Origin of the sequence: Streptomyces sp. NBC_00028, from assembly GCF_045041065.1 — a bacterium.
Classification (GTDB): Bacteria; Actinomycetota; Actinomycetes; order Streptomycetales; family Streptomycetaceae; genus Streptomyces.
Map to the genome: position 1 here is coordinate 114094 of NZ_CP108293.1, position 57671 is coordinate 171764.

The 57671-nt window shown below is 70.1% G+C and carries 47 protein-coding genes and 4 pseudogenes (2 of these 51 only partly in view); 17 read left to right on the forward strand and 34 right to left on the reverse strand.

Going from position 1 to position 57671, the window contains the following annotated elements:
• Positions 1-321 carry the 5' portion of a hypothetical protein gene (locus OG885_RS00570; RefSeq protein WP_405724361.1) on the reverse strand. It extends 225 nt beyond the left edge of the window, so 321 of the gene's 546 nt are visible here — the first part of the coding sequence; it begins with the start codon at positions 319-321; the stop codon falls past the left edge of the window.
• Between the two features lie 84 nt (positions 322-405).
• On the reverse strand, positions 406-840 hold the full coding sequence (locus OG885_RS00575; protein WP_405724363.1) for a hypothetical protein: 435 nt from the start codon (positions 838-840) through the stop codon (positions 406-408).
• Between OG885_RS00575 and OG885_RS00580 the strand changes: the two are divergent.
• The 4 genes and pseudogenes from OG885_RS00580 to OG885_RS00595 form a co-directional block, all read left to right on the forward strand.
• Positions 761-1963: pseudogene (locus OG885_RS00580) on the forward strand (NAD(P)/FAD-dependent oxidoreductase); the annotation flags it as partial. The gene OG885_RS00575 and the pseudogene OG885_RS00580 overlap by 80 nt on opposite strands.
• Positions 1964-2588: 625 nt before the next feature.
• Positions 2589-3719, forward strand: a complete 1131-nt coding sequence (locus OG885_RS00585) for a hypothetical protein (RefSeq protein WP_405724365.1) — start codon at positions 2589-2591, stop codon at positions 3717-3719.
• 124 nt (positions 3720-3843) lie between these two features.
• Positions 3844-4197 carry a hypothetical protein gene (locus OG885_RS00590; RefSeq protein ID WP_405724367.1) on the forward strand — a complete coding sequence of 118 codons (354 nt, stop codon included), beginning with the start codon at positions 3844-3846 and terminating at the stop codon, positions 4195-4197.
• A 596-nt stretch (positions 4198-4793) separates the two neighbouring features.
• Positions 4794-5777, forward strand: coding sequence for a LuxR C-terminal-related transcriptional regulator (locus tag OG885_RS00595; RefSeq protein ID WP_405742516.1), 984 nt, complete (start codon positions 4794-4796; stop codon positions 5775-5777).
• Between the two features lie 20 nt (positions 5778-5797).
• On the opposite strand, the gene OG885_RS00600 is transcribed toward OG885_RS00595, so the two are convergent.
• Together OG885_RS00600 and OG885_RS00605 are read right to left on the reverse strand one after the other, a co-directional pair.
• The gene (locus tag OG885_RS00600) at positions 5798-6058 is read right to left on the reverse strand and encodes a hypothetical protein (RefSeq protein WP_405724369.1); all 261 of its coding nucleotides are present in this window, start codon (positions 6056-6058) and stop codon (positions 5798-5800) included.
• On the reverse strand, positions 6052-7308 hold the full coding sequence (locus tag OG885_RS00605; protein WP_405724371.1) for an amidohydrolase: 1257 nt from the start codon (positions 7306-7308) through the stop codon (positions 6052-6054). Before OG885_RS00605 ends, OG885_RS00600 begins: the two co-directional genes overlap by 7 nt.
• A 279-nt stretch (positions 7309-7587) precedes the next feature.
• Between OG885_RS00605 and OG885_RS00610 the strand changes: the two genes are divergently transcribed.
• Positions 7588-7764, forward strand: coding sequence for a thiazolylpeptide-type bacteriocin (locus tag OG885_RS00610; RefSeq protein ID WP_018515646.1), 177 nt, complete (start codon positions 7588-7590; stop codon positions 7762-7764).
• Between the two features lie 178 nt (positions 7765-7942).
• Here OG885_RS00610 and OG885_RS00615 read toward each other — a convergent pair whose 3' ends face one another.
• From OG885_RS00615 to OG885_RS00670, 12 genes are all read right to left on the reverse strand, one after another.
• Entirely contained in the window at positions 7943-10009 is a 2067-nt protein-coding gene (locus tag OG885_RS00615) for a TOMM precursor leader peptide-binding protein (RefSeq protein WP_405724373.1), read from the reverse strand.
• Positions 10006-10761, reverse strand: a complete 756-nt coding sequence (locus OG885_RS00620; RefSeq protein WP_405724375.1) for an ABC transporter permease — start codon at positions 10759-10761, stop codon at positions 10006-10008. Before OG885_RS00620 ends, OG885_RS00615 begins: the two co-directional genes overlap by 4 nt.
• A 75-nt stretch (positions 10762-10836) precedes the next feature.
• Positions 10837-11766, reverse strand: coding sequence for an ABC transporter ATP-binding protein (locus OG885_RS00625; RefSeq protein WP_405742518.1), 930 nt, complete (start codon positions 11764-11766; stop codon positions 10837-10839).
• A gap of 59 nt (positions 11767-11825) precedes the next feature.
• Positions 11826-12992, reverse strand: a complete 1167-nt coding sequence (locus OG885_RS00630) for a M50 family metallopeptidase (RefSeq protein ID WP_405724377.1) — start codon at positions 12990-12992, stop codon at positions 11826-11828.
• The gene (locus OG885_RS00635) at positions 12989-14038 is read right to left on the reverse strand and encodes a lantibiotic dehydratase C-terminal domain-containing protein (protein WP_405724379.1); all 1050 of its coding nucleotides are present in this window, start codon (positions 14036-14038) and stop codon (positions 12989-12991) included. The genes OG885_RS00630 and OG885_RS00635 overlap by 4 nt, the downstream gene beginning before the upstream one ends.
• Positions 14035-16764 carry a lantibiotic dehydratase gene (locus tag OG885_RS00640; RefSeq protein ID WP_405724381.1) on the reverse strand — a complete coding sequence of 910 codons (2730 nt, stop codon included), beginning with the start codon at positions 16762-16764 and terminating at the stop codon, positions 14035-14037. Before OG885_RS00640 ends, OG885_RS00635 begins: the two co-directional genes overlap by 4 nt.
• A 3-nt stretch (positions 16765-16767) precedes the next feature.
• On the reverse strand, positions 16768-18348 hold the full coding sequence (locus OG885_RS00645) for a SagB family peptide dehydrogenase (protein WP_405724383.1): 1581 nt from the start codon (positions 18346-18348) through the stop codon (positions 16768-16770).
• Positions 18349-18426: 78 nt separating this feature from the next.
• The gene (locus OG885_RS00650; protein ID WP_405724385.1) at positions 18427-20442 is read right to left on the reverse strand and encodes a TOMM precursor leader peptide-binding protein; all 2016 of its coding nucleotides are present in this window, start codon (positions 20440-20442) and stop codon (positions 18427-18429) included.
• Positions 20432-22645: a TOMM precursor leader peptide-binding protein gene (locus OG885_RS00655; protein ID WP_405724387.1), complete on the reverse strand. Its 2214-nt coding sequence runs from the start codon at positions 22643-22645 to the stop codon at positions 20432-20434. Before OG885_RS00655 ends, OG885_RS00650 begins: the two co-directional genes overlap by 11 nt.
• Positions 22646-22651: 6 nt before the next feature.
• Positions 22652-24463, reverse strand: coding sequence for a BTAD domain-containing putative transcriptional regulator (locus tag OG885_RS00660; RefSeq protein WP_405724389.1), 1812 nt, complete (start codon positions 24461-24463; stop codon positions 22652-22654).
• A gap of 9 nt (positions 24464-24472) precedes the next feature.
• Complete coding sequence (locus tag OG885_RS00665; protein WP_405724391.1) at positions 24473-24706, reverse strand: hypothetical protein; 234 nt, start codon at positions 24704-24706, stop codon at positions 24473-24475.
• Positions 24707-25667: 961 nt separating this feature from the next.
• Positions 25668-26630, reverse strand: a complete 963-nt coding sequence (locus OG885_RS00670; RefSeq protein WP_405724393.1) for a zinc-dependent alcohol dehydrogenase family protein — start codon at positions 26628-26630, stop codon at positions 25668-25670.
• Positions 26631-26796: 166 nt separating this feature from the next.
• Here OG885_RS00670 and OG885_RS00675 point away from each other — a divergent pair, with 166 nt between their 5' ends.
• Both OG885_RS00675 and OG885_RS00680 read left to right on the forward strand, forming a co-directional pair.
• Complete coding sequence (locus OG885_RS00675) at positions 26797-27441, forward strand: TetR/AcrR family transcriptional regulator (protein ID WP_405724395.1); 645 nt, start codon at positions 26797-26799, stop codon at positions 27439-27441.
• Positions 27442-27894: 453 nt separating this feature from the next.
• Positions 27895-28428, forward strand: a complete 534-nt coding sequence (locus OG885_RS00680; RefSeq protein ID WP_405724397.1) for a GNAT family N-acetyltransferase — start codon at positions 27895-27897, stop codon at positions 28426-28428.
• A gap of 117 nt (positions 28429-28545) precedes the next feature.
• Here OG885_RS00680 and OG885_RS00685 read toward each other — a convergent pair.
• A pseudogene (locus OG885_RS00685) lies at positions 28546-29331 on the reverse strand (IS5 family transposase); the annotation flags it as partial.
• 77 nt (positions 29332-29408) lie between these two features.
• Between OG885_RS00685 and OG885_RS00690 the strand changes: the two are divergent.
• Together OG885_RS00690 and OG885_RS00695 are read left to right on the forward strand one after the other, a co-directional pair.
• Positions 29409-29807 (forward strand): DUF4440 domain-containing protein, encoded by a 399-nt coding sequence (locus OG885_RS00690; RefSeq protein ID WP_405724399.1) that lies wholly within the window; start codon positions 29409-29411, stop codon positions 29805-29807.
• A gap of 600 nt (positions 29808-30407) precedes the next feature.
• On the forward strand, positions 30408-30896 hold the full coding sequence (locus OG885_RS00695) for a flavin reductase family protein (protein ID WP_405724401.1): 489 nt from the start codon (positions 30408-30410) through the stop codon (positions 30894-30896).
• A gap of 379 nt (positions 30897-31275) precedes the next feature.
• Here the strand turns inward: OG885_RS00695 and OG885_RS00700 are convergent, their stop codons facing one another.
• The 4 genes from OG885_RS00700 to OG885_RS00715 form a co-directional block, all read right to left on the reverse strand.
• Positions 31276-31680: a nuclear transport factor 2 family protein gene (locus OG885_RS00700; RefSeq protein WP_405724402.1), complete on the reverse strand. Its 405-nt coding sequence runs from the start codon at positions 31678-31680 to the stop codon at positions 31276-31278.
• Positions 31681-31729: 49 nt separating this feature from the next.
• Entirely contained in the window at positions 31730-32203 is a 474-nt protein-coding gene (locus OG885_RS00705; protein ID WP_405724404.1) for a hypothetical protein, read from the reverse strand.
• Positions 32204-32528: 325 nt separating this feature from the next.
• Positions 32529-32798 carry a hypothetical protein gene (locus tag OG885_RS00710; RefSeq protein WP_405724406.1) on the reverse strand — a complete coding sequence of 90 codons (270 nt, stop codon included), beginning with the start codon at positions 32796-32798 and terminating at the stop codon, positions 32529-32531.
• A gap of 24 nt (positions 32799-32822) precedes the next feature.
• Positions 32823-33170, reverse strand: coding sequence for a hypothetical protein (locus tag OG885_RS00715; RefSeq protein WP_405724408.1), 348 nt, complete (start codon positions 33168-33170; stop codon positions 32823-32825).
• A 427-nt stretch (positions 33171-33597) separates the two neighbouring features.
• Between OG885_RS00715 and OG885_RS00720 the strand changes: the two genes are divergently transcribed.
• Positions 33598-34542, forward strand: coding sequence for a C45 family autoproteolytic acyltransferase/hydolase (locus tag OG885_RS00720; RefSeq protein WP_405724410.1), 945 nt, complete (start codon positions 33598-33600; stop codon positions 34540-34542).
• A 169-nt stretch (positions 34543-34711) separates the two neighbouring features.
• Here OG885_RS00720 and OG885_RS00725 read toward each other — a convergent pair whose 3' ends face one another.
• Together OG885_RS00725 and OG885_RS00730 are read right to left on the reverse strand one after the other, a co-directional pair.
• On the reverse strand, positions 34712-35020 hold the full coding sequence (locus tag OG885_RS00725) for a hypothetical protein (RefSeq protein ID WP_405724412.1): 309 nt from the start codon (positions 35018-35020) through the stop codon (positions 34712-34714).
• Between the two features lie 713 nt (positions 35021-35733).
• Positions 35734-36744 carry a ribosome-inactivating family protein gene (locus OG885_RS00730; protein WP_405724414.1) on the reverse strand — a complete coding sequence of 337 codons (1011 nt, stop codon included), beginning with the start codon at positions 36742-36744 and terminating at the stop codon, positions 35734-35736.
• A gap of 243 nt (positions 36745-36987) precedes the next feature.
• Here OG885_RS00730 and OG885_RS00735 point away from each other — a divergent pair, with 243 nt between their 5' ends.
• Positions 36988-40761 carry a WD40 repeat domain-containing protein gene (locus OG885_RS00735; protein WP_405724416.1) on the forward strand — a complete coding sequence of 1258 codons (3774 nt, stop codon included), beginning with the start codon at positions 36988-36990 and terminating at the stop codon, positions 40759-40761.
• A gap of 363 nt (positions 40762-41124) precedes the next feature.
• Entirely contained in the window at positions 41125-42279 is a 1155-nt protein-coding gene (locus tag OG885_RS00740) for a hypothetical protein (protein WP_405724418.1), read from the forward strand.
• A 474-nt stretch (positions 42280-42753) separates the two neighbouring features.
• Here OG885_RS00740 and OG885_RS00745 read toward each other — a convergent pair whose 3' ends face one another.
• From OG885_RS00745 to OG885_RS00755, 3 genes are all read right to left on the reverse strand, one after another.
• Positions 42754-43395: a nucleotidyltransferase domain-containing protein gene (locus tag OG885_RS00745; protein ID WP_405724420.1), complete on the reverse strand. Its 642-nt coding sequence runs from the start codon at positions 43393-43395 to the stop codon at positions 42754-42756.
• 620 nt (positions 43396-44015) lie between these two features.
• Positions 44016-44804, reverse strand: a complete 789-nt coding sequence (locus OG885_RS00750) for a heparin lyase I family protein (RefSeq protein ID WP_405724422.1) — start codon at positions 44802-44804, stop codon at positions 44016-44018.
• Between the two features lie 286 nt (positions 44805-45090).
• Positions 45091-45390, reverse strand: a complete 300-nt coding sequence (locus OG885_RS00755) for a hypothetical protein (RefSeq protein WP_405724424.1) — start codon at positions 45388-45390, stop codon at positions 45091-45093.
• 175 nt (positions 45391-45565) lie between these two features.
• Here OG885_RS00755 and OG885_RS00760 point away from each other — a divergent pair, with 175 nt between their 5' ends.
• Positions 45566-46747 (forward strand): GDSL-type esterase/lipase family protein, encoded by a 1182-nt coding sequence (locus OG885_RS00760; protein WP_405724426.1) that lies wholly within the window; start codon positions 45566-45568, stop codon positions 46745-46747.
• A gap of 359 nt (positions 46748-47106) precedes the next feature.
• Positions 47107-47536, forward strand: a pseudogene (locus tag OG885_RS00765) (spore photoproduct lyase family protein); the annotation flags it as partial.
• A gap of 126 nt (positions 47537-47662) precedes the next feature.
• On the opposite strand, the gene OG885_RS00770 reads toward OG885_RS00765, so the two are convergent.
• Positions 47663-47818, reverse strand: coding sequence for a DUF6131 family protein (locus tag OG885_RS00770; protein ID WP_146238291.1), 156 nt, complete (start codon positions 47816-47818; stop codon positions 47663-47665).
• 686 nt (positions 47819-48504) lie between these two features.
• Here OG885_RS00770 and OG885_RS00775 point away from each other — a divergent pair.
• Positions 48505-48696, forward strand: coding sequence for a hypothetical protein (locus tag OG885_RS00775; RefSeq protein WP_405724428.1), 192 nt, complete (start codon positions 48505-48507; stop codon positions 48694-48696).
• Between the two features lie 178 nt (positions 48697-48874).
• Here the strand turns inward: OG885_RS00775 and OG885_RS00780 are convergent.
• The 5 genes and pseudogenes from OG885_RS00780 to OG885_RS00800 form a co-directional block, all read right to left on the reverse strand.
• A pseudogene (locus OG885_RS00780) lies at positions 48875-48982 on the reverse strand (DNA-binding response regulator); the annotation flags it as partial.
• The gene (locus tag OG885_RS00785) at positions 48981-50102 is read right to left on the reverse strand and encodes an XdhC family protein (protein ID WP_405724430.1); all 1122 of its coding nucleotides are present in this window, start codon (positions 50100-50102) and stop codon (positions 48981-48983) included. The gene OG885_RS00785 and the pseudogene OG885_RS00780, both read right to left, overlap by 2 nt.
• Positions 50095-52221: a xanthine dehydrogenase family protein molybdopterin-binding subunit gene (locus tag OG885_RS00790; RefSeq protein ID WP_405724432.1), complete on the reverse strand. Its 2127-nt coding sequence runs from the start codon at positions 52219-52221 to the stop codon at positions 50095-50097. The genes OG885_RS00785 and OG885_RS00790 overlap by 8 nt, the downstream gene beginning before the upstream one ends.
• Positions 52218-53210 carry an FAD binding domain-containing protein gene (locus OG885_RS00795; protein WP_405724434.1) on the reverse strand — a complete coding sequence of 331 codons (993 nt, stop codon included), beginning with the start codon at positions 53208-53210 and terminating at the stop codon, positions 52218-52220. Before OG885_RS00795 ends, OG885_RS00790 begins: the two co-directional genes overlap by 4 nt.
• Positions 53207-53773, reverse strand: a complete 567-nt coding sequence (locus OG885_RS00800; RefSeq protein WP_405724436.1) for a (2Fe-2S)-binding protein — start codon at positions 53771-53773, stop codon at positions 53207-53209. Before OG885_RS00800 ends, OG885_RS00795 begins: the two co-directional genes overlap by 4 nt.
• A 246-nt stretch (positions 53774-54019) precedes the next feature.
• Here OG885_RS00800 and OG885_RS00805 point away from each other — a divergent pair, with 246 nt between their 5' ends.
• Positions 54020-54598: a TetR/AcrR family transcriptional regulator gene (locus tag OG885_RS00805; RefSeq protein WP_405724438.1), complete on the forward strand. Its 579-nt coding sequence runs from the start codon at positions 54020-54022 to the stop codon at positions 54596-54598.
• Positions 54599-54745: 147 nt separating this feature from the next.
• Here the strand turns inward: OG885_RS00805 and OG885_RS00810 are convergent, their stop codons facing one another.
• Both OG885_RS00810 and OG885_RS00815 read right to left on the reverse strand, forming a co-directional pair.
• The gene (locus OG885_RS00810) at positions 54746-55084 is read right to left on the reverse strand and encodes an alpha-amylase (RefSeq protein WP_405724440.1); all 339 of its coding nucleotides are present in this window, start codon (positions 55082-55084) and stop codon (positions 54746-54748) included.
• Positions 55085-55451: 367 nt separating this feature from the next.
• Positions 55452-55655: a hypothetical protein gene (locus OG885_RS00815; RefSeq protein ID WP_405724442.1), complete on the reverse strand. Its 204-nt coding sequence runs from the start codon at positions 55653-55655 to the stop codon at positions 55452-55454.
• Positions 55656-56247: 592 nt separating this feature from the next.
• On the opposite strand from OG885_RS00815, the gene OG885_RS00820 reads away from it, so the two are divergent.
• A protein-coding gene (locus OG885_RS00820) for a hypothetical protein (RefSeq protein ID WP_405724444.1) crosses the window boundary here: on the forward strand, positions 56248-57671 show its 5' portion. The gene runs 838 nt beyond the window's last position; the window shows 1424 of its 2262 coding nt (coding positions 1-1424); it begins with the start codon at positions 56248-56250; its stop codon lies off the right edge, out of view.

The following is a 57671-nucleotide window of genomic DNA, read 5'->3' on the forward strand; positions in this document are numbered from 1 at the left end:
ACAGTCCCCGTGACGGACGAGGTGGACCAGGTCGGAGATGACGCGCTCCCAGTCGCCGACGTCTGGCCAGCCGGCGCCGCCGTCCAGTTCGTGCGTGAGGGTGGACAACGGGATGATCTCGCCGGGTCGGCGACCGTGGATGAGGAGGTCGTGAATGCGGGCCCCGTCGGGCTGGAGCACGTGCGGGTGCAGCAGCGTTGTGGCCGCCACGACGGTGGTGTTGATCTCCATGGTGCCGGGGCCGAGGTAGTAGGGCTCGTGCGCAAAGAGCAGGTACATCATGCGGGCGCGTACCTGATCATCGGCCTGAGTCTGCGTCATAAGTGATGTCCCTTCAGCGGTGTAGTACCAGGTCGGGTGCAGGAGCGTTGCTGCCTTTGGCCGTCAGCGAGTTGGGTGGTCCCATCACAAGCTGGCTCCTTCGAATAGCCGGGTAGCGGCGGAAGCGCAGGTGGTGCAGCGGCCGTCGCCATCCGGGTGGGCGCGGCGTGGGGTGGGGCCGGGGAAGGTGGCGCAGGGCGGCCAGCCCAGGCAGGCGGGGCACAGGTTCTCGCCGTCAGCGGGGCCCGGGCGTCCGCAGCCGGTGCACTCGACCAGCGCCCGGTAGGTCAGGGCCTGGGTGACGGTGCGGGCCGCGGAAGGGGTGCCGGTCGGCGTAGCCGAGGGCGGCACCGGCTCTTCATCCGGGTGCCAGGCGGTGTGGTGGCTGGCCACGGTGCGGGGAGGTGGGTAGGCCTGGGCGGCCCGCAGGCGCCCCGCGACGATCGAGGAGGCCGAGGCACTGCTGCGTCGCTTCGAGGTGGGTCCGGAGCAGACGCCCCTGGTGATCTGGCGGGACACGACCCTGCTGCGCAATCCGAGCAACGCCGAACTGGCCCGGTTCATCGGCCTGCCGGCCCTGGAACCGGGCAACGGCCGCGGCGACCTCCTCATCGTCGGCTCCGGTCCGGCCGGTCTCGCCGCCGCGGTGAACGCCGCCTCGGAGGACCTCGGCACGACCGTGGTCGAGGCGCTGGCCACCGGCGGCCAGGCCGGGACGTCGTCCCGCATCGAGAATCTGCTCGGCTTCCCTTCAGGCATCTCGGGGGCCGAGCTCACCGAGCGCGCTGTGCTCCAGGCGGAGAACTTCGGCGCCCGGATCAGCGTCCCGGCGGAGGCGGCCCGGCTCGAACGGCGGGACGAGCACTACGCCGCCGGGTTCGCCGACGGCAGCGAGGTCACCGCCCGTTCCGTCGTCCTGGCCACCGGTGCCCGCTACCGCCGCCTCCGGGTACCCGGCATCGAGCCGTTGGAGGGCACGAGCGTCCACTACTCGGCGACCGTCTACGAGGCCCAGCAGTGCCGTACCGACCCGGTGGCGGTGGTCGGCGGCGGCAACTCCGCGGGCCAGGCGGTTCTCTTCCTGGGCGGATACGCACCGCAGGTGTATCTGCTCGTCCGTGGTCCGAGCCTCGATGCGCACATGTCCCGCTATCTGATCGATCAGATCGAGCGCCACCCCCGAGTGCGGGTGCTGCTGCACACCGAGGTGACCGAGGCAGTGGGCGACAAGACGCTCGAGGCGGTCAACGTGGTCGACCACCGTACGGGCGAGCACCGCCACCTCCAGGTGCGGGCCCTGTTCGTCTTCACCGGCGCCGACCCGCCCACCGATTGGCTGTCCGGCGTGCTCGCCCTCGACGCGCGCGGCTTCGTGCTCACGGGAGCGGAGGCGCAGGCCTGCTCCGTTCCCGAACTGTGGCAGAGCCAGGGCCGCGACTGCCTCACGTTGGAGACCAGCCTGCCCGGCGTCTTCGCCGCCGGCGATCTGCGCAGCGGCTCGGTGAAGCGCGTGGCCTCCGCGGTCGGCGAAGGCGCGATGAGCATCCACTTCGTGCACCGCTATCTGGGCCGCACCGCTGCGCCCGGCAACACCGACACCTCCCCGCACACCCGTCCGAAACAGTCCGCTTGGCCCGCATGACGCCCAGCGGGCGGCGACATCACGAGAAGGAGGAGGCGGCGACGATGGCCATGGCCACGGCCACGCCCGTCCGGCGCCACCGCGGTGGCGCAATGCAGGACAGGCCCGTCGGCTGGGCCCGCAATCCTCTGACGGAGTTCGATCAACTGCTCAGCGAGATGAGCGGGCTGATGGAATCCACGGTGGCAAGCGCAGCGCCCGTAGTCGCGTGGACCCCCTGGCGGATGTAACGCTTCAGATCGTTCTGGTCGACGTCCAGCCCGGCGCCGTGCGGGACATGGTCCTGTGTCTCGCAGGCGTTCTCCGTCTTCGCGGATAGCGGGCCTTGCCCCCACCCGCTCCCGGACCTGAACCCGAAAACGGTGGCCGGTGGCGCGGCAGACGGGTGAGTCCGTGACGGAGCGGCTGTTCACGGTGGCTTACGCGATCGTGGCCCGGCGGTGGAGGCAGCACCTTGGCCGGACCGAGGAGATCCGCCGTACCACCGGCACCCGCCGGCGGTGGGCAGCGCCCCACACGGCGTCGACGTTACCTCGGGACCGTTCTGGGCACTCACGGTGGTGGGGACAACCGGGGTGGGGACAACCGGCCGGTGGTGGGGGCAACCGGCCAGGAGGGTCCAGACATGCGGGTGTCGTCTCAGGGCGTTACGGTCGTGGCTCTTCTGGCGGACCCGGATGCGCCGACGGAGATCGCGCAGCGCATGGCCCGGACGCTTCCGGATCGACTCGCCGAAGAGTCGAGGCAGGGGCGACGCTTCGACGTCGAGGTGGTCAGTGAGCCCTTCACCTCGGGGACGGAGGACCTGCCCACCTTGATGCGCCGGATGGTGGACCGCCGAAGCAGAGAGAGCTGGGACATCGTCGTAGCCCTCACCGACCTTCCGCTGCACTCACACGGGCACAAGCTCGTGGTGGATCTCAGTCACGAACACGGCTTGGCACTGCTGTCCCTTCCATCACTGGGAGGCCTGCGTCTGCAGACGAGGGCCCGCCGGGCCGTGGAAGAAGCCGTGCTCGACTTGGCGGACCCGCAGCCGACAGGGACCGAGGGAGCTTCACGAAGTCGGCCGCTGGGCGCCATCGGCGGTCCTCTCGCGTCTGCCCATCAGGTCCAGGTCGATGAGGAGGAAGCCACCGATCTTCGATACGTCGCCAGCGGACCGCGCGGATACCTGCGGATACTCGGCGGTATGGTCCGTGCCAACCGGCCGTGGCGGTTGATACCGGGCTTGTCGAAAGCCCTGGCGGCCGCACTCGCCACGGGAGCCGTCGCGACGGTGAACTCCACCGTCTGGAGCCTGGCTGAGGCCCTGAGCGCGCCACGTCTCGTGATCGCCATGGTCGGGTCTGTGACACTCATGATCGGCTGGCTGATCGTGGACGCGAACCTGTGGCATCGAACAACAGAGGTCTCACCGGAGGCGAGGAAGAGGACGGCTCTCTACAACGCCTCGACGATCATGACCGTGGGTATCGGGGTGCTCGTCTGTTACGCGGGTTTGCTGGTCACCAACTTGGTGTGGGCGCTGTTCATCCTCAACGACCAAGTATTCGCCTCCATGACGCGAAGCCCGCTGCAGGCCACGGATTACTGGACGTTGTCCTGGTTCGTCGCTTCGGTCGCCACGGTGGGCGGTGCGCTGGGGTCGGGCTTGGAGAGCGACGACGCGATCCGGGCAGCCGCCTACTCCAAACGGGAACAGGAACGCCGTCGCACGCTCCAGGAGAACCCCGGTGATGACCACGCCGACTGAACTCGCTTGAGTGTGAGCGCGGCGCCGTAGGGATGCGGCAGCTCGGCCGACGCGACCTGCCAGCGCGTTCCGGCTAGGCTCGCAGGAGGTAGCGCTCAAGGGGTTCGACCGGGCAGCGATGGTCATGGAGGGCCACGTCCCGCAGGTCGACAGGCGTTTCGCCCCCGAGGCCGAGCGGCTCGCCGAGGCTCTGGAGGCAGACACCGCACAGGCGGCAGTCGACGTGCGCGAGCACAGGAATCCGGACTGGGGACGCGTCAAGGAGGTGCTCCACGCATGGGAGGGCGCCGCCGGGGACCGCAGCGCGGTGCTGCGGCGCGACGCGGAACTGCAGAAGCGGGTCTTGGAGGACCTCGCCACAGCTGTAAGCCGCACACCCCTGGAACGGGACGTCGGCTCCGCTCGCGAGGAACAACGGGTACGGGCGGCCATGGCTGCGAATGACGATGGATCAGGACCCCGGAACCCGGGCGGCTGACGGTGCGGTAACAAGGAGCGCACCCCCTTGGAACAGGAAGCAGTCTCCCGAACCGTGTCGAGATCCACCGCACGTGCACCACAGGTCTGGTGCGATCAGCGCACGCAGCGCGGGAGGCGGTGTGGCGTTGGCGATGCGCACTGGGGTGATCTTTCCCGCACGGCCGGCATCGCCTCGTACTCGAGGGTGGCGAAGCGCTCCAGTACGAAGCAGGCCGAGGAGTACAGCGCCAACATCCGGCCCCGGGAGGCGATCCATTCCGCCGGCCCGGCAACCTGGTGAAGACCAAGTCCGGCCAGGGGCTGCAGTAGGCAGAGAAGGACTACGGACGTTCGCGTTCCGCCGACCCGGCAACCGTGTGCCCCCGCTCCGACAACAGCCGATCGCGCCCCTGGCCGAGCACTTCTGCACAGAGGCACGTGACGGCGCCTGTGCTTCCGCTCAAGGATTCGAATAGCGAGATGTTCGGCCATCTCGCCTTTGCTTAGTCTTGGGACTCAACGCGTAGGCAACCGCGGGCCGATGGCTGAGTGACCTCCGGCAGGCCCGTGGGCGAGAGGGACCACGCGATAGGGGACCACGTGGGTGAGAACGAGATGTCGGTGTTCGGCGTTTCCGCGGTCGAAGAGGATATCTACCGTCATTTTCTGCGGAATCCGGATACCCCCGCGGATGACATTCATCTGCGCCTGCACATGGAGCCGGACATGGCCCAGCACTGTCTCGGCCGACTGTACGACCTGGGCCTGCTGCACCCCACCGGCACGAACGAGCTGATCTCTCCCACGGATCCCGAAGTGGCGCTGGCCCGGCTGGTGGACGTACGACTGCACGAACTTCACCAGGAGTTCCAGCGCGTCACCCGCTCCCGGCACGTGGTGGACGGGCTGCGCGCGGAGCTGGGTGCGCGCAGCTCCTCACCCCAGGGCATCGAGCAGTTGGACGGCCTTGCCGAGATCCGTGACCGCATCGACGACCTGGCCTTCTTCGCTCGTGACGAGATCCTGTCCGTGGAGCCCTACACGAGGCTGTCACCGGAGAACATCGAGCGGTCACGGCCGCTGGACCTGCGCTGTCTGCGCCGGGGCGTGCGCATCCGCAGTGTCGTGCTGCGCAAGGTGCTGGAGGACGGCATGAGCTCCGGCTACCTTCGTGAACTGGTCTCCCACGGCGCCATGATCCGGTTCGTCGACGCCACCACGGAACGCATCCTCGTCTACGACCGCACGGCGGCACTGGTGCCGCTGGATCCCCAGAACACCTCGCGCGGCGCGCTGCTGGCGCACAAGAGCGGAATCGTCGCCAACATCATCGCTCTCTTCGAGAGGATCTGGGACGAGGCCGAGGACCTGGCGCAGGTGGACGCGGCGGACGACGCGGACGTGACGTGCGGTCTGTCGCAGACCGAGCAGCGGGTGCTCGCCCTGATGTGCTCGGTCGGCAAGGACGAGGCGGGCGCACGCGAGTTAGGGGTCTCGGTCCGCACCTACCGGCGATACGTCGCCGATCTCATGGAGAAGCTCGGCGCCGCGAGCAGGCCGCAGGCCGCGCTGCTGGCGCGCGAGCGCGGCTGGATCTGACCGCGGTTCCTGGTCTCGTCTCAGCTCTCCTGGTCCCAGCCGCACAGTGCCGTGTCCGCCAGTACCGCCCGCAGGGCGCGGCGCACCGTGCTCCGGTCCGTGCCGCCGGTCAGGTCGATCCGCAGCCGGACCCGGTCAGCGCTGGCTTCGGCGGTGCAGGACCAGGTCGCCGGGAGCAGTCCCAGGAGGCGCACCACCGTGGTCTCGCCCGACGGGGCCGAGCGGTCGCGGCGGACCGTGACGATCTCCACCGTCTCGGAGGTGGAATCGGGTGTCAGCATGTCCGCTCTCCCCTGGGCTCGATGCGCGACGGGTTCAGCACGTGCAGGGCCGCGGCGGTCATCGCCGCTATGCCGGTCGGCAGGGCCGTGCGGACGTCGGGGGCGAATCCCGGCGAGTGGTTCGACTCCACCGGCGGACCTCCGTTGCGAGCCGCCCGCCACTGCTGGGCGCCGGCCACGCCGAGCATCCAGTACGCCGTGCGCACCCCATCGGACTCCGCGGCGAACCACGGGAAGTCCTCGGTGGCGGTCGAGGCCGGCCAGTCGGCCACCCGGAGCGGGCCGAACAGCTCCTCGTGCACCCGACGTACGGCCCCCGTGAGCACCCCGTCGGGCATCAGTACCGGCGAGCGGCCGGTGACGATGAACTCGGGGTCCTTCAGACAGCCGGAAGCCGCGCACTCGGCCCGTACGATCCGTTCGACGGCCGCCGTCACCCGGTCCAGCGCGGCGGCGGAGAAGGCCCGTACGCACAGGCTCAGTTCGGCGTCGTCCGGGATCACGTTGCCGCGCCGGCCCGCGTGGAGCGAGCCGACCGACAGGACGACCTGTTCCGCCGGCGAGGTCTCCCGGGAGACGACCGTCTGCAGGCGCAGCACGGTGGCCGCGGCGGTCGTCACCGGGTCGATCGTCAGGTGCGGAGTGCCGGCGTGACCGCCGCGTCCGTGGATGACGACGTCCAGCGCGGTGCTGCCGGCCATCAGCGGCCCCCGGCCGTGGGCGATGCTGCCCGCGGGCAGTGGGGCGGTGTGCTGCGCCAGGACCACGTCAGGTGTGCCGAAGCGCTCGTACAGTCCGTCGGCCAGCATCGCGCGGGCCCCGTCGAGTGTCTCCTCGGCGGGCTGGCCGACGACCAGGACGGTGCCGTTCCAGGCGTCGCGGTCGCGGGAGAGCTGCATGAGCGCTCCCGCGACCGCGGCCATGTGCAGGTCGTGACCGCAGGCGTGCATGACGCCGGGCACCGTGCTCTCGTACGGCAGACCGGTGCGTTCCGCGACGGGCAGCGCGTCGAGTTCGGTGCGCAGCATCACCGTGGGGCCACGCCCGTTGCGCAGGACGCCGACGACCCCGTGGCCGCCGACGTCGCGGGTGACCGTGCAGCCGTGCTGTTGCAGCAGCGCGGCGAAGCGCGCCGCCGTGCGGCTCTCGGCGCCCGAGAGCTCCGGGTGGGCGTGCAGATCGAGGTAGAGCTCGATGGCGGACCGCAGGACCTCCCGCGGAATGTCGGATGCTTCGGTCACTGCCCTCACCTCCTTTTCCCTCACTCGTCCTTGTCGGTCGTCGCGGGACGCGCGGCGTGCGTTCGATCGCTTCCGTCGGTTTCGCTGGGCCGTTCGTCGCCCGTGTCCGTTGTTCGCGAGCGTGCGGTCCGTGGGCCCCAGACCTCTGTCGGATCGCTGTCAGGAGGTGTCAGCGACCTGAGAGCGGGAGCCGGGCCGATCTGACAGCGGGCTCCGTTGGAATGGAGTCATCGAAGGGGAACACCGCCGGAACAGCCGGCGCGGCCCCTCCGGGCAAAGGAGAATCCCATGGCCCCGAAGACCGAGCTCGCCACCCTCGCCGACGAGATCCTGGAGCTGGAGTCGGAGACCTTCGAGATCTCGGACTACTCGGACGCGGTCGAGGTCGTCCTCGCCGGGTCCACGTCCTCCTCCTCGACGTCGACCTGCTCCAGCACCACCAGCACCACCTCCTGCAGCGCCTGATCCGGCACCTGCCTCCGATCGGCAGCCCCTTCCTCGACGGCACCCCCGTCCGGGAGGGGGCTGCCGGGCGTTGCGGCACGGACGGCACGCGTCTCACCGGCGGCAGGCAGTGCCGCCGGTGACGCGGTGGGACGCGGGCCCCGCGCGCGTGGAGTGCGCGCAGGGCCGGGGGCGGACGTCACGGGAAGGGATGCGGTACGGCCTTGATGTCCGACTCGGACAGGTCGTCCGTGCGCCGTCCCGCCGTCCGCAGGGCGGTCCTCAGCCGGGGCATCAGCAGGGCGCGCTGCCTGGTCCAGCCGAAGTCGAGCGGGAGCAGGCCCGGAACGATCGTGCTGACCGTGTGCAGTCCCATCCGGTGCTGCTCGGGCGTCGTCTGGTCGACGGCGATGACGTCGTGTCCGGTGCGGACCAGTTCGTCGCGCAGCAGTGTCAGGTCGTCGAAGAGGTCGCCGGTGCGCGGCCGTACGGTCTCCCAGTCGCGGTACAGCTCACCGAGCGGCACTACGGCCTCCGGCTCCAGATATTCGCGGGCCTGCTCCGCCATCTGCGGCAGTCCGTAGAGCTGGGCGTGGTCCTTGAGGTGCAGCACCTTGGTGAAGTCCTGTGCCATGTCCTCCAGTTCGCGATGCCGCTCGGCGACCTGGTACGGCAGGTGCGGGATGTACGTCAGGACCTCGGAGAGCGCGGACTCGACGGTTGCGTGCGGGTCGAAGCCGGCCGCTGCGCTGAAGGAGAGCGTGCCGTAGCCGCCGTCACGGCGTACGGCGAGGGCGGTGACGACCGGGACGGCGAGATCCATCCGGGTGTCGAAGGCGTGCACGTCATAGCCGTGCAGCGCGGCCCGGTCGAGCATGGAGCGCACGGTGCCCCGGCAGGAGCCGAGGTCGATCTCGGTGAGCCGGGCCCGGCCGTACCAGGCGAGCAGGAACGCGTCACGCTCGATGAGTTCCAGCAGCCCGAAGAGGATCGCCTCCTCCGGACTGCCGCCGGTGGCACAGCCGTTGGAGCACTCGAAGACGAAGTTGTCGGCGTCCACGCCGGCGCTGTAGTGCGCCAGCCGGGACGGCACGAGGATCGGGCGGTCGTCACGCAGGGAGTGCCCCCACACCCAGGGGATCGGCCGGTTGGGGTCGAAGGGGCTGACGAGGTGGTCCCTCGCGTATGTCTCGGGGGCGTAGAAGCCGCACTCCGCCGGGTTCAGCGCCTGGTCGGCGAGGCGGTGGTAGGAGTCGACGACCGGCGTGGTGCCGCGGCGCCGGTGCGTACCGGCGTACCGTTCGAGGCCTTCGAGGTAGGCGAGGGTGCGGCTGGTGCGGTAGCTGTTGGCCTGGCCGCTCCAGGTGACGTCGTTGAGTCCGGCGTAGCCGCGGACGAAGTGCGTGCCGGCGACCGGAGCGGTGGTGGTCGACGCCGGGTTGATCCAGGTGTCCGAACCGAGGGCGCCGCAGACCGGGTTGGCCAGGGCGGCGGTCGGCAGCGGATAGGAGTCCAGGGAGCGCAGCCGGTATCCGGCCGGGTCCGGCTTGGGCGCGGAGCCCAGTCTCATCCGCGCCGACTCGGCGGTGTCGGGACGCGTCGCCACGCAGGAGGGACACAGGGGCTCGGGCAGCAAGGGAAAGCCGGCGGTCGCGAGGGTGACGAGATCGACGCGGGTGACCTGCGGCAGCACGCGGTCGGCCACGGGGCGCCGGGTTGCGGCGAGCGCGCCTTGCGGTAGGTGGGCCGGCTCGACGCCACCCACGAGCGCCGCGGTCGCCCCCTCCGCGCCGCCCAGCACCGCTCGGTACGCCGCCCAGACCGCGTCGACGGCGTACGGCGTGAGCACCGGCCACTGAACCGCCCCGTTCGGCTCGTGGCCGAGTTCGAGGGCCTCGCGTTCGGAGCGGCTGCGCAGTCGCTGCCAGCGCATGGCGAGGCACTGCCCGCAGGCCATGGTGCCCGGTTCGCCTCCCCACGGGCCGATCAGCGCGGCGCGGGAGGTGAGGTGGACGGTGGCCGCGGGCCGGACCGCGGCGTAGGGGTCGCGGTGGCCGAAGCCCAGGGTGTCGGCGGCGCCGAGCGGCACGACCAGCGGTACGGGCAGGACATGCTCCCCGCGCGCGGGGCCGTACAGCGCCGCGTGGCGCGCGGTCAGCGCCTGCTGGAGCACGGCGCGGCCGCCCTCCAGCGGCGTGTCCGCGGCGCGTTCCGCCAGGTCTGCCCGGGCCGGCGCAGCCCCATGGGTCACGGTCGACAGCGTCATGACTTGTCGCTCCAGCGGAAGGTCTTCAGCGCGACGGCGCAGAAGACGAGGGCGAACGCGGCGAGCACGGCGCACGCGACGGCGATGTCGCCCATCGCGTCGGTCCCGGTGAGAGCCTCGGAGACGCCATCGTTCAGGTAGCGCAGCGGCAGCACCCGGGACAGGGTCTGCATCCAGTCCGGCATGGCGTCCAGCGGGAAGAACGACCCGGACAGGAACGCCATGGGAATCATCAGGCAGTTCGCGACCGCGGCGACGGCCTCCGGTGTCCTGGCGTAAGAGCCGACGACCACGCCGATGGCGAGGAACGCGGTGACGCCGAGCACGAGCACGGGCAGCGCCAGCGGCCAGCGTGCCGACAGACTGAGCCCGAACGACGGCAACAGGGCCACGGCCACGAACAGCACCGCCTGGACGACGCCGATAGCGAGGGCCAGCACATAGCGGGAGGCCAGCACGGCCGACAGCCGGGTCGGCGTCATCCGTACCAGGCGCAGGATGTCGTCGCGGCGCCATTGCATGAGGGTGAAGCCGACGCCGAACACCGCGGCGTTGGCGACACCCCAGGACAGCACGCCCGGAGCGATGTAGTTGATGTACGGCTTGCCGCTCTGCTCGACCGCCTGGCCGTGGAAGATCAGCCCGAAGACGATCAGGAAGAGCAGCGGGAAGGCGAAGGTGAAGAACAGGGTGGTCTTGTCCCGGGTGTAGGCCCGGTACCCGGCCTGGCTCAGCGCTGCGTAGGCGCTCATGGTGGTGTCTCCGTATCCGATGGTGGCGGTCGCTGCCGTGAGGCCCGGCCGGTGGGGGCGGCCGGTGCGCCGGGTCTACGAGTGGGCGGTGCCGGTGAGTTCGAGATAGACGTCCTCGAGGCTCGCGGTGCGGGTCTGGACCCCCTGGAGACCGACGAGTTCGTCGATGGCGGCCAGGACGGGCCCGGAGTGCAGGGTCTCCAGCACGATCGCGTCGGTCTCCTGGACGACCCGGTCCACCCCTGGAATGGCTTGCGCGGCCGCCAGGCTCAACCGCTCGCCGGGCACCAGCAGCCGTGTCGTGGGGCTCTTCGCCGCCACCAGGCGCCTCGGGGTGTCGAGGGCGGCGATCCGGCCGTGGATCATGATGGCGACGCGGTCGCAGAGCGCCTCGGCCTCGTCCAGGTGGTGGGTCGTGTAGACGATGGTGCGGCCAGCGCGCTTGAGGTCGCGCAGCACCTCCCACAGGGCGCGCCGAGCCTGCGGGTCGAGGGCGGCGGTGGGCTCGTCGAGGAAGATCAGCTCCGGGCCGTGGACCAGCGCGGAGGCGATGGCGAGCCGCTGGCGCTGGCCGCCGGACAGGGCGTCCACCCGGTGGTCGCCCTGCTCACTGAGCCCGACGCTCGCCAGGGCGCGTTCGGCCGCCGCCCGGTCGGTCCGGTAGAGCGCGGCCACGGTCCGCAGGTGCTCACGCGCAGTCAGCCGCACGAAGAACGCCGAGGACTGGGTCTGCACGCCCAGCCGGGGCAACAGCGCGACATTGCGTGGCCAGGGCCGCTGGCCGAGGACCGACACCGTGCCTGAGTCCGCCTGCCGCTGCCCCTCCATGATCTCGACCAGGGTCGTCTTGCCCGCGCCGTTCGGGCCGAGCAGTCCGAAGAACTCGCCGCGTCCCACCGTCAGTGACACGCCGTCGACGGCCCGGATGCTTCCGTAGCGCTTGTGAACACCGTCGAGGACGACGGCCGGCCCGTCCTCGGCGGACTGGGCGGAGGCGACGGTCATGGAACTCTCCTTGGGATCGGTGCGCGCGTCGGTCGAGGTGCTCGCGGTGTTCATGGCGTTCACGACGTCGTCCACAGGAAGTGGGACAGGGACACCGCGCCCGCCACGAGCGCACCGAGGACGAGCAGGCAGAGCAGCCCGTAGGCGGTGTACGCGATCCGGGCGCGGCGCGGATAGCCGGCCGCGAGGGCGTCCCGCCGTAAGGCCAGGCGCAGATACGCGCCGCTGGAGGCCGCCAGCTCCGTCGCGCCCAGCACCTGGGCGGCGATCTTGTAACCGTCGAGCGGCGGGAGCGGGAGCAACATGGCGAACGCCTGGACGCTGCCGAGGAACAGCAACCCCGCCAGGGCGTCATGCGTGGCGTTGTCCAGGGGTGCCAACAGCCAGAGCACGAAGAACGGCAGCAGGAAGAGCAGGTTCATCGCCGCCCCGGCCAGCGCTGTGGCGACTCGGGCCCAACGTGTGCGCAAATACAGGTAGTTGTCCACCGTGCAGTACATGATCACCGTGGGCAGCCGCCAGCGCAGGCCTATCTCTGCGACGCGCCCCCCGTAGTGCTTGGCCACCACGCCGTGGGCCAGCTCGTGCAGAGCGGTGCTCAGCCACAGCAGGGCACCCGTCGCGGTCAGCAGGACCGGGTTCGTGAACGTCTCCCGGGTGGCCAGGGCCAGTTCGCCCGCCCGCACGACCAAGGTGGCCTCCATGACGAGGGCCAGGGTCAGCAGCGGCACCATCCACCAGCGGGACAGCAGAAACCCGAACGCGCGGTGCAGCCGGTCCGCCGTCGCGTCCGCGTCGGCGACGAGCGGCAGCGTGCCGCGCAGCAGCCGCCGTCCGGGCTTGGGCGCGTCCGCGTTCGCCGGCCTCTCACTGCTCTCTGGTGCCGAGGCCTGTTGCGGTGCTGTCGCGGGTGCCCCGACCAGCAGCCCTCGGGTGCCCAGCATCCTCAGCAGCTGCTGCCAGTTGGCGTCGGACAGACGCCGCCCGTACCGCCGCGCGTACTCCGCGCCGATCTCCTCCAGGCTCCGCGACCCGTCCATCCGCGAGATCAGGAAGTGCTCCTTGCCCCCGACCTTGAAGGACTGCCCGCTGCGCGTGTTCTTGATCAGGTGTACGGTCCCGTTGCCCAGCAGCAGTTCGTCGCTGACCCGTATCTCCGCCCGCAGCTCGGGTCGGTACCGCTCGGCGGAGGCGACCGGGGAAGCCGGCGGGTACGGGGTGCTCATGACGCCGCCTCCGTGAGCCTCTCGCGCAGACAGCGGCCCAACACGTGGGAGAGGTACGCCTCGTCCCGGATGGTGACGTGCAGCCGATTGTTGGTCATGTGCATGTACGGGGACAGAAGCAGGGGCAGAGCCACCGCCGGGTCCGTGACGGTCTCGTCGCGTTCGCCGTCCCAGGACCGGAACACCAGGTCACCGTCGGTGGCCAACGCGGTGGCACGGTCTCGCAGTTCGGCGCAGTGGTCGGCCCAGCCGGCGAGGAAGGCGGGCAGGCCGCCGGACGTGCCCCGGGTGACGGCCGCGCGGATTCCGGCGAAGCGAGCGCTCAGGCCGGGTGCCATCGCGGCGTAGTTGGTGTCGTACTCGGCGCTGCCGATGAAGCCGGTGCCGGGAAAGGCCTTGTGCCAGAACTCGTAATAGCTGTCCAGATACTCGGCCAGTTCCTGGTCGCCCGGCACAAAGGTCCCGGACATCACCATCATCAGCTGGGCCGCGGTGCCGAGCAGGACCGTCCGCAGATGGAGGTTCTTGGTCCGCAGGGCGTCGATGACCAGGTCGCTGGAGTGCCGGAAGTGCCACTCGGCCAGCTCGATCCCGGCCGGGCCGCCGTACTTGCCGTACTCCGGCTCGTACGCCTCCGCGCTGCGCGAATTGTTGGGACGCAGGTTCATCCGCCCCTGGTCGTCCATGTAGTGGCCGCGCTCGGTGCCGGGGAACTCGATCTCGAAGAGGGTGTTGTAGAAATCGTTGAGGAACCCCGAGTCCACCTCGTACAGCGCGGGTCGCGCGGCCAGGAAGGCGTCGATCGCCCGCTCGGTACGGCGGCGCACCTCCGGCTCGGCCTCGGGTGTGGTGGCCCTCAGGCGCAGCCGGACGTGCGGGCCCTCCAGCCAGTAGTTGATGAAGAAGTAGCCCGCGATCAGCCCTTCCGCCTCCAGTTCGTCCACCAGCGGGCGGACGCAGTCGATCAGCAGGGGGCGCGGGTTGGCGGCGTAGAAGACGTGCGTGGCCTGCCACGCGCCGGCTCCCGTGACCGTGGAGAGGGTCATGACGTGGTCCTTTGTGGGATGGAGCCGGCAGCGAGAGCGCCGGTGGTGTCGGTCGAAGCGCCGGTGAAGGCGGCGGTCTCCACCGCCAGTTCGGCGACATGGCGGCCTCGGCGGGAGACGGCGTGCAGGCCGTTCTCGTCCGGGAGCATCTCCCGGAACACCGCGCGGGCCTCGGGGCTCTTGAGCAGCGCCTCGAACGCGGTGAGCGACAGGGGGCTGTCGAAGTCGAGGTACTGGGGCTTGGCACCGGTGGCACCCCGTGCCCCGCTGTCCGAGACGGTCACGAAGACCCGGTCGGGCAGCGCGTGCGCCCGCCGGAAGCGGTGCCAGCCGAGGAACCATTCCTGGTCGGACAGGCCCGGTGCGTGCAGTGGCAGCACCGAGGCGGGCGCGCTCCAACTGCGCCGGCTGACGACGACGCTGCCGTGCCGCACGCGTGGTCGCCGGGTCACTCCGTCCACGGGCTCGCTCTCCGCAACGCCGCCCCAGACGTTGAGCGGGGCCATCGAGGTCGGGGAGAGCAGCAGCAGGGTGCGGGCCAGCTCCGGCAGGGCGAGCGGCACCAGATAGCCCAGATACACCGGGATCACCTCACGGCCGAGCCGTTCCGATCGCAGCACCAGCCGGTCCTCGGCCTCGTCGTGTTCGATGCGCAGGTCGTCGAGACGCAGCCCGAACTCCTCGGGCAGGGTGCCCCTCTCGCCGGGGCAGACGATCTCGTACTCGGTCAACCGGCCGTGCAGATTCAGGTTGCTGGTGACGGGGCCCCCGGTGACCTCGGCGAACACCGCGCCCGGCGGACACAGGCGCTTCGCGTTCTCGCGCAGTCGGTCGTCGAGCCCCTCGAAGAGGTGCGTGAACCGGCTGAAGGGGAACGACAGCCCGCCGTAGGAGCGGTTGAGGACGACCAGCGGATCGCCGTCGCCGAGGGCGAGCTGGAGGTGGTGGCTCATCGGTGCGAACACCGGTGCCACGCCCGCGAGTTCGGCTACCACGTCGGCGAGGAAGCCGTCGTCGAGCACGAGTTCGTCGCAGCCGTCCGCCCCGCCCGCGCCCGCTCGGTCCCACAGGACCCGCATCCGCTCCACGAAGGTCTGGCGCGCGGTGTCGAGCGCCTTCAGCTGGGCCAGGCCCAGCCAGTTCTCCTCGGGGACGTACCGCCCCTGCGCGTCGAACGACGTACGCCCGGCGGTGAAGGACATGTACTGGTCGAAGAAGTCCTCGTGGAAGTCGTGCACCAGCTTGAGCAGGTCGTCACAGCGCCCGCCCTGTCCGTGGCGGGCGAGGAAGAAGCCCTTGAACGTGATCCGCTGCGGCAGGGTCAGGTCGAAGGCGGGCAGGATCCGCTCCACCGCGCTCAGCGGTCCCGCGGCCAGCTCCGTCCAGGCGTCCAGGTCCAGCGTGACATCCCGGCCTGCCGCGACGTCCTCGTACAGCACGGTCTGCGGGACCCTGGCGCGTTCGGCGCCCAGGTCCTCCTGCACCGTGCGCAGCCCTTCACGCAACCGGCGCAGGAGCTCACCGCGTTCGGCGGGGCCGGCGGCGGCGAAGCCGTCGACGCAGGCGATCGGCCCGTCCAGACGGTCCGCCAACTGCGCGGCCCAGGGGCGGCCCAGGGCCCGTAGCGACTTCTGGAAGGCTCGCAGCGGATCGGTGTCGTGCACCTCCGTGCGCAGGCAGGGCACCTGGACCATGCCGAGATCGAGGAGTGCCTCCAGGTACTGCTCGACCTCGTCGGCCGGGGCGTCCCGGTCGGCCGCGAGCCAGGCGGACAGCTCGCCGTAACGGAGGGTCCCGCGCTCCTCGAACAGGCCCAGCAGCCGCTCCAGGGTGCCGCTGCGGCGCAGGAAGAACAGCCGGTCCTTGACGGCGTCGAAGGTGACGGCGGTGTCATCGTCACCCGCGGTCACCCAGCGCCGCACGTAGCGCACCCGGTCGTCGTCGCGTCCCCAACCGGAGGCGAGCGCCACCGGAAGGTCGGCGCGGCGGGCCGGGTCGGCGACCACGGCCTCGGCGAGCCGCGCGACGGCCACCACGCTGAGCCTCGGGTGGCTGCTCCACTCGTCATCGATCGTCACGTCCAGGCCGCCGTTGCCGAACGCGCCGAGGGCGACGCCGGTGAAGGTGCTGAACGGGCTGGTCTTGCACACGGTCCGGTACAGGTACGCGAGCAGCGAGCGCTCGATCTTGCGCTCCTTCTTGCCGACACGCTCCGGTGCCGTCCCCGCGAAGGCACCGAGCTGGGCGTCCAGCGAGGGCGAGGCCAGCAGCAGCCCGCCGCGCAGCCGCTCCTCCCCCACCAGGCGGCGCAGTTCGGCGCGGCTGCGCCCGGTCTCGGCGGCGAGCAGCGCGGCGCCCCTGCCCTGAAGGCCCGCAAGCCGCCTCCGGCCGGTCAGCCAGGCGTCGAGCTGAGCGCCGCTCTCCTGGTCAAGGCCGCGGACCAGAGCGAGAGCGGTGTCGCCGTCCTGCGGCAGCCGGTTGTTGAACACTTCGCGGCGCAGTTTCAGTAGTCTGCGCCGCACACCCTCGTCCTCACTGGTGCCGACGAGGGTGTGCAGACGCTCGCCCACGCTCTCGGCGGCGGCACGCAACTCCTCGGTCATGGCGAGTACTTCATCGGCCCAGCGACGGCTGTCGGGGCAGCGCAGGCCGTGCACGGTCTCGATGGGCAGTCCGGCGACCCGGATCATGAACGGCATCGACGTTTCTCCCCTTCCGGTACTCATCGGCTAGGCGATCTCGTACCGGAAGTCGGCCGGAGCCGGCCGCTCGTTGCCGATCATCATGATCAGCAGCGGCGCCTCGCCCGTCTCCTCCAGGCCGAGTTCCTCGATGTACGAGATGTTGTCGAAGCCCAGCGCGACACCGCAGCCGAGCTCCAGGGCCGAGGCCGCCGTGTAGACGGCCTGGGACACGGCACCGACGGTGGCGTTGACCAGCCGGTAGCCGCGGTCGCCCACGGCGTCGAGGACGGCGGTGGTGCGGACCGTCGGTACGAGGACCGCGCCGGCCTGTTCGAGGTTGTAGTTGGACAGGAAGTAGTTCTCCTGCAGGAACTCGCCCGGCCGGCCCTCCCGCACCAGCCGCAGACCGCGGGTGTCGGGGTCGTACTCGTAGGAGCCGGGGTGGAGCCCCTCGACGTGGTTGACGAAGGCGTACAGCTTCGCGAGCTGGGCGTCTCCCGTGTCGCCGCCGAGCCGCGCCCCGGTCGTCGCGGCGGCCAGACAGGCGGCGAGCTGGTCGCCGGTGACCGGGCGCTGTGCGTCGAAGCGCCCGAAGCTGCTGCGGCGCCGGCGCAGCGCGCTGCGTACGTCGGTTTCCAGCGGCCGGGCGTCGGGCAGCGGAACGTGCGGCCGGGAGGGGTCCGCGGGCAGGGCGGCGGCCGGCGCGAGTTCACCGGGAGCAGGCCGCCGGGTCGCGTGCCGGGCGGTGGCGGCCTGCATGCGCTGTACCGCGTCGAAGGTGAGGACGGTCCTGGAACGCTCGACGTCCCGGTGCCGCACGGCCCCGGCGACGGGCGACGTGGTCCGCGAACTCGGCGCGGCTCCACGCCAGTTGAGCGGGGCGACCGCGAAGACGCCCTCCTCCTCGGTGCGCACCCCGAGCAGCCGCGCGAGCCGCTCCTCGTCGAACCACAGCACGGGTTCGATGCCGAGGCCTCGCGCCCGCGCCCACATGCGCCAGGTCCCCACGAGGGTGCCGACGTCCATGCTCACCGCGTGGAAGGAGAAGCTGTTGTACTTGAAGGCGTTCTGCCAGTACTTGATGCCGAGCACCAGGTACTGGTCGGTGTCCACGCCCGGCGCGTCCTCCCCGAGGGCCGCGCGCACCTCGCCCGAGACGTCGCCGGTGAGCAGCCGCCGCATGGCATGGTGCCGGGTCGAGTAGTGGTGCACTCCCGGCGGCAGCGGCCCGCCCGGCCCGGAGACCCAGTAGACGCTCACGGGGTACAGGCCCCCACCGGAGGCCGTGCCGCGCGACCAGTTGGCGAGCGGGTAGGACGGCAGTGCGCTCAGGTCGGTGTTGGCCTGCACACCGAGGCGGCGGCCGACGAGCCCGTACGAGTCGCGCAGCATGCCGGAGAGCAGGTCGAGGTCGAACGGCAGCCCCTCGTCGGGGACTTCGGCCAGTCCACGGTCCAGGGTGGCCTCGGCGGGGCAACCTCCGTCGGGCAGCGGCACGATGTCCGTGCCCGGATAGAACTTGGTCTTGCGCGGGCTGTCGGTCCAGTTCGGCACGAAGTCGGCCGGCGGCATCGGGACCCGGCCGCGCTGCAGGATGGCAGCGGCGTATTCATGGGCGTACCCCATGGTGAACTCCTTGGTCACATTGCGCGGTCTGAGCTCGGTCGGGCGCCCGGACGCTCACGAGGGAGGGCGGCATCCGGGTCACGGGAACGGATGAGGCGCGGGGTTGAAGTCGGCCGGCACCAGATCCCGGTCCCGCAGACCGGCCGCCCGCAGCGCGGTGCGCAGCCTCGGCATACCGAGCGCCCGCTGGCGCGTCCAACCGAAGTCGATCGGCAACAGACCCGGCACGATGACACCGACCGTCGTCAGCCCGAGGTCGCGCTGCTCCGGCATGGTCTGATCGACCACGATCACGTCGAACCCGGCGCCCGTGACCGCCTCGACGCAACGCGTCAGGTCGTCGCGCAGGTCGTCGGAGACGGGCGGCACGGAGCCGTTCCCGTACAGCTCGGCCATGGTGTGCGAGGGCGGGCGGGGAGCGCCCGGTGCGCCGATCAGGAAGTGGGCGTGGTCGCCCATCTCCGGTATGCCGTACGCCAACGGATGGTCGTGCAGCGCCTCGACCTTGCCGAAGTCGGTGGCCATGGCCCGCAGCCGGGCCTCGTCCCGTTCGGTGCGGCCCTGGAGGTTGACGGCGTCCGTGCCGATCTCGCAGAGCGCGCCGGCCAGCGCGGCCTCCGGGTCGAGTCCCGCGCCGGCACCGAAGCACATGCGGCCCAGGCCGCCGTCGGGCCGCACGGCGACACCGGTGACGACAGGGATCGGGAAGGAGATCCGGGTGTCGAAGAAGCGGGCCTCATAGCCGTACATCTCCAGCCGGTCGACCATCTGCCGGGTGGCGGGCCGGGCGCTGGTGCGCGGGTCGATCTCGGGGAGCGCCGCCTGCCCGTACCAGGTGAGCAGGAAGGCGTCGCGTTCGACGACCTCCATCAGGCCCCAGTAGACGGCCTCCTCCAGACATCCGCCGGAGGCACAGCCGTTGGAGCTCTCCTGCACGAAGCGGTTCTCCAGGCCGGGTGCGTGGTAGTACGTCAGCACCTCGGGGACCAGGATCGGCCGGCTGTCGCGCAGCGAGTACCCCCACACCCACGGGATCTCACGGTCGGGCGTGAACGGGGCTACGCGTGGGTTGGCTCGGTGGAACTCCTGCGAGTACAGCCCACACTCCCGCGCGTCCAGGGCGTGTTCACCGCGCGCCCGCAGCCCGCTGAGGGAGTCCCGGACGCCGGCGGCCCTGGCGCGGGCACGCATACCCGCGTACCGCTCCAGGCCCTCCAGTACGCCGATCCGCTCGCTGTGCCCGAAGGTGTCGGCGTGTCCGCCCCAGAACGTCTCGCGGAGGTACTCGCCCGATCGCATCGAGAAGCAGCCGATGGTGGCGGAGGTGGACAGCGACGACACGTCGTGGATGACGGAGGGGCCGAGGGATCCGCACACGGGGTTGGCGTACGGCTCGACGGGGAGCTCGTAGGCGCTGATGTCCCGTACCCGGAAGGTGCCTGGTTTGTGCTTGAGGGCAGGCCGGAGGGTGAGGACCGCGGCCTCGGGGGTGTCCTGCTCGCTGCGTCCGCAGCGGGGACACTCCGGATCGGGCACCAGCGGGTAGTGACGCACCATCAGGGTGACCAGGTCCACGAGGTGGATGGCGGGAAACGTTCCGGTGCGCGGTCCGGTGCCGTCCAACCGGGCGGCGATCAGCCCTGCCAGCGCGGACGCGGTGAACGGGGTGAGGTACGGCGACTCACCGGCGGCCCGGGTACCGGAACCGAGTTCGAGTGCCTCGCGCAGGGCGACGGAACGCACCGCCTGCCAGCGCCGTGCGAGACAGCGGGCGCAGGGCCGGGCGGGTTCCTTCTCCGGCCCGCCGGATCCGCACACACCGTCGGTTCGCTCCCCCGCCAGGGACGGGGCAGGGTCCCGTTCCCTGTCCCGTCCCGGGGCCGGGAACGGGCCGACGACGGCGTGCCGACCGTAGAACCGTACGGGGACGGCGCCGGGCGCGGCCTGCGGCGCCGTGGGGCCGAAGGCGTCATGGACGCCCAAAGGGGCCACGTCGAGCGGTGCCTCGGCGCCGTGGGCCGCGAGCCCCTGGCGGAGCCGTTCGGCCAGCTCCCCGCAGGAGCGCTCCAGCGGGGCGGTGGTCTCAGCGGACATCGCTGCCGCCCGTGGCCTCGGTGGTGAGCAGGACGCGAGCCGTACTGATCCCGCCCGCGGGGAGATCGGCCGGGGTGGTGGGAACGTAGAGGACGTCCCGGCCCGCGCCGCGCAGCCGGTCCAGCACGGCGTCGAAGGTGGTGGCGGTGTCGTCCGCGGCGACGGAACCGCCCGTCACCGCGATCGTGCCGGGGGCGAGGTCCCGCAGGAGCGGGTCGCCGGTGTCGACCGCCTCGGTGGCGTCCTCCGCGGCCAGCTGGATCCGCCCCAGCAGGTCGCGCAGCGCCGCACAGGCCGCCGCCCGCCGCGACAGGCCCGAGCCGACCGCCCAGCGACCATCTGCCTCGCGGGCCAGCACGACCTGGGCCGAGGAACGCGCCCCCTCCCCGAGGTCCACGAGCTCCACCTCGATGTCCAGGTTGGCCGCGGACTTGAACAGGAAGACCAGCTCGGGGTCGGCGTCGGCGGTCACAGCGCTGGTCTCCGTGGTGCCGCGCACGGCGCGCAGCAACGCGTCATGGGCCAGCGCCGACAGCAGACCGCGTCCCGCCGCCTCCTGCGCCGTGCCCCCGGCCCCCGTGCCGGCCACCGTCGCCTGGTGCAGCCGCCCTTGGTTGTAGGCGCCGAAGGGCCGCACGGCGGCCGCGGGCACCGCCACCGGCTCCTTGGTGAGCAGCGAGGTCGCGGTGATCCAGGCGGCCACGTCCTGCTCGGTCCCGCCCCTGCCCGCGCCTGTCGTCAGGGCGTCGGGACCCACAGCCGCTCCGGCGCGGGTCTGCGTGGGGATGAGGGGCACCACGTGCTCGACGTACGCCTCGGCCGCCGCGTACAGCGCCCGCGTCCGCGCACCCGCGAGATGGTGTACGTCGAAGGCGGCGATCCTGCGGCGCACGCCGTGACCCAGTGCCACCTCGATCCGGCTGATCTTCAAGGGGGTCTGGGTCAGGCCCTCGTCGTCGAACCGGCTGAAGACGCCGGTGTACGGGCGGACCAGCGCGGCGCTGACCCGGTTCAGCTCGTCGACCACGGATTCGGCCTCACGGGCCGTGTCCACGGTCGGGGTGACCGGCAGCGCGAGCGCGTCGGGCAGTTCCGCGAGGGGCTGGTCGGTGAGGGAGGCGCAGCGGCGGCAGCGCGGGTGGGGCAGGACCGGCTCGGCGATGACATCCAGCGATTCGAGGTCCTGGAGGAGGACCTGCCGGTCCGTCTCCGCGGGCAGCGCGCCCGTCGTGATCCGAAAGACCTCGTAGCCGAGGAGGTTGCCCGACATCGCGGCGACCGGCCCCTGGAGCGGGCCGCCCGCGTCAGGTGACAGGGCCGCGGTACCGGACGCGATCCCGCTCCAGAGGTCAGCGGCCGCACCGGGGTCGACGTTGCCTCCGAGCCGCAGCACCGCGCAGCACAGGCAGCCGGTGGAGACGGCGGTGGACAGCGGGCCGGTGACGGCCCGTTCGCCGAAGGTCCATGCGGGGATCAGCGTCCTGCCCTCGGGTACGCCGTCGGCGAGCAGCCGCTGGGCGCGGGCGGCGCTGTCCGCGCCGGTGACGACGACCACGTCGTACTCGGCCAGGTCGTCCCAGCCGGTGCGGCCCGCACCGTCCGTGTCCGGGCCGATCCGGTCGAGCCGCACCGCGCAGCCGTCCGCGGTCGCCTCCCGCGCCTCGGCCTCGACGTCGGGAAAGCCGGTTGTGACACCGATGCGCGCGCAGCCGTTGCGGACCAGACTCAGCGCGCACCAGCGCGCCACCGCATCGTCGCCGAGCACCGCGACCCGGGTACTGCGGAAACGTGCGAACCGCTCGCTCGCGCCGTCGACGTAGTGGTCGACGTACGCGATCTGCACGCCGAACCGCCGCTCGACATCCTCGCCCAGTACGACGCGGTCACCGTCCTCGACCTCCGGTATGTCGCGGGCGAAGCCCCGCTCGTACAGCGTCTTGACCAGTTCGGCCGCCATGGCCCGCTGGGCCGGTCCGAAGCCCTGGCAGACCTCGTCCAGGCGGTGGTGCCCGGCGAGGTGCGGGACCATGAGGGAAGCGAAGCGGTAGGCGGTGCGGCCCGTGAGATGGAAGCCGCCGTCGGCGTTGTGGAAGAGGACTCCGCCCGGGGTCTCGGTGAACAGCACGTCCCGGCGGATGCGGGGCCGGGTGCCGGCGAGCGAGTCGAACGTATCGGTCACTTCTTCAGCGATGGCTTCAGCCATGGAGGATCACACCTTTTCTGTCCGGTCTGCCGTCCGGAGCACTGTCCGGTCGAGTTCGTTCGGGGCGTGGTCGCGCGCGTACACGCGGAGCAGGTCGTGCACCCGGTACGGGCCGGGCGGCCCTTCCTCCAGAAACCCGGCGTCCGCGAGCCGTTCCAGGACGCTCTCGGCTTCGGGGACGGCCATCCCGAGCCCCGGTGCGCAGTCCTGTGCGCGCAGTGCCTTCAGGGGCAGCCTCCCGATCCGTACGAAGGCGTCGGCGAGCCGCGGGTCGAGCCGGCCGAGCGCCCCGCCGAGTACGTGCTCGACGGACATCCGGGGCGAGTCGGCCAACGACAGCCGGGCGAGCGGGTCCTCGGCGAGCCAGCCGACACCGTCGGCGAGCCGCAGTCCGGGGCGGGTCAGCAACCGGGCGGCCATGATCCGCAGGGCGAGCGGATAGTGGCCGCAGGCCGCCACGAGACGGCGGGCCGCCTCGGGCTCGGCCTCCATGCGTTCGGCGCCCAGCACCGCGAGCAGCAACCGGTAGGCGTCCTCGTCGTCGAAAGTGGAGAGGCGATGCACCCAGCCGCCGTGCGTGGCGATCAGACTCGCGAGCCCTCTCCGGCTGGTGACGATGGCGGCATCGCCGCCACCCGCCGTCAGCAGGGGTCCCACCTGGTCGGCGTCCACCACGTCGTCGAGGACGAGCAGCGCCCGGTCGCCGGGCCGTCGGCCGTGCAGGGCCGCCGCCACTTCCTCCGCCACCTCGGACGGCCGGCGCGCCATCCCGTCCGGGTGGACCATCCGCACCAGCAACCCGCCGGCCGGAAAACTGTCCCGCACCAGGTGGGCGACGTGATGGGCGAGGGCCGACTTGCCGATGCCCGGAGCTCCGGAGACCAGCACGGTCTTGGATTCGCCGCTGCTCTCTGCCGCCGTGAGCCGGGCCACCATGGCGGCGACCTCGGCCGTCCGCCCGGTGAAGGACGGCACCCCGGGCACCGGGACCACCAGCGAGGGTGCCGGGTGCGTGACACGCGCCCGCTGTTCCGGTCCGGTCACCCCCGTCCCCGGCCGCTGTGCCTCCGTCGCCGGGCCCAAATCCTCGCCGCGCAGGACAGCCAGTTGGAGCTTCTGGAGCGCCGGGGACGGGTCCACGCCCAGCTCGTCCTGCAGATACTCCTTGACGCGCCGGTACTCGGCCAGTGCCTCGGCCTGCCGGCCGGTGCGGTAGAGGGCCTCGATCAGTTGCTCGCGGAACCGCTCATGGCCGGGGTGTTCCCGGGTAGCGCCCCACAGGTCCACGAGCGCCTCACTGCAGTGGCCCAGACGCAACTGCAGCCGGCAGACGCGTTCCAGGGTCCGCAGCCGTTCCTCCGCGAGCCGGGGCACCTCGTCGCGGTGCAGCGAGTCGGAGCGGACGTTGGCCAGCAGCGGCCCCTGCCACAGCGCCAACGCGTCCCTGAGGAGATGGAGTTCGGTCTCCGGGGTGTCGGCCGCCTCCGCCCGGCCGACCCTCTCCCGGAATCCGATCAGGTCCAGGGCCCGCGGTCCGGCGGTGATCCGGTAGCCGCCGGGCACCGCTTCCACCGGTGTCTCGATCACGCCGTGCCGGGTGAAGAGCTGCCGCAGCCGCAGGACGCAGGTATGGAGCGCGGCCCGGGCCGTGACGGGCTGGTCCTCGCCCCAGATGGCCCGTTGCAGGTATTCGGCGGAGACGACGGTGTTGGCGTGCAGCAGCAGTACGGCCAGCAGGACGGTGGGTTTGGAGGGCTGGAGTACGGCGGTGTCGGAGCCGTCCGTGATGCTCAGCGGCCCGAGTATGAGAAACCGCATGACACCCGCCTAGTCCCAGCCGTTGACCAGTTTGCAGACCGGAACGACGGCGTCCGCGACGGGATGACCGGCCACGGCCTCGGCCAACCGCTCGCAGACGATCCGGGCCGCATGCGTGGGGCCGACTGCGCCGTACCGCGCCGACGCCCCTGGCCCCTCGCCGCCGGACGCCATTGCGACTCCGGTCGAGAACGACACCGCCACGATGGTGAGTCCCAGCGCGGTGATGACACGCGCTGGCACGGACGACTTCCTACAGGGCAATGTTCTGGTCAAGGTTCCCCCTTGGTCGGAGCTCCTCACCGGATCGCTTCCGGCCATTTCGACGATGCCAGCGCGCAGGCCGCACAAGGGGGGCCATCGGTGTCAGGATGCTGACACCGGGCTGTAGCAGGCCTACAGCATCTGGACACCGCTCCTGACCGGAATCCGCCCCTCAGGGAGAGCTGCCCGGCCTCGCAGTACCCTCTGCCGGTCCCGGGGCACCGGGCCGAACCGACGTCGCACGGTGGGCGTGACGTGCAACGCAGGCGCGTGGACGAGGACAAACGCCACGTACCTGCACCTGCCTGTGCCCCCGCCACGCTGTACAGGAAACAGGACAGGTCCCGGGACCACAGGTACCGGCGAACCATCACTGCGCACGCACGTCCCCGTAACGGACAAGGACCATGTACGACCGGCCGCCGCGATCCGTTCTGCGGACCACCGCCCTATGCGACCGGTGTTCTTAGGCCAAGCGGGGCACGCGGCATCGCAAAGGATCCGGGACCAGCATCCGGGACGAGACCAACGAGCCGCCATGTCCCCGTCCGCCGACCTGGCCCGCCGCGAGGACGTGTGGTTCCACGTCGACGCAGCCTACGGCGGCTTCTTCCGGCTCACCCAGCGCGGCGCGGAACGCTGCCAGACAGGACATGGCGGCGTGGAGCGTGCCGGACTCCGGCCGGCTCGGGCCCGAGCCGGCCAACGAGATCCGCGGCCTGCGGGCCTGGCTTACCCTCCACTGCACGGAGTGGACGCCTTCCCCGCCCCGCTCTCACCACACCCACCACGACCGCATCACCGAAGTGCTGAAGATGATCACCGCGAAGGCCAGGCGTCAGGTAAGCGGCGTGACGATCACCATCGTCACGCCGGGCTGCAGCCACTGTCTGAGCGAGCCCAATTTCGTTACCGGGCCGCGAACGCCGTCCCAGCCGGCTCAAGGTGCCAGCACAATCCTGCCGAACACCTTCCCCGCGTCCATCTCGCGGTGGGCCAGCACGGCCTGGTCCAGCGGCAGCACCGCATGCACGACCGTACGCAGGTCCCCGTCCGCAGCATCGGCGAAGTGGGATGACCGCACGGCCTGCCGGTCGGGGCCGGGCACGGTGTCAGAGCTGAACGTGGCGAACGACAACGACCTGCGGAAGGCGTTCATCAGCCGCATGCCGAAGTCCGCCGGCGGCTGCCCACCGACCACACCGACAGCCACGAACCGCCCGTTGGCGGTCAACTTGTCCAGGAAGAGGGGAAGCTGGGGACCCCCCACGACATCGATCACCACGTCGAAGCCCGCCGGGGCGTCCGGGCCGCCCTCACCGGAGCGGTCAAGGACATGGGTCGCGCCCAAGTCCCGCAGGCGGACGCCACGCTCCACCGACGAAGTGGTGACCGCCACCGCGCTCGCACCGCCCCTGGCTGCGAGCTGGACCGCCGCAATCCCGATGCTGCCCGCCGCACCGCGCACGAGCACCGTCTCGCCGGGCGTGAAACGGGCCCGGTCCAGGGCGAAGTGGGCGACCACGCCGGAGCCGCCGAGGGTCACCGCGTCGGCGCCGGTCAGGCCGTCGGGCAGCGGAAGGACGTCCTCGATCAAGGCGACGGCCTGCTCGGCATACCCACCGGACAGCCCGGTGAACGCCCACACCCGCCGCCCGATCCACGAGGCGTCCACGCCCTCTCCCACCGCGGTGACCTTTCCCGCGACCTCGCTGCCGAGGAGGTGGCCCTCCCGGAAGCCGTAGCCGGCAAGCGTTCCCCGGCGGATCACTGCGTCCACGCCTCCCACCCCGATCGCCTCCGTGGAGATCCGCACCTGCCCCGGGGCAGGGACGGGCACGGGCACATCGGCGATCTCCAAGCCATCGGGGTCTCCGAACGTCCTGATCACGACGGCTTTCATCTCTGCTCCTCGGGTCGGTGGAAGGACGGATCGCAGCTGCTGCGGCCGCGGGCGTCGAGCCGGCCCCCACAGCCGGGGCACCACCGGCGAAGTGCCAGGACCGGGCGCCGGCACCGCCATCGGAACGTAACGGACGCCCCCGTCCGTTTGGTTAAAGTGAGAAACGATGACCCAGCATTTGCCTCAGACCGTGCGCTCCGACGCCCGTGACAACCGGGCCCGCATCCTGGACGCCGCCCGTGCGGTGTTCGGCGAAGAGGGCCTGAGCGCGCCCATGCGCAAGATCGCCCGGCACGCAGGCGTCGGCCCCGCCACGCTGTACCGGCACTTCCCTACCAAACAGGCACTGATCGCGCAGACCTTCGCCGAGCAGCGGCGAGCCTGCCAAGCCGCCGTCCGCGACTCCCTTGCGGACCCGGACCCTTGGCACGGATTCCGGATCCTGATCGAGCGGATCTGCGAACTTCACGCGCACAGCCGGGAATTCGCCGACGCCTTCATGACGGCCTTCCCCGAGGCCATGGACTTCGCCGCCGACCGGGAGCAAACTCTGCGCGCGGTCGGAGAACTGGCCCGCCGCGCCCAGGAGACCGGCCAACTGCGCCCCGGCTTCATCGTGGACGACCTGATCCTCATGCTCATGGCCCACCAGGGCCTCCAAGGCACGCCGCGTGCCGCCCGGGTCACGGCCTCCCGCCGCTTCGCCGCCTACGTGATCGAGGCGTTCCGCGCCGCACCAGAGACGGGAGCGCCTACGCCGCTGCCGCCGGCACCACGCCTGCAGCCCACACACTCGCCCAGCACACCGTAAGCTCCGTCAGTCGCAGTGACGCTGACCATCGGCTACGGGACGGCCAGCACCTCATGCAGCCCGGCAGCTGGCGTTCACATGGCCAGGTGGGGCCGGAGTGGGCCAACTCCTGTTCTTCATCCTGCTCTTCACGGGTACGCCTTCTACGGTGACGTCATGGCATGTGCATGGACTCGGCTGCACGAGCACCTCGGTCTTCGCCCCGTCCCCCTGCCGGTAGCGTGCTGCTGCTGCCCCACGGCACCGGATCCGGAAGCTGGTCTGTGGCAGGTTCGTGGCGGCGGATCCGGTGCCTCTGCGGGGTTGGTCCGGTGGCGGCTTCTGCCTCGTGATGTGTGGTCAGCCGCGCTTGAGCTGGGTGATCTTCTGCTGGGCGGCCACCACAGCCCGGGCCGACGGCTTGATCGGTCTGCGAGTCTTGATCGCGGCCGGGCCTGTTGATTAGCTGACGACGTGACTGATCTTGGACCCGTTGCCTGGCCCCCGGAACCGATCAGGACCGAAAGGCTCATACTCCGTGAGCCCAAGGCCCGGGACCGTGCGGCGTTCATCGAGCTGCTGGCATCGCCAGAGGTGCACACCTACCTCGGCGGTCCCCGCCCGCGTGAAGAGCTTGAGCGTCAGCTGCCCGAGGTACCTGAGATGTGGCCCGGGAGTTTCGCCGTTGATCTCGACGGGGAGATGATCGGCCAGATCCTGCTCAGAAGAGCACCGGAGCACAGTCGCCCGGCTGCTGCGGGGAAGGTCGATCTCGGCTACATGTTCCTGCCGAAAGCGTGGGGCTTGGGCTATGCCGCCGAGGCGTGCACAGCGGCACTCCACTGGATCGACAGCATCCTTCCCGGCGAGCCCGTAGTGCTCCACACCCAGACTGCCAACGCCGGCTCGATGCGCCTCGCAGCAAAGTTGGGATTCAAAGAGGTGGAGCGGTTCCACGCCTGGGACGCCGAGCAATGGCTCGGCATGCGGTCCGCCCACTGCTCCTAGCCCGGCCACTCCACCGCAGCTGGCGACGGCGCCCCCTTCCCGTCGCCAGCTGACCACTTCCCGCTCCGGTGGCGCCGGCGATGGCGATGGCGACCAAGCCCTGGTTCCTAGGCGCTGTTTATTGATGGCTCGCTCAACTGTGTTGCGCTTCTTGTAGCGTTCGCGGTCGAACCCGGTGGGGCGGCCACCGCGGGAACCGCGGTTGCGTCGGTGTCTGCGTTGGTCGAGTCGTTCGGGGATGGCGTGTGAGATGCCGCGTCGTCGCAGGTAGCGGCGGTTTTCGCGGGATGTGTAGGCCTTGTCGGCCATGACGTGGTTGGGCCGGCCGCGAGGCCGCCCGACCCCGACACGCGGCACGGACACCTGCTCCAGGATCCCGCGGCGGCTTCACCACCAAGATCCACCTCGCAGCCGACGGACGATGCCGACCGCTCTCCGTACTACGTCCCAGGCACTCGCCGACCTGACCACCTCCTCCAGCCGGAGGGCAAGTTCCCGAAGCACCGGATCGACCTGGTTCGTCCTCGCGCGAACCCCCTTTTGAGCAGCACGGGGGGCGGTGCCTTCGTTGCGCCGGCGGCGTGCTGGTGGGCCCGCACCGTCGTGGAGTCGACGGACACCTCCCAGTCGATCCGGCCCCGCGGCGTCCTCGGCGGCCTGCACCTTCGACAGAAGTAGTTGCCAGGTGCCGTCCGCCGACCAGCGGCGATGGCGTTTGTAGACCGTCTCCCACGGTCCGAACCGCTCTGGCAGATCCCGCCACTGGACCCCTGTCCGGACCCGGTAGAGCACCCCGTTGATCACCCGTCGGTGATCGCTCCACCGGCCCCCACGTGTACCACCGCGAGGTAAGAACGACTCCAGCCGATCCCACTCCGCATTCGTCAGGTGTCCGCGTCCCATGGAGTCAGCCTGTCCCCAACATCCCGCCCATGGAGGGAGATCCGAGAAACAGCGCCTAGCGGTGCTACCGTCGCGCCATGTCCAAGATCGAGATTGACGCGGTAGCCACCGAGTTCTTCGGCGCCTTCGACAACCGCGGCGGCAAGTCCGCGGACGTGGCCCGGATCCGCCGGCTCGTCATTCCGGGTGGTGTGATCGTGCTGACCGGGCCGAAGTACACGGTCTACAGCGTGGACGAGTTCATCGAGCCGCGCGAACGCCTGCTCAGCGAAGGCCGGTTGGTCGAGTTCTCGGAGTGGGAGACTTCCGAACGAACCGAGATCGCGGGAGACATCGCGTCGCGCTTCGGCGAGTACCGGAAGGCCGGCATCCTGGACGGCGAACCGTTCGAGGGCGGCGGGACCAAGACTATCCAGTTCGTCCGCACCCCGGAGGGCTGGCGGATCGCGGCGTTCTCCTGGTACGACCAGCCCTGAGGGTTCTCCGGTCGCGGCGGTCCACGGAACGCGGGCTGGGCCGTCACGCACGCAGCAAGGCTCCGATTGAACGGGGGCCTTCCCAAGTCGCCTCGCATCAACGGAGCTTGGATCTGCCGCCAGGCTGCCACCGTCTGCCTGATCAAGTCGCCCGCTCTGAAGGACACTGCGGGGTTGTCGCTGACGAAGCGGTTGCGGCTGTTCCCGGATCCGCGCCGACGCCGCGGGGTGGTCACGTTCGTAGCGGTGCTGCTGCTTGCCGCCTGCGCGGTTGTCGCCGACGCACGCTCGTATACGGCTCTCGGCCAGTGGTCCGCCAACGCGCCGCAGCACTCCCTGGCTCGCCTGGGGCCCAGGTCGTAGGGTCATTGGCCATGCGCGTCACGCCGAGTACCACCACGATTCGGCGGATTGTCGGCCTGGTCTGCCCCGGCGGACTGGCCGATCTGACAGGCGCTGATCCTGCACTCTCGGACTCTGTGGCGCTCGACGGCAAGGCTGTCCGCGGCTCCCTACACGGCCCGCACACCGCGGGCGCGGGGCACGGAGCTGGTGAATGCTTGACCTGTATCCGATCTCTTGAGCGGGGAGACGAAGACCGTGACCGATCTCGACCCTTTCACCGATCTACTCAACTACCCGATGTACGTCGTGACCACGCAGGCCGACGGGGAAAGAGCCGGATGTCTGGTCGGATTCGCCTCGCAGTGCTCGATTCAGCCCGCCCGGTTCATGGTCTGGCTGTCCAAAGCCAACCGGACCTACCGTGTAGCCGAGCGCGCCGACCGACTCGCGGTCCATCTTCTGCGCCACGGCCAGGACCGGCTGGCCCGGCTTTTCGGCGGTGAAACCGGCGACCACACCGACAAGTTCACCCAGGTCCCGTGGCACGCGGGACCTGGCGGTCTACCGGTTCTGGACGAGGCTCCCGCCTGGTTTGTCGGCCGCGTGGAGAACCGCATCGACGGCGGCGACCACGTCGGCTTTCTGCTCACCCCTGAGGCGACGGAAAGCCTCACGGGCAGCCCCACCCCCTTGCTGACATTGAGCGACACCCATGACATCACTCCGGGCCACCCAGCGAACTGAGCGGCACACCTGGTCGTCACGATCCTCCTCGACCACGACCGCCGGTGGACTACATCTCTGGCCGGGCCATCCACGCGACTCGCACGACCATCTCGGCGAAACAGCACCGATGCCAAGGGCACCGCCGTGAGCGCCGACCAGGTCCGCACTCCTTTCACACCAGCGACGAGACATCGCCGACCTTCAGAACCTCACCGGCCGTCGCACAGACCTGGTCGCCAACCGCACCCACACCCTCAGTCAGCTCCGCGCCCAGCTCATTCGCATCTCCCCCTCGAGTGGGCACAGGCAGGAGAGGCTCCGTGACCTGGCTGCGCAATCGCAGGGTTCCGTGTGCTGACCGCGCGCCGGATCAACAGGTACGGGCTGATGCAGAGGCTCACTCGCACTGACGCCACGGATCGCCGTGGCGGTGGACTGCCTTCCAAGTGCCGTCTTCTTTTCGGAAGGCCGTAGTCACTCGCAAGGCGTAGGACGTCGGGACACCGTCGGCCGCGCCAGTGATCCGCCCAATGGCGACCAGACAGGCGAGATCACCGCCGACCCCGGCTGCGACCACCTCGTACTCCGACGATGTGCATTCGGTGAAGCGGCCGGCCACCCAGTCGGACATGGGACCTACCTCTGACCAACCGGATCGGCTCGTCTCGGCACCGAACAACGCGACCGGCCCCCCGTGCGACCACAGGGTCTTGCGAGGGCGAGCATCGCCCCGGTGCAGCGCGATCTCCGCCACACGCAAGCGCGGCAGGACCTCAGGCAGGAAGTCGTCGACCTCGGACATAGCCGTCGGTGTGGCATTCCCGAGGCCGACCGTCTTTCCGTTGCCCGGTCTAGCGGTGACTGTCGACCTGGGTGATCTCCACCGTCACATCCGTCGAGGACGAATCGGTGCTGATCCGCGACGGGGTGAATGTCAGGTCTTCCTGGTTGGTCAGCTCGGCCGTCGCGACCACCGGTCCCGATTCGTCTCCCGCGATCTCGTAGGTGATCTCGTACACCACATCCGGGTCGATGTCGGCGCTGTCCCCAACCAGCGTCAGGTCCGGCTCGACGGTGAGAAGACAGCCTGCCGATCCAAAGCACTGCCGAGACGTGGTCTGCAACTCGATCGAGAAGTCGTCCGAACCCAGTTCGGCATACGTCGGCTCCGAGTCCACCTCCTCGGCACTCTCCTGCGTGACAGAGGAACTCGGGGGACTCGATGCGGCCGCCGTCGACGTGTCCGGGCCACTCCCGTCAGACCGTGCCACCAGAATTCCGGTGACAATGACGGTAACGATCACTACTGCGGCCGCAGCGATCACGACCCCGTTGCGGGGCTTCTCTGGTGGGCTCGGGGGCGCGGATGGTGCGGGTGGATAGCACGGTGGTGGCGGTGTGTCAGTGATAATTTTCCCCCCAAAGGTAATGGTCCGCGGATCGTAGCTTCAGCTACGGGCGACCACCTTTGAGAGCCGAGAAGGCCAGCTGATCGGATGACAGCACCCCTACTCCTTAATCGAACAGGGTTTCCCGTCTTCAACGTGCTGGCGATTCCTACCGTGCACCCCGACACTCCCGTCGCGGCGGCATCATGAAAATCCGTATCGAGCCGTCGAGGGTCACAGGGGCCCCGCTCTCCTCAATCAGTCAGTCTTCAGCTTCTTCTATTCCGTCGTCCTCGAAGGAAAAATACAGGCTCAACACGTACGAAAACTCTTCACCGGCGGGAGCGATTTCCCAAGAGGTATCGATAACGCGGACGTCATGCGCGGCGACCCACTTGGCGGCTTCCTCGAACGGCTCCGCCACGGCCGAACCGAAGAACAACTTCCGGGCCATGGGGTGGACTTGCGAATCCGCGTCGGAATCATCGAAGTCGTGAGGAACCATCAGGTACAAATTGGGTTCACTTCTCATATGGGCACCCTCCAGCGTTTTCGTTCACTCGTCGCCTGTCGCAGCACTTGTGCTGGAAGACTCCACGGTGAGCTTCGGGGTTGCTTGCATCCGGCTGCGGAGTCTGCCAGATCCTCGAGGGCGGAGGACGATGACGCCGGCCAGAGCGGCGGCTTCGTTCATCGCCCCGAGCAGGAGATGAACGAGAGGCATGACCGACTGAGGCGCGATGGGGCCATCCTCGACCAGGGATGTCAGCGCCTCGACGAGATGGCGGGCTGATGAGGCTTCGTCCGTGTGGGCCCAATCAACGGCCGGCTGCCAGGAGCAATGAACTCCCCCACCCCATACTGCCAACCCAACGTCACACCAGCGGAGTTCTGCAGCTCGCACCCGAGACTCGCATAGAACGGCTCACCCGGACATCAGTCCATTTTCAGGAGATGTGGAGCCATTCCGACTTCTCTGCCGCTCCGTTGTGAGCTAGAGGCTATGGGTTTCGTGCCCAAGAAGACTGACGAAGCCCTTCGCGGCCAGGCCGTGCCGCTGGTAGGGGGCAGGCGCCCCCGTCCTGCCACCTACTCGCCGTGCAGGGCTGTGTCTGAGCCCCAATGACAAGTTCAGTGGGCCGGTGGTGCGCGTCAGCCGCTGGCCGTGGTCCTGGACGGCGAGGGCCGCGGCGAACACCCTGCTCTACCGTTCGACATGATCCGTGAGTGCCTCGGTGTGCCTCCATCGACCCTGCCTGATCTGGTGAACTACCTGCGAAATTAGCTAGGTTGCCCTCACCTCACCGGACATCCGCAAGGGAACGGCAGCCATGAGCCAACAGCAGAAGACCTTCCGCGCTATCGAGATCGGCGACGGAAGCGATGGGCGATGGGCCACCCATACACAGGCGCTATGGCCGCTCGCGGAGGGGTGGATGACCGAGGAGAGCCGGACTTCAGAGGGCGCGGATCGTGCTCAGAGGCTGTTCGAGGCGCACATGCCAGAGCTGGTCCCCGTGCTCGACCGCCTCGCCGGTCAACTCGACCGGCCCGAAGCGAAGACCTTCCTCACCCTCGCGACCTTGCGACCGTTCTTCTCGGGCTGCACCCAGATCGGCGGCAAGGGCACCCTGCTGCGCAACTACGACTTCAGCCCTGACGAGTGTGAAGGCACCATTGTCTCCTCCCACCTCCTGCGACCGGTGATCGGAATGCAGGATGCCGCCTGGGGCTTGTTGGACGGAATGAACGATGCCGGGCTCGCGGTGTCACTCACCTTCGGTGGGCGATTCGTCCACGGGCCGGGCTTCGCCATCCTCATCGTCCTGCGCTACTTGCTGGAGACGTGCAACACCGTTGATGAGGCAGTCAACAAGCTGAAGTCCATACCGATCGCGATCCCGCAGAACGTCACCCTTGTCGACCCCGAGCAGGCACTGACAGTGTTCGTGGGGCCGGACATCTCGCTGACTGAGGCCCCGGACGCCTGCGCTGCCAACCATCAGCACATGCCCGTACCCGACGAGCAGGAGCAGTTCTCCCGGACCCAACAGCGGCTGAGTGCTATTCGTGCGGCCGGTACGGACGTGGCGGCGATGCTGAAGCCGCCGCTGTATCAATCCGCGTACGACGAGGGGCTGGGAACCGTCTACACCGCCCATTACAGGCCCTCTGAGGGGCGTGTCACCTACTACTGGCCTGGCGAGTCCTGGGAACAGTCCTTCGGCGACTTCGCTCCCGGATCCCGCACCGTGACGATCGGCCAAGCCGGCTGAGAACTCCTCTTGGCCGGGGCGCTCCGGCTGAAGCTGACCGTGATCACGGATGACGCTCGCGGGCCACGGTTGTGCCGGGGTGTGGTGGTCCGCTGATGCCGTCTGTCATCGCGACAACGCAGTGAGGGGCCTCGGGACGCGCGGGCAGGCGGCACTTGGCAGTCGCGCCTCACACCACGCTCATCTCCAACCAGCGCGGGCTGGGCGGCCCGCTGCCTGCCGAGCGGTCGCCGAGTTCCTGCAACGGCTCGTCGCGGACTGCGAGCTTGCATCGGACGTGGCAGAGGGAACGCGACGGGAGTTCGAGTGGCTTCAGCGTCTTTTCCCCCTCCTGCCCACCTTCTTCACCGCGGCGATCACATCGTCGTAGGCGCGCACTTCCACACCACTGGACGAACCGCTCGCGCAGCGCCTGCTCCCACACCAGCGAGGTCAGGTCGTCGACCACGGTGAAGACGTCGCTATCGAGCAGGCCCAAGCCTGGGCGACTGGAGACTCCAAGCCGTTGGCGTCCTCGAACGTGATCGCACCCAGCCGTCGTCTCAGGGGCGTTTGAGGGGTGGCATCACGCTGATCGGCTTCAACGGCATGCCGGCCGATCTGCGGACCTGGGCACGAGCCGCCGGTCTGCTGCGTGGCCAGCGCGCGTGGCATCGAGCATGCGCTGCCGAAGCAGCGCTATGCCTTGGCCCACCCGACCGGTTACCACCGCACGATGCCTGGGGAGACGGCGCGGACCCTGCACGACCTGGCAGAGCTGATCAATCAGCTGTGGGCACAGCCGACCCCTGGCGGGCTTCTGTAGCCCGCCCCGGTGGAACGCGACGCCGTCATCATGGCTTGGAACGACGAGGCAGCTTCCACATGGCCCAGACCGATGCCCTGCTCCATGACCCCGATGCCGACGGATACCTCTACATCCTGATCGGACACGCACTGGTCCTGGCAGAGCCGGAGGGATGCCGGCTGGGCCGGCTCCCCGAGGAGCGGGGGGATGATCACTGCGGATGTTCCCCTCGATGTCACGGCCCGCACTTGTTGCGTCTGCCGCCGTTCATCTCGCGTTGCCGATCGCCCGCGGCGGACGACGGCCAGGTGACGGTTGGCAGGGAGAAGCCTCCGGCGGGGACCGAGTGGGTCCCCGCCGGAGGCGGTCTACGGGTGCCGTTCAGGGGCGCTGTCCGCCGCTGGTCACTTCGAGTTCCAGCCGTGGGCGGTCTGGAGCAGGTACTTGGCGTAGTGGGCCCTGGTGATGAGGACCACGAGGTCCCATCCCCACTGCCGGGTGTCGGGGTTCTTCACGTAGACGTACTGGGTCAGAGCCGTTTCGGGGGTGTCGTCGCGGTTCTCGTTCACGAGCCGGTTGAACCGCTTGCTGAACTCGTCCCACCGGTTCTCCATCGACACGTAGTAGCCGGGCAGCTTGGCGTGGACGTGGTTGTCGTTGGCCGTGGCGAACTCTGAGGCGATGGGCCGAAAGCGGGCGGCCTCGGAAACGGCCTGGGTCATGATCAGGAACGCACGGGCCTGGTTCCGGCTGTCCTTGGACCCCTTCTTGACGTCCTTGGCCTTGCGCAGTGTCTGCACGGCGCCGTTGAAGGTGCCCTGGTTGTAGTCGATGCCGGTGCGGTTGCTGCTGCTGCCGCCGGCCTCCTGCTCGATCTCTCCGTAGTTCTCCCCGAACGGGGCCTGGACCGGCGCGGCGTCACTGGCACCGGAGACCGGCGGCATCTGCTGGTTACGGTCCACGTAGTGGTACTGCTCGTGATCGCGGTCACCGGCCCACCAGCCGACGAGGTAGAGGTCCGAGGCCCGCAGCCGCAGTCGCACGTAGTCGCTGCTGTGCTGGTCCTCGACGTCGACCACGACGTAATGGTTGTTGTTGCTCGTCGTGTGGTAGATCTTGAGCCCGCCGGCTCCGCCTCCCGGAGTGGTGGCGTCACCGCCGCTCACCAGATCGCGGATCCTGTTGATGAACGCGGCGTAGCTCGCTTTGTCCCCGATCTTCCAGGTGGGGTTGTTGTCGGCCGCGCTCGCGCTGTGCAGGACGCCGAGCGGGCCGAGCAGGGTGGCGAACACCGACAGGACGATCGTGGTCACGATCGACCCGACAGTGCGTCTGCGGGTGCGGTTCCGCTGCGCCTCTCCGGTTCGCCGGTGTGCTTCCCCTTCGGGGAGCGTGATCTCGTCTGTGTGGGACATGCGCTGTTCTCCTGGTGGCTCTGTGGGCCGGGATCCGTCCTTGCCCCACCGAGATTCGCAACCGGAACATTGATCAGCACGTCCCTTTCGTCAGGTCGATCAATCCTGTGGGCGGCGAGGGGTTGATCGATGTCACACACCCCAACTCCTGTACGTCACCCGTGGGCAACCTGGGCGTTACCGGGCGGCTTGTATGTTCATCGCGCTCGATGTCGCTTTCGTCAGCTGTGTGGAGGTACGCGCATGGGGCGTCCGGAGAGACCCCTGGACCCGACCGCCGGCCCTGTGCCGCGCCTCGCGCACGGGCTGCGGAAACTGCGCGGGAACGCGGGGAATCCCTCGTACCGGGTGATGGCCCAGACCGCGGGCTTCTCCGCGACCACGTTGTCCCAGGCCGCCGCCGGCGAACGGCTGCCGTCCCTCGCCGTCGTCCAGGGGTATGTGCGGGCCTGCGGCGGCGACCCGGCCGAGTGGGAGACCCGATGGCAAGAGGCCGAGGCGGAGGTGGCGGGGGCGGCCCGTGAGGACGACGAGGGCGTGGCGCCGCCGTACCGGGGCCTGTCCCGGTTCGAGCCGGCCGACCAGGGGCTGTTCTTCGGCCGGGACCGGCTGGTGGAGGAGCTGCTCCAGCTGGTGTGCGGGCATCGGTTCGCCGCGGTGTTCGGCGCCTCCGGCAGCGGCAAGTCCTCACTCCTGCGGGCCGGGCTGATCCCCCGGCTCCAGCGCGAGATCGCCGGCCGGGGCCGCCCGGCGGTGCTGCGGGTGCTGACCCCCGGGGACCGGCCCGCCACCACGTACTCCCCTCTGCTGACCCCGGCGGCGGACGAGCCGGAGAGCTGGGTGGTGGTCGACCAGTTCGAAGAGGTCTTCACCCTGTGCCGGGACCGGACCGAGCGGGCCCGGTTCATCGAGCTGCTGCTCGCCGCCGGCGCCCCTGGCAGCCGACTGCGGGTCCTCATCGCCGTACGGGCGGACTTCTATCCCCGCTGCGGCGAGCACCGTGGGCTGGCCGACGCGCTGAACGGCGCCGGACTGCTGGTCGGCCCCATGACGGCGGACGAGCTGCGGGAGGCGGTCGTCAAACCGGCGCAGGAGGCCGGGCTGCTGGTGGAACGGGAGTTGACCACGCGGATCGTGGAGGAGGTCCTCGACGAGCCTGGCGGGCTGCCGATGCTCTCGCACGCCCTCCTGGAAACCTGGCGGCGCCGCAAGGGCCGGATGCTGACCCTGGCCGCCTACCAGGCGGCGGGCGGTGTGCACGGCGCCATCGCGGCGAGTGCCGAGAAGGCGTACGGACAGCTCACCGCACCCCAGGCCGCGGCCGCCCGAAGGCTGCTGCTGCGGATGGTCGAGCCCGGTCAGGGCACCCCCGACACCCGGCGCCCGCTGACCTGGGCCGAGCGGGAGGAGTGGGCGTCCCCCGATGTCCCCGCGGTGGTGGACCGGCTGGCCCGCGCCCGGCTGCTGACCGTCGACGAGGAGGGTGCCGAGCTCGTCCACGAGGCGCTGATCACCAGCTGGCCGCGGCTGCACGGCTGGATCGAGGAGGACCGCGAGCGGCTGCGCCACCACCGGCGGCTGACCGAGGCCGCGCGTGTCTGGCTGGAGCATGACCGCGACGCCGGCGCCCTGTACCGGGGCACCCGGCTGGCCCGGGCGGCGGAGCTGTTCCCCGACCACGAGGGCGACCTCTCCCTGACCGTGCCGGAACGCGAGTTCCTCACCGCCGCACTCGACGCCCGCGAGGCCGAACGCCGGGCGGCCGCCCGCTCCACCCGCAGGGCGCGGGCCGCGGCGGGCGTGCTGTCGGCCGTCCTGGCGGTGGCACTGGTCGCCGGCCTTGCCGCCTGGACGCAGCGCCGGGACAACGAGCGCCGCCGCACCGAGGACGCGGCCCGCCGGATCGCCTCCGTCGCGGACGCCCTGCGCACCACCGACCCGCGCACCGCACAGCTCCTCGGCGTCGCCGCCTGGCGGGTGGCCCGTCTGCCGGAGACCCGGAGCGCGCTGCTGGGCTCGCTCGGCCAGCCCGAACTGGACACCTTCGCCGACCCGGCGTCGGGCGACGGCATCGCGCGCTATCTGACGGACTCCGGGCGTACGTTGCTCAGCGTCGAGGGACGCGAGTGGCGGACCTGGGACGTGGCCCGGCACCGGCGGACCGGATCCGGGCGGCTGCCCCGGAACGCCCAGGTGCAGGGGGCGAGCCCCGACGGACGGCTGCTCGCGCTCCTCGGGGACGAGGGCGTACGGCTGTGGGACACGGTCACCGGCCGGTGGCGCGGTGGCCCACTGCCGGAATCGACGATCGTGGAGTTCTCCGGGAGCACGTACCTCCTGTCCGACACGGACGACCCCGACGTGCAGGTGCGCTCGGCCGCGGACGGCAGGCTGCTGTTCCGTACGGAGGCGAAGGACACGGCGGTGGTGGCGGCGAGCCCGGACGGCGGGCTGGTCGCGGCCTGCCCGGACGGGGGCGGCCCGCTGCGGGTGCGGGACCTGCGCGCCGGCCGCACGGTGCACGGCCGCTGGGAAGGCACAGCCGGGATCTGCGGCCTGGAACGGTCGACGCTGGTGCTCGGCGGCCGGCAACAGCTCGCCGCGCTGACCCCGAGCGGGGTGCTCGTCTGGGACGTCCGGTCGGGGCGGCAGCTGGCCGACCTCCGGGACTCCGGGGTCTCGTCCGTCTCCTTCAGTGCGGACGGCAGGTCCCTGGCGACCACCGATGCGCAGGAGATCAGGGTGTGGCGGCCGGGCGTCGAGGCCCCGGTGTTCCGGCACTCCCTGAACAACCAGCACCTCTACGGCCTTACGGCCTGGGACGACTCCCGCCCGGTGCTGCGCTATCTGGAAGGCGGCACCGTGCACTCTCTCGACGTCTCGGCCGCCGTCACCTCCGCCTGGCAGGACCGCCCGATGGACGCGGTGCTGCTCAGCCCCGACGGCCGCACCCTCGCCACCGCAAGGCGTACCGGCGACGACTACAGCGTCGAACTGCGCGACACCGACGACGGACGTCGGCTGCGCACCCTGCCCGCCCCGCGGCTCCCCGTCTCCACCGACCCCACTCTTCCGGTGTCCCCGCAGGACACCTCCGCGCTGCTGGCGTTCACCCCAGACGGCAAGGCACTCGCCTACGGGGTCTCGGCCCCCAGCAGCGAGACGTCCCGGCAGCCCCTCACGATCTGGGACCTCGCCAAAGGCCGCACCCGCACGACCCTGGACCTGGCCATGACGGGGTCGACCGGGGCGGTGGTGACGATCGCCCTGGGCCCGGACGCCCGCACCCTCTACGCCGCCCGCGCCGCCCTCACCACCACCGGGGCCGGGGCCGTCGGCACGATGAGCGACGAGGTCTGGGACACGGCTCACGACCGCCGAACGGCGGTCCTGCCCGCCCTGTCCAGCGGCAGTCTGGCCGCCCGCCCCGACGGCCGCCTCCTGGTCGGCGACAACCGGATCGCCGTCCTGCCCGCGGGCAGGATCAGCGGCAAGGCCCTCGTCCAGGGCGACGGGATCGGTGCCATCGCCTTCGCCCTCGACGGCTCACTGCTGGTGGCGGGGGACCAGACGGGCCGGGTTGCGCTGTGGGACGGGCGGCTACGGCAGCGCACCGGCCTCCTGCGCAACGTCTTCCCGACCCTCCCCGACGCCATCGGTGACGCCACCTTCGGCGACACCTCGGAGGCCGTCAGCGCCCTCGCCGTCAGCCCCGACGGCACGACGCTCGCCGTGGGTGGAGAGGCAGGCAGTCTGCAGCTGTGGGACATCGCCACGCAGCAGCCGCTGGGCTCCGAGCTGACGACGTCCGGCGAGAAGATCGGCACCGTGGCCTTCAGCGCCGACGGCGGCACGCTGTACGCGGGCAGCGTGCACGTACCGCTCCAGCGATACACCGTCGATCCCTCGCGGGCGGCCGCGTCGGTGTGCGCACGGGTGGGAGGCGACGACCTGACGCGGGCGCAGTGGCGGACGTACGTACCTGACGCGCCGTACCGGAAGGTGTGCGGCGGATGAGTTGACCGCCGCGATGGAAAGGTCGGCACCCGCCATCACCGGGCCCACAACCATCCCGTGGTCTCGGCGGCTTCCTGCTGAACGGGCTCCCGTCGTCGTCCAGCAGGTCAACGGGGGGCGTCAGGACCTCAACTGCCCTTGAGGTCAGGAAGGTTCCGCGCTTCGGGGGCTGCCCTATCAGCCGCTCCGGTCGGCTACGGAAAGGACGGCTCGGACAAGGCTAGTGCGGCGGGAGACGGTGAATGGCACTCGCAGAGCTGATCCGCCCCAACACCCTCCGCGGGACGGAAGTGCAACAAGACACACCCCTCAGCGCATTGATATATAGGGGGAAGCGGTTCCCTCCGGGACGGAGGAAACGACGTGACGGTCAAGCGCAGAATTGCCGCGCAACTGGCGGGGGTGGGGGCCATCGCCCTGGCAGTCGGCGGGACCGCCGTAGCCGCGCCGGCGGGTGGCGGGACGTGGACGGAGGTGTCGACGGGGAACGTCTCGGTCATGAGCGTGGCCCAGCCGAGCCCGTCGAAGACGTGGGCCGGGGGCGCGGAGGTCGTCGAGAACCCTGAGAACGGCACGATCCGGTTCACGCCCGCCCTGTACGAGCGGGACCGCGCGCGAGGCGGGACGTGGCGGCGGACACCGCTGCCGGGCGCCGAGGCGTGGAACAGCAGAGTCAACGACATCACCACCGCGCCCGACGGTTCGGCGTTCTTCGTCGGTGACCAGGGGCAGGGCGACCACGGCGGAGTCCTCGTCGGGCGCTATGCGGCGGGTGCCTGGCAACTGACCTCCGACACGGGTCTGCCGGAGGGGACGGTCGAAGCGAGTCTGCTGTCGGTGAGTTCGTCCTCCGGCCGGGACGCCTGGGCCGTGGGCCAGGGCTACACAGAGGACACCTTCGACCACGTCCCGGTCGTACAGCACTGGGACGGCCGCCGGTGGACCTCCGTGCGGATCCCGGGAGGCGGGAACTGGGGCCTGAACCAGGTCGAGCAGGTGGCACCGAACGACGTCTGGGTCGTCGGCATGGACTACGACACGGGTCAGTCCGTCGCCGTGCACTGGGACGGCCGGCGGTGGACGCGTACGCCCACACCCGTGTTCCCCGAATCGTCCGTCCTCTTCGACATCGCCGCCCGCACACCGACGGACATCTGGGCGGTGGGATGGTCCCGGGACACCGACCGGCAACGCCCTGCGGGGCTGGCCCTGCACTGGGACGGCACCTCGTGGACCGAGGTGCCGCTGCCCGCAGGCACCTTCTCCCTCCAGGCCATCACCCTGCGCCCGCGCGGTGGGCTCGCCGTCGTGGGCGGCAACGACGACGCGGCGGTCGGTCTGGCCTGGACGCCCACCGAGGGCTGGCGGTCGCTCGACCTGCCCGAGAACGATCCACAACTCCGCCTCGGTGTCAGCTCCGTGGTGTCCTCCGGCACGCACCTGACCGTCGGCGGCTGGCACTACCTGTCCGGCGACGACGGTGACTCCTTCATGAGCGGCGCCCTCCTGACCCGCTAGACCGGCCTCGATCAGCGGTGGGGGCGGTGCGCCCGCCCCCACCCCGCTTCGAACGGATGGCCCCCTGGTCGGTGTCACGCCCGACCGGTCAGCATGGGAGGTTGCCGCTCGCCGCCTCGGCGAGCGCGGTCTCCTCCATTCCGCTGGAGCACACCGACCCCGAACAAGCTGCCGTCGAGCGGCGCCTCGGCACGTCCCCCGCCAACTCCTCGATCGTTGCCAGCGGTTCGACAGGGCCACGGCAAGCCCGGCGCAACGCAAGGCCCGCGCTTACGCGAGACCGCGTCTGGCCTCAGGGCCGCGGACCACATCCTCCCCAGCGGGGTACGCGACTGTACCCGACAACTCCAAACGTTCATCGGCCAGTTGGGGCTCTCCGCATGCGCTCTGTCCCGACCGGACACCGTGCCGCGTAGCGGCACGGCAGCCAGTCGAGGAAGGCCAGAATCCTCGCCCTTCAGAGCGAGGAGCATGTCAAAGATCCACAATCCAGGGATGTCCCGGGTGTACGCGGTCGAGTAGCTCGGCCAGAGTCTCGCGCTGCGCCGGGGCCATGTGAGGGAGGGTCGTCTCGAAGTCTGATCGATCCTTTCGGCGGGCGTGCTTGGCCTTGAACAACAGGACTAGTTCGGGCACCAGATACGGGATGCCATCTTGGGTGTGGTGAATGATGTCGCTATAGGGAAGCCGGATCCCCTCATCGCGGCGGCAGATCCAGGTGTCACCGTCGTGCGGTTCGCGGAATACGTCGAGCAGGTAGTTTCCGGTGCCCGGATCGCGGACCCATGTCTGGTGCACTGCGGCCAATACCTCCGGTGTGGCGTCCTCCCAGACCCGGCCACTGCCGACAGCGTCGAACACGTATCGCGGAAAACGGTGGCGGACCTCGGGAAAGCTCGTGGCCGGAATCGCGATCTCGATGTCCCCGTGAGCGCGCGCCTGCTGGCCACGGAACAGATCCAGGGCCCAGCCCGCGGCCACGTACCAGGGCGCATCGATCCCGTCCAGCCGCTGCGCGACCTCACTCGGGGTCCAGCATGAAGACCAGCGGGCGTCGAGGGCCTCGATCTCGACGGGTGACAGTTCTACGCCGCCGCTGGGCAGTTGATCACTCACCGCAGGAATCTATCAGCGGTCCCGAAGGAAGCCCCCAGGCCACGATCGGTGAAACAGGCCAACGGAACGGGTCTTGGACACCGAGGGCCCCGGCGGTCCACTCATGGGCACGACCACCTGACGCCGCCGGCAGCCGGACCTTCTCCAGGGCCCTTTTGACGAAGACGCCGATCGACCGTATCGACGGGGCTGCCGATACCCGGTGGTCCGTGAACGGGAACCATGAACATCGCTGGATCGTCGCGGGGCTTCTCTCCCCCTGCTCGGGAGCGCTGAAAGCGCTCCGCAACCGCGATCTGCTCTGACCGACAATGGCGTGGGGCGACCGCATGCCGTTGCCCGGAGCGAGGGTGTCGGGGGGGGGAAGAGATACTCGGCGCCGTCGCAGCGGGGGATGGGCAGCAACGGCCTCGTCGACGACCTGAGGATCCGGATCGCAGAAGACCTGTGCCAGCAGCGCCTGCGTGATGTGGGGCGTAGGCCTCCTGGAAGTCGACGCCGATCGGCTCCCGCGGCCTCCCCTGTCGCGGACGAAGTTGGGCGCGATCATGGCGGAAAGCCGGATCGGGACGGTCTGCCATCCTTTTCCCCATCCAGTCGCCACCCAATTGCGTTGGCCGTCATACGAGTTGATAGCCGCGCAGGTTGCTGAGCTGCAGATAGCAGTTCTGCAAGGAGCCCGAAGTGTCGCCCAGGGAGCGGTAGATGCCCCACTTGGGGCGCACGCGGTCGGTGAGGAAGGTGTCGATGCCGGTGCGGGACTTGTCGAGGACGGTGGTCGAGCCGTTCTTGAGGATCCAGCGCAGGGAGCCCGCCGAGCCGTTGCCGATCTTGATCTGGAAGTCCACGTCGATCCAGCGGTCCTGGAGGGGTTCCAGTTCGGTGCGGCCGACGAAGATGTCGTCGGTGAATTGCCTGAGTTCGATGGTCTGCACGCCGTTCACGCGGCGCAACGACTGCACGACGATGGGCGAGGAGCCGGTGCCGGGCTGTTTCATCTGCATGATGTGGGTGAAGCTCGTGGTCGCCTTCAGGGAACTGGGGATGTACATCGAGTACGTGAGGCGCCACGACTGGCCTTCGGTCCACCGGAGGTAGTTGCTGCCGCTGCCGAGGCGCAGGCCGGTGACCTCGTGGCGCTGCCGGTCGGTGGAGGTGTCGCGGTCGACGGTGTGCATGGTGAAGCGCCAGTTGTTGCCCGTGGTGTCGATGTGCGGGGCGGCGGAGGGGTGAGAGCCGGCGCGGTCGTCCTCGACGGTCTCGAAGGCGCCGAGTCCGTCGCCGCTCGCCGAAGGGGACCACTTCAGCTGCCAGGAGGCGGCGTGTGCGGGAGCGGCGGGGAGGCCGACCGCCGTGGCGGCCGCGCCGCCGAGTGCGTAGCCGAGGAGCTTCCTTCGCGTGGTGCTCATGAGCGTTCACCTCGTCGTGAGCCGGGGAGCGGTGCGCGGGGACGCGGGAGGGTCACCTACCCAGTCAGTTCAGGTACGTGACGGTCGTTCAGCCACACGTCCGTCGACGGGCTTCAGGGTGCCGCCATGACGGGTCCGGGTCAATGGTCCAGACCGATCGGCGTACACCCCTGGGTTCACTTCCGGCCAACCGCCCCTCGCCGCCGCACCTTCGAGGCGGGGCGTCTCCCGTGCCCCTCCCCCGGCCGGTACAGCACTCCGCGCACCGGCAGACGCCCACGCCCTGTCACGCCTCGTCCGGGTAGTCCCACTTCAGGTCGATGCGGGCCTTCGGCGCAACGGCGCCGATCGCCTTGGTGACGTCAGACTCGAACTGCTCGGACCATCTCCCGAACCCGGTGATGATGATCGGGCCGTGCTCACTGCTCGTCAGAACCTTGGGCGGGTCGTGGAAAACACCCACCCACATCCACGACTCGATCCCATGCTCCTTGAACAGTTCTTCCACTGTCACTCCCACCGTGTCGGCTTCCTCGGCGGAGGCAAGGTTCTCGATGTCGAGGTAGAGATGTATGTTCACAGACATGCGCCCACCCTAGGCGGTGTCTTCAAAAGATTTTCGCTGGTGGGTCATGGTGTCGTGATACGTCGCCATGTACGTACGCCCCACGGGGCGCGGCTCCCGCGCCCTCGACACTTGGGGAAGCCGGTGACCGCGTGGCGCACTCGTTAGGTGCTTTCGCGACGGTAGAAACGACGGCATGGCACCGCTCCGGAACATGCGTCAGAAGGCACTTATCACTGCGACTACCGGCGCACTTGCTGTGTTGGCCGCTCTGGTGTCTGCCCCTGTTTTTCCGGCCCAGGCAGCTGCGGCGGACGAGAGGCCCTTGCTGGTGACGCTGGGGGACAGCTTCATTTCCGGTGAAGCCGGCCGGTGGGCCGGCAACAGCAACGAGTCCGCGGCCGGTCATGCGGGCACCGACCGGGCGTGGGACCCGCAGACCCGCGCCAGTGACCCTCACACGGTGTACGGCGCCACCTACGACGACGGCTGCAATCGTTCCGACAGCGCCGAAGTCCACTCCGCCCCGGGGGCGGACCGGCGCGTCAACCTGGCGTGCTCGGGCGCCACGTCGACGGCGATCCTGCTTCCCGAGAACGGCGGCAGGCCCTTCAAGGGCCAGCCTTCTCAGGCGGAGCAGCTCCAGCTGACCGCCGGCGGTCACCCTGTGCACGCCGTTGTCCTGTCTGTCGGCGGCAACGACCTCGGCTTCTCGGACATCATCAGCACCTGCGCCAAGAACTTCGCCAAACCGGGCTTCCTCGCCAGTCCCTGCTCGCCCACCCAGGCCAAGGAAGTCGACAAGCGCCTGCCGGCCATGCGCGCTGCCGTCACCGCCGCGGTCCGCGACGTGCGGACCGCGATGACACGAGTAGGTCATCCGGTCGGCAGTTACCGACTGATTCTGCAGTCTGCGCCCAGTCCGCTGCCGGACGCCGCTCGGATCCGGTACCCCGGCGACAAGTACGATCGCCTCTACACAGGCGGCTGCCCGTTCTTCGACAAGGACCTGACCTGGGCGCACGAGGAGCTGGGACCTGCCGTCAGCTCCAGTCTCGCCCGGGTGGCCCAGGAGCAGAGGACCGAGTTCCTTGACCTCTCCCATGCCTTCGATGGGCGTGAGGTCTGCTCCGACACCACCAGCCAGGTCGGGGAGGGCAAGCGCCCCTCCGGTGTCCGCAGCGAGTGGGTCCGCTTCACCACGAGCGGCCTGGGACAGGGCCAGCGCCAGGAGTCTTTGCACCCGAACTACTACGGCCAACTCGCTCTCGGCACCTGCCTCGGCCTGGTCCTCGAGCGTAGGCCCAGTGCCTACCGGTGCGACAACATTCCCGGGCAGTCACCCCAGTCCATGACGGTGCAACCCGCCGGCTCCTGATCCCTTTCAGCGCGGACCCAGCTCAGCCGCAGCGAACGGCCGGAACGGGTGGTACGCCAGGAGCGGGGGCCGCGGCGCAAGCGTACGCGGTGGCGCTCAGGGTGAGGCCAGCGGCATTCCAGTACGAACGCGGTCGGGCAGGGCCTTCGTGGGGTCGCATCGAGGTTTGAAGGCACCTCCTAGTGGCGGCCCGACAGCGGCTCGTCGAGCTCCAGCGGCGAAGATCCACGAGACCGTCGGCCGCCGGAACGCTCAAGACCAACGGCATCTAGGCCGGGCCGTGCAGCTTCACGGGCCGACTCCGCCTCCGTGCCCGCAGCGTCCCCTTCGCCGTGGACATCTTCGGCGCCCTCCGTCTCGCCAAGGCGTCCTTCGCCACAAAGTTCGTCAACCCGGATCTGCTGGCACTGGGCCCCCGCAGCCGACTTCGCGGATGCCGGGTACGAAGCCCACTTCAACCTCTCCCCCGTCGTCCTGCAGCCCGGATGCAGGCGACTGGACCGACCTCCTGCAGCAGGTCGACGACGTCGTACCGCAACGAGTCAAGCAGCAGGCCGCGGCGGAGGTCATCATGCTGACCCACGACGAGGACCTGCACCAGGTCAACCTCGGCTGGCATCCCCGCGCCGAGGACCTGCTGTGGCAGCCCGAGCTGCAACGGGGCAACGCTCCCAGAACGGCGCCGCCGACGTCCGCTACCGCAACCCCATCAAAGCCGAGGCCGTGCACACCCTGCGCGGACTCCTCAGCACCCATGTGCCGTGGCTGCGGGTGCGTTACGCGTTCTGAGACCTACGGCCGCTCGCCCTGCGGGGACAAGGATCCTTCGCTGTCTCATGGACCCCTGCCCCACAAGGTCCGGGCTTTGCAGGCGACGCCCGCTCAGCACGAGGGCGCCGACCGGTGACAGTACGGTCACCAATAGTGGCGTCGACCGGCGACCGCGTGCCCCATGGAACCCATGACCCAGAAGACGGCGCCGACCACGGCAAGAATGATGCCGAGGGTCCACAGGATCGATATGCCGGTGAGGAAACCGACGATAAGAAGGATGATGCCGAGCGCGATCATGATCTACCTCCTGGTGTGACCTGCCGTAGCTCCCGAATGCCCCGAAGCAGCCTGATCACGCCAACTGGCCGAACTCGCCGCTCGCTGGTGCCCGCCCGGCCGACCTCTTCGGCGCGGGCAACGGCGGCCCTGTGCGCTCGTTCGGCCGGCCTCGCCAAGGGCGTCCTGTCGGCGACAGGCCCCACCTCTGCTTCGTGAGCACGTGTGCGCCGACGGCCGATAGCGCTCGGGCACCGTGTCGGGGGCGACGGCCGCGAAACCAGCGGTCGCCTCGGGTGCCCGGACCAGCTGAGCCACCGCCCGCTCCTCGCAACCTGCGGATCGGCCAGGACAGCATGCAGGATCTGGTCGACCCCGTGGTGCGTCGACTCGGTCAACGGCAGCCCGGGCCTGCCGCGCGAGTGCGGCCGTCTCCCGTGCCAGCAAGGTGATCATCTCTCGATTCCGTCCCGGACAGCGTCTCGGGCCTGGGCCGTACCCCGATGGCCCGGTCCCGTCGTCCGCCATTCACCTGCACGGACGAAGGTCAGCGCTTCGCCGGCGCCTGCCCGCGCGCCTTGACGCGGGGTCGCCGCAGGGCACCACCCCTGCGTTGCCCGCATCCGTGGAGGCCGCCCAGCTCATGTGCCGAGACGACCGCTCGGCTCCACCGCGACCACATGCCACGGCAGAGAAGGCGGCGTCCGGTGCATGCGCCCCGGACGGCCTCCCCGTGGGCGGCAGCGACCACGGGCCCGGCGACGTATCTCCGGGCCCGCCGTGGCCGCACCCTTGGCGGGCTGTCGGCCGGTGCCTGGGTCGGCATCGGTCTCGGCGTGGTCGTCGTGGCGGGCGGCACTCTGTATCTCGTACGGCGTAGGTCCCCCGCCTCCGCCTGACCTGACGCCGACGGCCCAGCCCGAGCCGGGTTTCGGGCGGGGCCCCTATCACGCCGGTCTCACCGCCGTGCCGGTCCCACCGCTACGCCGACTCGGCGAGCCCGCTGCGGTGGGCGAAGACGACGAGCCGGGCCGCAATCTCGTCGTCGGACGGCTCATCCAGGGGCGGTGGCGCGGCGGGGGACAGCAGCGCGTCGCCCCGGCTGACCGTACGGAGGGCGTACGGAAGCTCCTTCGCGTCGGCGCTCTTGGCGAGGATGCCGCTGGCTCCCGCTCGGAGTGCCTCAGTGGACGCCCCTGTGGTGGATGGGTGTATCCGCTCCGGTCAGGGGCCGGCCGGTCCCGCCCCGGCGGGTCGCGACGATCTCGGCGGCGATCGACAGAGCCGTCTCCGCCGGGGTGCGACCTCCGAGGTCGAGCCCGATGGGCGAACGCAGAGACTTCAACTCCTCGTCCGTCAGGCCTGCTTCACGCAGCCGCCGTTCACGGTCGAGGTGGGTGCGCAGCGAGCCCATGGCACCCACGAAGGCGACGGGCAAGCGCAGAGCGACCTCCAGCAGAGGGATGTCGAACTTGACGTCATGAGTGAGGACGCACAGGACAGTGCGGGCGTCGGTCGTCGTGCCAAGGAGGTAGCGGTGCGGCCACTCCACGACGACCTCGTCGGCCTCGGGAAAGCGCGCCCGGGTGGTGAAGAGCGGACGCGCGTCGCACACGGTGACGTGGTAACCGAGGAACTTGCCCACGCTCACCAGTGCGGCGGCGAAGTCGATCGCGCCGAAGACGATCATCCGAGGGGCCGGCATGCTCGATTCGATCAGCAGGGTCAGTCCGCCGGGGCAGTGCGAGCCGTTCTCGGACACCTCGACCGTGCCGGTGCGGCCCGCGTCGAGCGCGGCTCGCGCCTCGGCCATGGCGGTGCGGTCCAGGTCCGCATGACCGCCGAGGGTGCCCTGGTACGAGCCGTCGCGCCGTACGAGCAGCCCCGCGCCGAGCCGCGGTGCCGGGCCACGGACGACGCGGACGAGGGCGACCGCCTCCCCCGCGGCGGCGAGGTCCAGCGCGGCGCGCACCAGGGCCCGCAGCGGCGCGTCGACGGGCAGCGGAGTGACCAGCACGTCGAGGACGCCGCCGCAGGTCAGCCCTAAGGCGAAGGCGTCCTCGTCGCTGTAGCCGAAGCGCTCCAGCACGCTGAGGCCGTTGTGCAGGGCCTGTTCGCACAGGTCGTACACCGCGCCCTCGACGCAGCCGCCGGACACTGAGCCCATGACGGTGCCCTGGGAGTCGACGGCGAGGGCGGCGCCGGGGCCGCGTGGTGCGCTGCCGCCGACGGACACCACGGTGGCGACGGCGACATCGCGGTCCTGGGCGAGCCAGCGTCGCAGGTCGGCTGCGAGATCAAGCAAGGCGGGCCGCCGTCAGGACGCGGTCGGGGCGGATGGGCAGGCTGCGGTGGCGGACGCCGGTCGCGTGCCAGACGGCGTTGGCCACGGCTGCGGCCGCGCCGACGATGCCGATCTCGCCGATGCCCTTGATGCCGACGGGGTCCTCGGGGTCGGGGTCGTCCACCCAGTCGGCGTCGATGTGGGGTATGTCGGCGTGGGTGGCGACGTGGTAGCCCGTGAGGTCGGCGCCGAGGGGTCCGCCGTAGAAGGTGTCGCGCCTGGCCTCCTCGTGCAGCGCCATCGAGATGCCCCAGATCATGCCGCCGGTGAACTGCCCTTTGGCGGTGAGGGGGTTGACGATGCGGCCGGCGGCGAAGATGCCGAGCATGCGGCGCACCCGTACCTCTCCCGTGTTGGTGTCGACGGCGACCTCGGCGAACTGGGCGCCGAAGGAGTGGCGTTCCTTGCGGGCGAGCGCGGCGACGGCCTCGGTGGTGTCGGAGCGCACGGTGATGCCCTGCGGTGGGATCTCCATGCCCGGCACCAGCTGTTCGCGCAGGTCGCGGGCGGCCGCCATGACGGCCCAGGACCAGGAGCGGGTGCCCATGGATCCGCCGGCGATCATCGCGGGTCCGTAGGCGCTGTCCCCCAGTCGCACACGGATGCGTGTGGTCGGCACGTCGAGGGCGTCGGCGGCGACGAGTGTGAGGGCCGTGCGGGCGCCGGTGCCGATGTCCGCGGCGGCGATGCTGACGGTGAAGTCGCCGTCGGCCTGAGCGGTGATGGTCGCGGTCGACGGTGCGGCACCCGCGCCGAACGAGGCCCCGGCGGTACCGGTGCCCAGCAGCCAGCGCCCGTCGCGGCGCACCCCGGGCCGCGGGTCGCGCTGGGCCCAGCCGAAGCGGCGGGCCCCTTCTTCGAAGCAGGCACGCAGGTTGCGGCCGGCGAAGGGCAGGCCGGAGACCGGGCCCTTGTCCGGTTCGTTGCGCAGGCGCAGTGCGATGGGGTCCACGCCGCACTTCTCGGCGAGTTCGTCGAGGGCGGACTCCAGGGCGAAGGAGCCCGGCGCCTCACCCGGTGCGCGCATCCAGGTGGGGCTGGGGACGTCGAGCCGGACGACCTGGTTCTCGGTGTGGTGCGCGTCCGCGTCGTACATCACCCGGGCCACGCCTGCGCTCGGTTCGACGAACTCGTAGACGGTGGAGGTGCGGCTGAGGGCGCGGTGGTCCAGGGCGCGCAGGCGTCCGTCGGGGTCCGCGCCGAGCCGGATCCGCTGGATGGTGGGGCTGCGGTGTCCGGCGAGCGTGAACATCTGGCGTCGGGTCAGCACGACGCGTACAGGCCGTTGCAGGACGGTGGCGGCCATGACGGCCGCGACTTGGTGGGCGCGTACTCCCTTGCTGCCGAAGCCGCCGCCGACGTGTTCCGAGCGCACGCGCACGGACTCCGGGTCGAGGGAGAAGAGGTTGGCCAGTTCCGCGACGACCCAGGTGGCGCCCTGGTTGGAGTCGGTCAGCTCCAGGCGGCCGTCGTCCCAGCGGGCGGTGGCCGCGTGGGGCTCCATCGGGTGGTGGTGTTCCTCAGGCGTGGTGTACTCGGCGTCGATCACGACCGCCGACGCGGCGAGTTCCCTCTCCAGGTCGCCCTTGTCCGTGACGGCGGGCATGTGCCCGTCCACGGGGTAGGCGTTGGGGTCCGCGCCGGTGAACGCGACGTCGTGGGGCTTCTGTTCGTAGTGGACGACGAGTGATTCCGCGGCCTCCCGTGCCTGTTCGGGGGTCTCGGCGACGACCAGGGCCACCGGCCAGCCCGCGTGCGGCACCTCTTCGTTCTGGAACACGGCACAGGTGGGGTCGGGCCGGGTCCCCAGCAGGCCGACGAAGTCGGTGTGCAGGCGCAGGGCGTTGCCGTGGTGAAGGACCGCGAGAACACCGGGCATGGCGAGGACGGGCTCGGTGTCGATGGCCTCTATACGGCCGCGGGCGGCGCTGGAGAGCACCAGCCAGCCGTGCGCGAGGCCGGCGAAGGGTATCTCCCCCGCGTAGCGGGCCGTGCCGGTGACCTTGTCCCGGCCTTCGACGCGGACGTGCTCGGTGCCGATGGCGCGTACCGGCGCGCCCTTCACGGTCGTCGAGGTCATCGGCCGGCCTCCTCGGCGAGTTCACCGAGCACGGCCACGGTCAGGTTGCGCATCAAGGTCACCTTGTAGTCGTTGTGCGCCAGCGGTCTGGCCGCGGCCAGTTCGGCGTCCGCGGCGGCGGCGAAGGTCTCGGTGACGGCCTGGGCCCCGATGAGCACGCGTTCGGCCGCGCGGGCCCTCCACGGGCGGCTGGCGACCGCTCCGAAGGCCACGCGGGCGTCGTGCACGACTCCGTCACGGACGTCGAGGGCCGCCGCGATCGAGCCGATGGCGAAGGCGTAGGAGGCGCGTTCGCGCACCTTGCGGTAGCGGGAACGGGCGGCGACGGGCGACGGCGGCAGGGCGACGTGGGTGATCAACGCACCGGGCGGCAGGGCGGTTTCGCGGTGCGGGGTCTCGGCCACGGGCAGGTACAGCCAGCCAAGGGGCACTTCGCCGGGGCCGTCTGCGGTCTCGTAGTGCACGACGGCGTCGAGGGCCGACAGGGCGACCGCCATGTCCGAGGGGTGCACGGCCACGCAATGCGAGGAGGCGCCGAGGACGGCGTGGTTGTGGTACTCACCGCGGATGGCGGGGCAACCGCTGCCGGGGTCACGCTTGTTGCACGGCTTGCTGAGGTCGGTGAAGTAGGCGCACCGCGTGCGTTGCAGGAGGTTGCCGCCGACGGTGGCCATGTTGCGCAGCTGACCCGAGGCGCCGGCGAGGACGGCCTGCGCCAGCACCGGGTAGCGGCGGCGCACTTCGGGGTGTGCCGCGAGGTCGCTGTTGGTGGTGGTGGCACCGATACGCAGGCCGCCGTCGGCGGTGGTCTCGATGCGGTCCAGGGGCAGTTCGCGCACGTCCACCAGCCGGGCGGGCCGTTCGACACCGCTCTTCATCAGGTCGACCAGGTTGGTGCCGCCCGCGAGGAAGCGCGCTTCGGGGTCGGCGCCGAGCAGCGCGACCGCGCCCGACACATCGGCGGCCTTCTGGTAGGTGAACTCCTTCATGCCGCCTGCTCCTTGGGGTCCGCTCCGGTTGTGGCCGCCGTCCCGGCCGCCTGTGCGATGGCGTCGACGATCGAGGGGTAGGCGGCGCACCGGCACAGGTTGCCGCTCATGCGTTCACGTATCTCCGCGGCGGTCAGTGGCGGCGGTCCCGACTCGGGCCGCACGTCATCCGTGGCGGCGCTCGGCCACCCAGCTGCGTGCTCCCGCAGCACGCCGATCGCCGAACAGATCTGTCCCGGTGTGCAGTAGCCGCACTGATAACCGTCGAGGTCGAGGAAGGCCTGCTGGACGGGGTGGAGCCGCTCGCCGTCCGCCACGCCCTCGACGGTGGTGACCTCACGCCCCTCGGCCGCCACCGCGAACTGCAGGCAGGCCAGCGTGCGGCGACCGTCGACCAGCACCGTGCAGGCACCGCACTGTCCCTGGTCACAGCCCTTCTTGGTGCCGGTCAGGTCGAGTCGCTCGCGCAGCGCGTCCAGGAGCGTGGTGCGGTGATCGACGGGCAGCGTGAACTTCTCGCCGTTGATGTGCAAGGTGATGACGCTGGACGTCGGTAAAGCCATGAGCCACTTCTTTCAAAGGTGTCGACGGAAATCGAAAGGGTTGTTCCGGGGGCGGGGGAATCGCGGCGGGGCCCGCATGCCGTTGTGCGGGACGCGTCCGGTGACGGCGCGCGCAGGCTGCCGCAGGGGTGAGGGCAGGGCTAAGATGGCAGAAACGGACAGCTGTCCGGTCTTCGGCAAACGTAACGGACAGCTGTCCGCTTAGCAAGGGCGGGTTTCGGCCCAGGGCCCGTGAGGAGTGCCCGCGTGCAGCACAACGACAACGCACCCCTGCGCTCGGACGCACAGCGCAACCGCGAGCGCATTCTCGATGTGGCCGTCGCGGAGCTGACGCGCTGCCCGGACGTGCCCCTGAGCGCCATCGCCAAGAAGGCGGGCGTCGGCCAGGGCACGTTCTACCGGAACTTCCCCAACCGCGAGGCCCTCATCCTGGAGATCTACCGCCACGAGATGCGGCAGGTAGCCGAAAACGCGACCCAGCTCCTTGAGCGACTGTCACCGCCCGAGGCCCTGCGGACCTGGATGGACCGGCTGGCCGAGTTCGCCATGACCAAAGCGGGCCTGGCTGACGCGATCCGCCTGGCCACCAGCGCTCCCGGCGGCCCCGCCAAGCCCTCCCCCACCCCCGTCACCGAGGCGGCCGACCTTCTGCTCCGCACGAACGAAGAAGCCGGCACCATCCGTCCCGGCGTCACCTCCGACGACTTCATGCTCGCCATCGCCGGCCTGTGGCAGATGACCCCCACCGAGGACTGGCGCCCCCGAGCCACCCGCCTCCTCGACATCGTCATGGACGGCCTGCGCGCCGGCGCACCGCGCAGCTGACGGCAAGCCGCAGCCGAAGCCACCGGGCCAGGCCAGACCGGAGTCAGCCTGCGTCAGTAAACCGAGCCCGGTGCAGGGGTGCGCCGCGACGCAGACGGCTGCCTCATCCTCCACAGCAGCGGCGGCAACACGCTAGTGCAGCGAGGGTCAGGGGTTGTCTTCACCGCCCTGATCCGCGACGCACGTCCACAGCCCTGTCACGTAGTTGCCGTCGGGGCCGTACCCGGAGAAGGTCACCCAGCCGCCGGCTCCTATGACACGGCAGGGGGCCCACTGGTCGTTCGTGTACTCAACGGTGACGGAAACGGTGTCCTGGCAGCCGTTGTGGACGTCGGTGTAACGCCAGCTCTGGTAATACTCCACGCACGACGGAGCCGGAATTTCGGCGGTCGCCCCCACAGGGCGGGCCGCGATCAGCAAGAGGCCCGCTGCGGTCATGACGGCGAGAGCTGCGTGACGCGATATCCGTGCGATGCGTGTCGTCATGTGACGCATTCTCAGACGTGTTGAAAAGTTGATGCAAGTCGCCGCAAAGATTTTCAGACAAGATCTCACTTGACTGACAAAACTGCAGTTCAAGACCTATGTTGCGTATTGAAATAGAATCGCAATAGGCGCGATTCGCCGCTGCAGTCCCTGCTCCCACCCCTCCCGTGCGTGGCGTAATGATCTTCCGGGTGCCGCTGGCGGCGGATCTCGGCCGTCCCCGACCTGGAGGCACCCGACACCCGTATCCGGGCGTACGACCCGCCCCTCCACCTCAGACGCCGACCGGTTCCGGCGCCCGCTCAGCGGCCTCACACGCATCGCAGGCGCGGTCGGCCACACTCCCAACCAGCCGCCGCACGCTCTGCTACCGGAATCGCGGCCCGTCGGCGAGGGCGACGGGCGCGGTCGGATTGGTCACGTCGAGCACGATGAAGGGCCAGAAGAAGTCTGGTCGTGGCATGGGGTCTTGCAGGACAGGCAGATCAGTGACGTACGTCGCCGCGCCGAGGGTGCCGTCCGGGTTGCGCTCACGCGCACGCCGCAGGAAGCCGTAGCGCGCAAGCTCCACCAAACCGGTCGTCACCGCATCCACGCCCGCGTGCGAGGCCGGCTACTGTCCTACGCCAGCCCTCACGGTGCGTGCTGACCAGTCCGAACAGGCCCTTCGCCTTGAACGACATACGAGTGCCTCGGAACAGGCCGTTGGCGATCTGCGTGAACCGATCCGCCGCCATCACACCCCGGCGGATCCCCGCGCCGTGGCAATGCGCATCACTGCGCAGCCTGTTGCGCACCCCTTTTGAGGCGTCACCGACACTTGGTGGCCGTAGTCCCAGCGAAAGACGATCCGATGCACCGAGGACCGCTCCTGGACGTCACTCACGGACGTTCCCCCTCCTTCGAACCCACTCCGCCTCACCCGCGGGTGGGTGCCGAGGATGGTCGGCTGATTCGGCCTACGCCTGTTGCGTTGTTCGGGGCGGGCGCTGGGGCTGGACTTCGCTGTTGCGTTGCTACGCAATCAACTCGTTCTGCTTGACGGCCAGTTGGCGTGATTCTGGACTGGCTCTCGAGCGGCGCCACGGCCGCGGGGACGGGGGAGGGACAACTGTGAGCACCAGTGTCCTCAGTCGAGGGCGGGCATAGCTGTGGCAGACGACATGATCACATCGGATCCCCATGACGAAGCCGAGGATGGAAAGCCCCGCGCGGGACGATTGCTCAACGCCTGCCGGATCGATCTCCCGCCCGACGACGTCATCGAGGAGATCGAATACGAGCGATTCTTCCGACTGAATTTGATCTACGGGGATCTTCAGGGCCCGATCGTGATCAACCTGGTTGGTCCGGACGAGGCTGCGGCGGAAGCCCCGCACATCGGACACGTGCCGCTGTCCGACGACCCCGCCGACTGGGACCGGGTTTCGAGGGGTATGCCTGGCCGGGTCATGATCGCTGCGGCGGCCGCAGCCGCCGGCCCGGTTGACATCCGTTCGCTGCCGCTGGCCATCTACATGCCGTTCACGCAGCAGTGGAAGCTCGGCGGGTACACCCGTGGCAGGGTGGTCAACTCCTTCACACTGGGCCCGAGCGAGGAGCAGACGGTCGAGGTTTTCACCTGGGACCGGCTGCGCACCGGTTTCGAGTCCACCGACTCCTTCGACTCCGAGCAGAACACCGAGAGCTCCGGCAGCCGGCGCGATGCCGTGGACGTTTCCCGGGACGTTGCGCAACAGTCCGGCTTCGAGATGACCAGCGGCGGGAAGGTCGGGTTCACCGTCGGCGTGGTCAACGCCGACATCACCGCTGGGATGACGGCCCGGACGGGAGTCAACTCTGCGGAGAAGCAGACCCGCAACTCCATCGTCGAGGCCACGTCCCGCTCCACCAACCGGGTCCGCACCAGCAGGACGCTGAAAGTCACCGAGTCCCGTGAGTCGGGCCGGGAGGAGCGCGTCACCCGCAAGCTGCGCAATCCGAACCTCTGCCACACCCTCACCGTTCCCTTCTTCGAGGTGCTGGCGAACTACCGGGTCACCACGTATGTGCGGGCCGAGGACGTGCGCCTGACGGTGCTCATCCCCAGCTCGCAGCTGACCCGGCTGCGCGGATTCGACCGCAATGCGATCCGCGTGCACGAGACGGCGCTGCGCCTGGCCCTGCTTGACCGCTCGTTGGAGCCCGGGTTCGCGGCCGCTCGCTTGCTCGACGCCCGCGACCGGGCCTGCGCCATCCTGTGTGAGGGCTGCTCCTGCGGCGACGACGAGGCCTCCAACGCCGGCTCGATCGAGTGGAACGCCGTGGCCGCCGCGGCCCGCGCGGTCGCCGACGCGGTCGCCCTGATCCGCGGTACGCCGATCCTGTTCCCGCTGTCGGTGCCCGGCGCGATCATCGCCGATGCGACGTCCGTGGCGGACATCAAGCGGTACCTGTTCTCCAGAGCCCTCGCCGCGCACGCGCCGCGTCTGCTCACTGACCTGGCTGCAGTCGGTATCCCACCGGGGACTACGCAGCCGGGCGCCGGCCAGGTGGAGGCGATGCACCGGGTCCTTGCGGCGCTCTCCGCCGACGCCGTCGCCGGGCT

What these genes read in the sequence shown, in the direction of transcription:
- OG885_RS00585 (WP_405724365.1), top strand. Translation starts at nt 2,589, where the DNA reads ATGCGGGTGTCGTCTCAGGGCGTTACGGTCGTGGCTCTTCTGGCGGAC.
- OG885_RS00590 (WP_405724367.1), top strand. Translation starts at nt 3,844, where the DNA reads ATGGAGGGCCACGTCCCGCAGGTCGACAGGCGTTTCGCCCCCGAGGCC.
- OG885_RS00595 (WP_405742516.1), top strand. Translation starts at nt 4,794, where the DNA reads ATGTCGGTGTTCGGCGTTTCCGCGGTCGAAGAGGATATCTACCGTCAT.
- OG885_RS00600 (WP_405724369.1), bottom strand. Translation starts at nt 6,058, where the DNA reads ATGCTGACACCCGATTCCACCTCCGAGACGGTGGAGATCGTCACGGTC.
- OG885_RS00610 (WP_018515646.1), top strand. Translation starts at nt 7,588, where the DNA reads ATGGCCCCGAAGACCGAGCTCGCCACCCTCGCCGACGAGATCCTGGAG.
- OG885_RS00615 (WP_405724373.1), bottom strand. Translation starts at nt 10,009, where the DNA reads ATGACGCTGTCGACCGTGACCCATGGGGCTGCGCCGGCCCGGGCAGAC.
- OG885_RS00620 (WP_405724375.1), bottom strand. Translation starts at nt 10,761, where the DNA reads ATGAGCGCCTACGCAGCGCTGAGCCAGGCCGGGTACCGGGCCTACACC.
- OG885_RS00625 (WP_405742518.1), bottom strand. Translation starts at nt 11,766, where the DNA reads ATGACCGTCGCCTCCGCCCAGTCCGCCGAGGACGGGCCGGCCGTCGTC.
- OG885_RS00630 (WP_405724377.1), bottom strand. Translation starts at nt 12,992, where the DNA reads ATGAGCACCCCGTACCCGCCGGCTTCCCCGGTCGCCTCCGCCGAGCGG.
- OG885_RS00635 (WP_405724379.1), bottom strand. Translation starts at nt 14,038, where the DNA reads ATGACCCTCTCCACGGTCACGGGAGCCGGCGCGTGGCAGGCCACGCAC.
- OG885_RS00640 (WP_405724381.1), bottom strand. Translation starts at nt 16,764, where the DNA reads ATGAGTACCGGAAGGGGAGAAACGTCGATGCCGTTCATGATCCGGGTC.
- OG885_RS00645 (WP_405724383.1), bottom strand. Translation starts at nt 18,348, where the DNA reads ATGGGGTACGCCCATGAATACGCCGCTGCCATCCTGCAGCGCGGCCGG.
- OG885_RS00650 (WP_405724385.1), bottom strand. Translation starts at nt 20,442, where the DNA reads ATGTCCGCTGAGACCACCGCCCCGCTGGAGCGCTCCTGCGGGGAGCTG.
- OG885_RS00655 (WP_405724387.1), bottom strand. Translation starts at nt 22,645, where the DNA reads ATGGCTGAAGCCATCGCTGAAGAAGTGACCGATACGTTCGACTCGCTC.
- OG885_RS00660 (WP_405724389.1), bottom strand. Translation starts at nt 24,463, where the DNA reads ATGCGGTTTCTCATACTCGGGCCGCTGAGCATCACGGACGGCTCCGAC.
- OG885_RS00670 (WP_405724393.1), bottom strand. Translation starts at nt 26,630, where the DNA reads ATGAAAGCCGTCGTGATCAGGACGTTCGGAGACCCCGATGGCTTGGAG.
- OG885_RS00675 (WP_405724395.1), top strand. Translation starts at nt 26,797, where the DNA reads ATGACCCAGCATTTGCCTCAGACCGTGCGCTCCGACGCCCGTGACAAC.
- OG885_RS00690 (WP_405724399.1), top strand. Translation starts at nt 29,409, where the DNA reads ATGTCCAAGATCGAGATTGACGCGGTAGCCACCGAGTTCTTCGGCGCC.
- OG885_RS00700 (WP_405724402.1), bottom strand. Translation starts at nt 31,680, where the DNA reads ATGTCCGAGGTCGACGACTTCCTGCCTGAGGTCCTGCCGCGCTTGCGT.
- OG885_RS00710 (WP_405724406.1), bottom strand. Translation starts at nt 32,798, where the DNA reads ATGAGAAGTGAACCCAATTTGTACCTGATGGTTCCTCACGACTTCGAT.
- OG885_RS00720 (WP_405724410.1), top strand. Translation starts at nt 33,598, where the DNA reads ATGAGCCAACAGCAGAAGACCTTCCGCGCTATCGAGATCGGCGACGGA.
- OG885_RS00730 (WP_405724414.1), bottom strand. Translation starts at nt 36,744, where the DNA reads ATGTCCCACACAGACGAGATCACGCTCCCCGAAGGGGAAGCACACCGG.
- OG885_RS00735 (WP_405724416.1), top strand. Translation starts at nt 36,988, where the DNA reads ATGGGGCGTCCGGAGAGACCCCTGGACCCGACCGCCGGCCCTGTGCCG.
- OG885_RS00750 (WP_405724422.1), bottom strand. Translation starts at nt 44,804, where the DNA reads ATGAGCACCACGCGAAGGAAGCTCCTCGGCTACGCACTCGGCGGCGCG.
- OG885_RS00755 (WP_405724424.1), bottom strand. Translation starts at nt 45,390, where the DNA reads ATGTCTGTGAACATACATCTCTACCTCGACATCGAGAACCTTGCCTCC.
- OG885_RS00760 (WP_405724426.1), top strand. Translation starts at nt 45,566, where the DNA reads ATGGCACCGCTCCGGAACATGCGTCAGAAGGCACTTATCACTGCGACT.
- OG885_RS00770 (WP_146238291.1), bottom strand. Translation starts at nt 47,818, where the DNA reads ATGATCGCGCTCGGCATCATCCTTCTTATCGTCGGTTTCCTCACCGGC.
- OG885_RS00790 (WP_405724432.1), bottom strand. Translation starts at nt 52,221, where the DNA reads ATGACCTCGACGACCGTGAAGGGCGCGCCGGTACGCGCCATCGGCACC.
- OG885_RS00795 (WP_405724434.1), bottom strand. Translation starts at nt 53,210, where the DNA reads ATGAAGGAGTTCACCTACCAGAAGGCCGCCGATGTGTCGGGCGCGGTC.
- OG885_RS00800 (WP_405724436.1), bottom strand. Translation starts at nt 53,773, where the DNA reads ATGGCTTTACCGACGTCCAGCGTCATCACCTTGCACATCAACGGCGAG.
- OG885_RS00810 (WP_405724440.1), bottom strand. Translation starts at nt 55,084, where the DNA reads ATGACGACACGCATCGCACGGATATCGCGTCACGCAGCTCTCGCCGTC.